40 protein-coding genes, 2 tRNA genes and 1 pseudogene are annotated in these 43,428 nt (G+C 60.3%); 33 read left to right on the top strand and 10 right to left on the bottom strand.

Features of this window, described 5'->3' with window-relative positions; all coding sequences use genetic code 11:
• Window positions 1-209: 209 nt before the first annotated feature.
• The 5 genes from acs to ACNPAA_RS14915 form a co-directional block, all read right to left on the bottom strand.
• The gene (gene acs / locus ACNPAA_RS14935; RefSeq protein WP_039040306.1) at window positions 210-2,156 is read right to left on the bottom strand and encodes an acetate--CoA ligase; all 1,947 of its coding nucleotides are present in this window, start codon (window positions 2,154-2,156) and stop codon (window positions 210-212) included.
• A gap of 175 nt (window positions 2,157-2,331) precedes the next feature.
• Window positions 2,332-4,119, bottom strand: a complete 1,788-nt coding sequence (locus tag ACNPAA_RS14930; RefSeq protein ID WP_201872022.1) for a GGDEF and EAL domain-containing protein — start codon at window positions 4,117-4,119, stop codon at window positions 2,332-2,334.
• A 106-nt stretch (window positions 4,120-4,225) separates the two neighbouring features.
• Entirely contained in the window at window positions 4,226-4,594 is a 369-nt protein-coding gene (locus tag ACNPAA_RS14925; protein ID WP_045525778.1) for a hypothetical protein, read from the bottom strand.
• A gap of 7 nt (window positions 4,595-4,601) precedes the next feature.
• On the bottom strand, window positions 4,602-5,270 hold the full coding sequence (gene torD / locus ACNPAA_RS14920) for a molecular chaperone TorD (protein ID WP_167824688.1): 669 nt from the start codon (window positions 5,268-5,270) through the stop codon (window positions 4,602-4,604).
• A 150-nt stretch (window positions 5,271-5,420) separates the two neighbouring features.
• Window positions 5,421-5,708 (bottom strand): hypothetical protein, encoded by a 288-nt coding sequence (locus ACNPAA_RS14915; RefSeq protein WP_069652090.1) that lies wholly within the window; start codon window positions 5,706-5,708, stop codon window positions 5,421-5,423.
• A gap of 341 nt (window positions 5,709-6,049) precedes the next feature.
• Between ACNPAA_RS14915 and glyA the strand changes: the two genes are divergently transcribed.
• From glyA to ACNPAA_RS14845, 14 genes are all read left to right on the top strand, one after another.
• Window positions 6,050-7,303: a serine hydroxymethyltransferase gene (gene glyA, locus ACNPAA_RS14910; protein WP_010675397.1), complete on the top strand. Its 1,254-nt coding sequence runs from the start codon at window positions 6,050-6,052 to the stop codon at window positions 7,301-7,303.
• An 87-nt stretch (window positions 7,304-7,390) separates the two neighbouring features.
• Window positions 7,391-7,825 (top strand): hypothetical protein, encoded by a 435-nt coding sequence (locus ACNPAA_RS14905; RefSeq protein ID WP_052224829.1) that lies wholly within the window; start codon window positions 7,391-7,393, stop codon window positions 7,823-7,825.
• A gap of 134 nt (window positions 7,826-7,959) precedes the next feature.
• Complete coding sequence (gene nrdR / locus ACNPAA_RS14900) at window positions 7,960-8,409, top strand: transcriptional regulator NrdR (RefSeq protein ID WP_010675395.1); 450 nt, start codon at window positions 7,960-7,962, stop codon at window positions 8,407-8,409.
• Window positions 8,410-8,686: 277 nt separating this feature from the next.
• A complete protein-coding gene (gene ribD, locus ACNPAA_RS14895) occupies window positions 8,687-9,796 on the top strand; it encodes a bifunctional diaminohydroxyphosphoribosylaminopyrimidine deaminase/5-amino-6-(5-phosphoribosylamino)uracil reductase RibD (RefSeq protein WP_039040300.1) in 1,110 nt (369 codons plus the stop codon).
• Between the two features lie 55 nt (window positions 9,797-9,851).
• Entirely contained in the window at window positions 9,852-10,505 is a 654-nt protein-coding gene (locus ACNPAA_RS14890; RefSeq protein ID WP_266139489.1) for a riboflavin synthase, read from the top strand.
• A 136-nt stretch (window positions 10,506-10,641) separates the two neighbouring features.
• Window positions 10,642-11,751, top strand: a complete 1,110-nt coding sequence (ribBA, locus tag ACNPAA_RS14885) for a bifunctional 3,4-dihydroxy-2-butanone-4-phosphate synthase/GTP cyclohydrolase II (protein WP_257707346.1) — start codon at window positions 10,642-10,644, stop codon at window positions 11,749-11,751.
• Window positions 11,752-11,884: 133 nt separating this feature from the next.
• Complete coding sequence (gene ribE / locus ACNPAA_RS14880; RefSeq protein WP_010675391.1) at window positions 11,885-12,355, top strand: 6,7-dimethyl-8-ribityllumazine synthase; 471 nt, start codon at window positions 11,885-11,887, stop codon at window positions 12,353-12,355.
• Between the two features lie 14 nt (window positions 12,356-12,369).
• On the top strand, window positions 12,370-12,783 hold the full coding sequence (gene nusB / locus ACNPAA_RS14875) for a transcription antitermination factor NusB (protein WP_010675390.1): 414 nt from the start codon (window positions 12,370-12,372) through the stop codon (window positions 12,781-12,783).
• Window positions 12,784-12,840: 57 nt separating this feature from the next.
• Window positions 12,841-13,800 (top strand): thiamine-phosphate kinase, encoded by a 960-nt coding sequence (thiL, locus tag ACNPAA_RS14870; RefSeq protein ID WP_043153245.1) that lies wholly within the window; start codon window positions 12,841-12,843, stop codon window positions 13,798-13,800.
• On the top strand, window positions 13,797-14,285 hold the full coding sequence (locus tag ACNPAA_RS14865) for a phosphatidylglycerophosphatase A (protein WP_201872030.1): 489 nt from the start codon (window positions 13,797-13,799) through the stop codon (window positions 14,283-14,285). The genes thiL and ACNPAA_RS14865 overlap by 4 nt, the downstream gene beginning before the upstream one ends.
• Before the next feature lie 646 nt (window positions 14,286-14,931).
• Entirely contained in the window at window positions 14,932-16,656 is a 1,725-nt protein-coding gene (locus tag ACNPAA_RS14860) for a dipeptide ABC transporter ATP-binding protein (RefSeq protein WP_010675387.1), read from the top strand.
• A 58-nt stretch (window positions 16,657-16,714) separates the two neighbouring features.
• The gene (locus ACNPAA_RS14855; RefSeq protein WP_161469848.1) at window positions 16,715-18,271 is read left to right on the top strand and encodes an ABC transporter substrate-binding protein; all 1,557 of its coding nucleotides are present in this window, start codon (window positions 16,715-16,717) and stop codon (window positions 18,269-18,271) included.
• A gap of 96 nt (window positions 18,272-18,367) precedes the next feature.
• Window positions 18,368-19,342 (top strand): ABC transporter permease, encoded by a 975-nt coding sequence (locus ACNPAA_RS14850; RefSeq protein WP_039040297.1) that lies wholly within the window; start codon window positions 18,368-18,370, stop codon window positions 19,340-19,342.
• Window positions 19,343-19,346: 4 nt separating this feature from the next.
• On the top strand, window positions 19,347-20,288 hold the full coding sequence (locus tag ACNPAA_RS14845; protein WP_043153239.1) for an ABC transporter permease: 942 nt from the start codon (window positions 19,347-19,349) through the stop codon (window positions 20,286-20,288).
• Window positions 20,289-20,517: 229 nt separating this feature from the next.
• Here the strand turns inward: ACNPAA_RS14845 and dxs are convergent, their stop codons facing one another.
• Genes dxs through xseB form a run of 3 tightly spaced genes read right to left on the bottom strand, consistent with a single transcriptional unit; the run spans window position 20,518 to window position 23,547 of the window.
• Complete coding sequence (gene dxs / locus ACNPAA_RS14840; protein ID WP_417891843.1) at window positions 20,518-22,383, bottom strand: 1-deoxy-D-xylulose-5-phosphate synthase; 1,866 nt, start codon at window positions 22,381-22,383, stop codon at window positions 20,518-20,520.
• Window positions 22,384-22,404: 21 nt separating this feature from the next.
• Window positions 22,405-23,295, bottom strand: a complete 891-nt coding sequence (ispA, locus tag ACNPAA_RS14835) for a (2E,6E)-farnesyl diphosphate synthase (protein WP_041215676.1) — start codon at window positions 23,293-23,295, stop codon at window positions 22,405-22,407.
• Window positions 23,296-23,547, bottom strand: coding sequence for an exodeoxyribonuclease VII small subunit (xseB, locus tag ACNPAA_RS14830; protein ID WP_010675381.1), 252 nt, complete (start codon window positions 23,545-23,547; stop codon window positions 23,296-23,298).
• A gap of 234 nt (window positions 23,548-23,781) precedes the next feature.
• Between xseB and pomA the strand changes: the two genes are divergently transcribed.
• The 3 genes from pomA to greA all read left to right on the top strand — a co-directional run bounded on the left by pomA (window position 23,782) and on the right by greA (window position 26,066).
• A complete protein-coding gene (gene pomA, locus ACNPAA_RS14825; protein ID WP_029314770.1) occupies window positions 23,782-24,540 on the top strand; it encodes a flagellar motor protein PomA in 759 nt (252 codons plus the stop codon).
• 10 nt (window positions 24,541-24,550) lie between these two features.
• Complete coding sequence (locus tag ACNPAA_RS14820; protein WP_042878323.1) at window positions 24,551-25,444, top strand: flagellar motor protein MotB; 894 nt, start codon at window positions 24,551-24,553, stop codon at window positions 25,442-25,444.
• 145 nt (window positions 25,445-25,589) lie between these two features.
• Window positions 25,590-26,066 carry a transcription elongation factor GreA gene (gene greA / locus ACNPAA_RS14815; protein ID WP_010675378.1) on the top strand — a complete coding sequence of 159 codons (477 nt, stop codon included), beginning with the start codon at window positions 25,590-25,592 and terminating at the stop codon, window positions 26,064-26,066.
• Window positions 26,067-26,113: 47 nt separating this feature from the next.
• On the opposite strand, the gene ACNPAA_RS14810 is transcribed toward greA, so the two are convergent.
• Both ACNPAA_RS14810 and yhbY read right to left on the bottom strand, forming a co-directional pair.
• Window positions 26,114-26,707 carry a PilZ domain-containing protein gene (locus tag ACNPAA_RS14810; protein WP_010675377.1) on the bottom strand — a complete coding sequence of 198 codons (594 nt, stop codon included), beginning with the start codon at window positions 26,705-26,707 and terminating at the stop codon, window positions 26,114-26,116.
• A gap of 105 nt (window positions 26,708-26,812) precedes the next feature.
• The gene (yhbY, locus tag ACNPAA_RS14805; protein ID WP_010675376.1) at window positions 26,813-27,109 is read right to left on the bottom strand and encodes a ribosome assembly RNA-binding protein YhbY; all 297 of its coding nucleotides are present in this window, start codon (window positions 27,107-27,109) and stop codon (window positions 26,813-26,815) included.
• A gap of 97 nt (window positions 27,110-27,206) precedes the next feature.
• On the opposite strand from yhbY, the gene rlmE reads away from it, so the two are divergent.
• The 16 genes and pseudogenes from rlmE to ACNPAA_RS14725 form a co-directional block, all read left to right on the top strand.
• The gene (gene rlmE / locus ACNPAA_RS14800) at window positions 27,207-27,836 is read left to right on the top strand and encodes a 23S rRNA (uridine(2552)-2'-O)-methyltransferase RlmE (RefSeq protein WP_010675375.1); all 630 of its coding nucleotides are present in this window, start codon (window positions 27,207-27,209) and stop codon (window positions 27,834-27,836) included.
• 45 nt (window positions 27,837-27,881) lie between these two features.
• On the top strand, window positions 27,882-29,834 hold the full coding sequence (gene ftsH, locus ACNPAA_RS14795; protein WP_039040290.1) for an ATP-dependent zinc metalloprotease FtsH: 1,953 nt from the start codon (window positions 27,882-27,884) through the stop codon (window positions 29,832-29,834).
• 84 nt (window positions 29,835-29,918) lie between these two features.
• Entirely contained in the window at window positions 29,919-30,764 is an 846-nt protein-coding gene (gene folP, locus ACNPAA_RS14790; RefSeq protein ID WP_161469851.1) for a dihydropteroate synthase, read from the top strand.
• Window positions 30,765-30,782: 18 nt separating this feature from the next.
• The gene (gene glmM / locus ACNPAA_RS14785; RefSeq protein ID WP_042014473.1) at window positions 30,783-32,117 is read left to right on the top strand and encodes a phosphoglucosamine mutase; all 1,335 of its coding nucleotides are present in this window, start codon (window positions 30,783-30,785) and stop codon (window positions 32,115-32,117) included.
• A 131-nt stretch (window positions 32,118-32,248) separates the two neighbouring features.
• Entirely contained in the window at window positions 32,249-33,013 is a 765-nt protein-coding gene (gene tpiA / locus ACNPAA_RS14780) for a triose-phosphate isomerase (protein ID WP_045525799.1), read from the top strand.
• Window positions 33,014-33,340 (top strand): preprotein translocase subunit SecG, encoded by a 327-nt coding sequence (gene secG, locus ACNPAA_RS14775; protein ID WP_010633113.1) that lies wholly within the window; start codon window positions 33,014-33,016, stop codon window positions 33,338-33,340.
• 7 nt (window positions 33,341-33,347) lie between these two features.
• A tRNA-Leu gene (locus tag ACNPAA_RS14770) sits at window positions 33,348-33,432 on the top strand.
• Window positions 33,433-33,523: 91 nt separating this feature from the next.
• A tRNA-Met gene (locus ACNPAA_RS14765) sits at window positions 33,524-33,600 on the top strand.
• Between the two features lie 166 nt (window positions 33,601-33,766).
• The gene (gene rimP, locus ACNPAA_RS14760; RefSeq protein WP_010675370.1) at window positions 33,767-34,225 is read left to right on the top strand and encodes a ribosome maturation factor RimP; all 459 of its coding nucleotides are present in this window, start codon (window positions 33,767-33,769) and stop codon (window positions 34,223-34,225) included.
• 14 nt (window positions 34,226-34,239) lie between these two features.
• Entirely contained in the window at window positions 34,240-35,742 is a 1,503-nt protein-coding gene (nusA, locus tag ACNPAA_RS14755) for a transcription termination factor NusA (protein ID WP_161469852.1), read from the top strand.
• Window positions 35,743-35,762: 20 nt separating this feature from the next.
• The gene (infB, locus tag ACNPAA_RS14750) at window positions 35,763-38,465 is read left to right on the top strand and encodes a translation initiation factor IF-2 (protein WP_029314767.1); all 2,703 of its coding nucleotides are present in this window, start codon (window positions 35,763-35,765) and stop codon (window positions 38,463-38,465) included.
• Between the two features lie 55 nt (window positions 38,466-38,520).
• Window positions 38,521-38,955, top strand: a complete 435-nt coding sequence (gene rbfA, locus ACNPAA_RS14745; protein WP_010675366.1) for a 30S ribosome-binding factor RbfA — start codon at window positions 38,521-38,523, stop codon at window positions 38,953-38,955.
• Between the two features lies 1 nt (window position 38,956).
• Window positions 38,957-39,907 (top strand): tRNA pseudouridine(55) synthase TruB, encoded by a 951-nt coding sequence (truB, locus tag ACNPAA_RS14740; RefSeq protein ID WP_010675365.1) that lies wholly within the window; start codon window positions 38,957-38,959, stop codon window positions 39,905-39,907.
• Window positions 39,908-40,042: 135 nt separating this feature from the next.
• Window positions 40,043-40,312, top strand: coding sequence for a 30S ribosomal protein S15 (gene rpsO / locus ACNPAA_RS14735; protein WP_010675364.1), 270 nt, complete (start codon window positions 40,043-40,045; stop codon window positions 40,310-40,312).
• Window positions 40,313-40,492: 180 nt separating this feature from the next.
• Complete coding sequence (pnp, locus tag ACNPAA_RS14730; RefSeq protein WP_029314766.1) at window positions 40,493-42,631, top strand: polyribonucleotide nucleotidyltransferase; 2,139 nt, start codon at window positions 40,493-40,495, stop codon at window positions 42,629-42,631.
• A 142-nt stretch (window positions 42,632-42,773) separates the two neighbouring features.
• Window positions 42,774-43,310, top strand: a pseudogene (locus ACNPAA_RS14725) (MFS transporter); the annotation flags it as partial.
• Window positions 43,311-43,428 lie beyond the last annotated feature (118 nt).

The following is a 43,428-nucleotide window of genomic DNA, read 5'->3' as shown; positions in this document are numbered from 1 at the left end:
GGAGTGGGCAATGGTGTATTTATCCAAAAACGGCAAAAAGAGTAGGCAGAGAAAATCCAAGCAAAACAACACGTTAGACGGTATTATTAATTCGCTTGCCGCTTAAGGTTCTGTACATGAGCCCTGCCTGCCACCGAACTCTGCTCTGTCCGGATCCCGAAGACAACAAAGCCGGCACGTGGCCGGCTCTGTTGACGTGGGGAAGAGACTCACGCCGCTTCCGACTTCTCGCGGATCAGCTTGTCCACGACCCCCGGATCCGCCAGGGTGGAGATATCCCCCAGGCTGTCGGTTTCGCCGGTGGCGATCTTGCGCAAGATACGCCGCATGATCTTGCCGGATCGGGTCTTGGGCAGCCCTTCGGCCCAGTGGATCACGTCCGGGGTCGCGATGGCGCCAATCTCCTTGCGCACCCACTCCTTCACTTCCTTGTGCAGCTCGCGGCTCGGCTCTTCCCCGGCGATCAGGGTGACATAGGCGTAGATGCCCTGTCCCTTGATCTCGTGGGGAACACCCACCACCGCCGCTTCGGCGATTTTCGGATGGGCCACCAGAGCGGACTCGATTTCGGCGGTACCCATGCGGTGGCCGGAGACGTTGAGTACATCATCCACCCGGCCGGTGATCCAGTAGTAGCCGTCCTCGTCGCGACGGGCACCGTCGCCGGTGAAGTAGCGACCCGGGAAGGTGGAGAAGTAGGTCTGCTCGAAGCGCTCGTGATCGCCGAACACGGTACGCATCTGGCCGGGCCAGGAGTCGGTGATCACCAGGTTGCCCTCGGTGGCGCCTTCCAGCGGCTCACCCAGGTTGTCCACCAGAGCAGGCTGTACTCCGAAGAAGGGACGAGTGGCCGAGCCGGGCTTGAGCGCGGTGACGCCGGGCAGCGGAGTGATGAGGATGCCGCCGGTCTCGGTCTGCCACCAGGTGTCGACGATGGGGCAGCGCTCGTCGCCGATGGTGCGGTAGTACCACTCCCAGGCTTCCGGGTTGATGGGTTCACCCACCGACCCCATGATGCGCAAGCTGGTGCGGGAAGTGCCTTCGACAGCCTCCTTGCCCTTGGCCATCAGTGCGCGAATGGCGGTGGGGGCGGTATAGAGGATGGTGACCTGGTGTTTGTCCACCACCTGGCTCATGCGGTTGGTAGCCGGGTAGTTGGGCACCCCTTCGAACATGACGGTGGTGGCGCCGTTGGCCAGCGGCCCGTAGACCAGATAGGAGTGACCGGTGACCCAGCCCACGTCGGCGGTACACCAGTAGATGTCCTCTTCGTGGTAGTCGAACACGTATTTGAAGGTGAGGGCGGCATAGACCAGATAGCCGCCCGTGGTGTGCAGCACACCCTTGGGTTTGCCGGTGGAGCCGGAGGTGTAGAGCACGAACAGGGGATCTTCGGCGCCCATGGCTTCGGGCGGACAATCCGGGCTGGCGGCGTTGACCGCATCATGCCACCAGATGTCTCTGTGCTCGTGCCAGGCCACGTTGCCACCGGTGCGCTTGAGGACGATCACCTTGCTGACCTTGGTATCCGGGTGGGTAAGGGCCTCATCCACGTTCTTCTTGAGGGGGATGGGGCGACCGCCTCGCAACCCCTCATCGGCGGTGATGACGACGGAGGCGCCGGAGTCGATGATGCGGCCCGAGAGCGCCTCCGGCGAGAAGCCGCCGAAGACGATGCTGTGCACGGCCCCGATGCGGGTACAGGCCAGCATGGCGATGGCCGCCTCCGGCACCATGGGCATATAAAGGCAGACCATGTGGCCACGCTTGACCCCCTGGGCTTTGAGCACGTTGGCAAACTTGCACACTTCGGCGTGCAGTTCGCGATAGGTGATCTTGCGATCTTCAGCTGGGTTGTCCCCTTCCCAGATGATGGCGACCTTGTCGCCGCGCTCGCTCAGATGACGATCCAGGCAGTTGGCCGAGACGTTGAGCAGACCATCCTCATACCACTTGATGGAGACGTGGCCCGGATCGTAGGAGGTGTTCTTGACGCGGGTGTAGGGGGTCATCCAGTCAAGGATCTTGCCCTGCTCCCCCCAGAAGGCGTCCGGATCCTGCACCGACGCTTGATACATGGCTTCATAACCTTCCTTGTCCAGCAGGGCGCCGTTGCCGATGTGGGCCTTGACCGGGTAGACCTTGCTCTCGCTCATCTCTCACTCCTGTGAATACATTTTCTTAATGATTGAGTAACAACTTATACCTTTGGTTCCCGAGGGCAATTAGACTTTTGGATAGCGACGAAGTTAGCAGGTGAGAGGACACGTTGAGGGCAAAGAAGGGAGCCATGGGCTCCCTTCTTTGCTTTCGTGGTGGCGCGGCCAAGGCTCAATGGCGGAGGGGGAGCAGGGGAGGCAGGCTGGGTTCTGGCAGGGGATGGCTGAACAGGTAGCCCTGTCCCTCTTCGCAACGCAGGGATTGCAGGAACTGGCGCTGGGGCTGGGTTTCTATCCCTTCCGCCGTAACGGCCATGCCGAGGGAGGTGGCCAGCTGGACTATGGTACGGCACAGCTCGCGGCTGTGCTTGTCGTCGGGCAACGCCTGGACGAAGGCCCTGTCTATCTTGATGCGATCGATGGGCAGGCTCCTGAGCAGGCTCAGGGAAGAGAAACCGGTGCCGAAGTCGTCGATGGCGATCTGTACCCCCAGCGCCTTGAGGCGGGTGAAGAGCCGCAGACTGTGATCCACGCTCTGGATGATGCTCTCGGTCACCTCGATCTCCAGCCGCTCGGCAGGAAAACAGGTCTCGGCCAGAATGGCTGTCACCCGCTCCACGTAGTCGTGGGAGCGCATCTCCCTGACCGACACATTGACCGAGAGCCTGGGCACGGCGAGCTCTTCGGCCAGCCACTGCTGCCCTTGCCGGCAGGCGGTGCGCATCACCCATTCGCCCAGCGGTTCGATGAGACCGCACTCCTCTGCCACCGGAATGAAACGGTCCGGGGATATCATGCCAAGGCTGGGATGCTGCCAGCGGATCAGGGCCTCCAGGCCGCTGAGATGACCATCCGCCAGATCCGTCATGGGTTGGTAGAGCAGGCGGAACTGTTGCTGCTCAATGGCCTTGAGCAGTCCCTGCTCCAGCAGCATCCGCTCCCCGGTCTGTGCCGTGATGTCGGGGGAGTGGAACAGATAGCCGTTGCGGCCACGGCGCTTGGCTTCATGCATGGCGTTGTCCGCCGCGCTGATGAGGCTGTCCGGGGTCTGGCCATGCTCCGGATAGAGGGAGACGCCGATGCTGGCGGAGAGCCTCACCCGCTCCTGGCCGATGTCGGCGGGATCGTGCAGCCTGCGTTGCAACCCCTCGATGAGACCCAGCAGATCCTGGGTCTCCCTGATGGCGGGCAGCAACACCAGAAATTCGTCTGCCCCCAGCCGGATGGCGATGTCTCCGGGGCGCAGACAGTGGCGAATGCGGTCTGCCGACAGCTTGAGCAGCAGATCGCCGGCACTGTGCCCCAGGTTGTCGTTGATGAGCTTGAAGCCGTCGAGATCGATGAACAGCAGCGCCAGGACGTGGTGGTTCACCCTGGCCGTCTCTATCTCCAGGGTGAGGCGCTCTTGCAGCAGATGGCGATTGCCGAGATCGGTGAGGGGATCGTAATAGGAGAGGTGCTGCAAGCGGGCTTCGGCCTGATAGAGACGCAGTGCATGGCGGTGGGTCATCTCCTGCAGGCCGGGTGACGCGGGTGCGTCGAGGTGGGGGCCTGTCTGCGCGGATTCCCTCATCACGAGGAAGATGCCGCTGAAGGTGCCCTCCTCATCCAGCACGGAGCTGACGCTCACTTGCCAGCGTGCCGGGGAGGCCGCGCGGGAGAGACCGACCATTTCCACCTCAAATGTGCATCGGGGGGGACCTTGCCGCAGTTGCTGAAACAGCGGGAGCAGCTGGGGAGTCTGGGCAGGGACAATGTCGAACAGCGTCTTGCCCGGGTGCTCTGCCCGCGCGAGGCCGGTCAGTTCGGCAAAGCGTCCGTTGACGTCGCGACACCTGAATTCGTGATCGAAGACCCCAATCCCGACGGGCGCCTGGGCGAACAGCTGTTGCAACTCGTGGGGAGAGAGCGGGCCTGACAAATGCCGTGTCGGAACCGATTCGGGTAGCACTTTTTCCATGGAGGCTCCTGAATTGATTGCTTTGTCATTTGGACGACTGTGTCAGTATGGCAGGAAGTGTCAGGAGAGAAAGAAAGTGTGAGAAGGGTGTGAAATCAACGAGATGTCAGCCTTTCTGGCGGCCAAACGCCTGGATCCCGCGAACAAATACCAGCCAGCCCACCAGATGAAACGGCAACGCCATGGCGTAGAGCACCAGCCAGTGGCTCTCGGTGCCGCTGCTGTTGATGAAATCTGTCCAGGCGGCGAGCAGGGCCAGCATGCCCGCTATCTGGAAGCGGCGACGCAGCACCACTTCCACCCCGAGATTGGCGAGGTAGAGGGTCAGCAGGATGCCGGCAAAGCCGGTGAGCTGGGCGGTGCCGTAGAGCGCGCGGTCCGGGTTGAACAGCAGCGTCACGAGGGGAGTGAGACCCTGATCCAGCGGGATCAGGGCCAGCAGCCAGCATGCGATAAGAAGCAGGGCTGTCTTCATGCCGGGCTCAGTCGGCGGACGGTGCCGGTTTGACCAGGGAGAGGTAGTTGGCGTCCATCTTGAGGAACACCCCCAGCAGGCGGGCACTGGCACCGTAGAAGCCAAACTTGTCGGCGGCCCGGCAGGCCTGCTCGAAGCGCTCGAACCAGCCCAGCAGGTGGCCGTGCAGCAGGGACTCCTGCTCGCCAAGCCACGCCTCGCGCTGGTCGGCGGTGGTCGACTCGGCGGCGCGGATGATGAGGCTGCCCATCAGGTCCAGCTCGATGGCCAGATGATCGGCAGGCTCATTGTATTTGTCGCTGACATTGATGCCGAGGCGATCGAGGCGTGCCTGCATCTCGGTCATGGGTGCCTGCATCAGCTGCTTGTCTTCGCCCCGGTAGAGGGATTCGTAGGGCAGGGCACCCTGCCCGGGAGCGCTCAGGAACAGGCCGGCGAAGTCGGCGGCCAGGGCCGTCTGGCGCTCGGGGCGCACCAGCAGGCGGGCGATGGCGTCGTTGAGCTCGGCCACGGCTTCGCGCATGGGATCGAGAGTAGAGAGGCTCTTCAAGAAGCTGCGCACGTCATAGGTGTCGTATTCAGCGATCTGTGCATCACTGAGTTCGGCAGCAAACAGGGTGGAAAACCACCAGTAAAGCTCGGCCCGGCGTTCGCTGGTCGCCATGAATTCCTGCATTTTTCCTCCGTGGATGACAATCGGGAGCCTTGATGGCCCCCGATTCTAACGACTTTAAAAATAAAGGAAACTCATGGGGCCTTTTGGCCGGATAGCGCCAGGAGAGGGGGGCGCTATCGCGGGATCGCCGTGGGCGACGAGGAGGCCGACCTACTCCTCGACGCGATAGAGCACCTGCTTGCAACGGGGGCAGATGTGCTGGCGGCGGTAATCCATCTGGTGCACCAGGCCGACCTCCCGCTGCTGATGATGACCGCAATGGATGCAGAAAATGAGATCCCCGTCGGCGGCGCCGGGATGGGCCGCCAGGTACTGCTCCCGGGTGGGAAGTGTCTCCCAGTTGGCGGTGCAGGCACCCTTGCGGCTGCCGGTGTAGTAGACCCAGTAGAAGAGAGCGAAGACCGCGACAATCACGAACAGCATCAGATGATCCATCATGGCGTTTCCCCTTGTGTTCCGGGATGGCAGGGAGCGACACCCGCTCGTGCAGATGTCCCATGGCCTAAAGATGTTATCTGTTAGTAAATGCTATATCCATGATCTGGCTCTGGTTTTCATCGCCTTGCCCGGGAAGCGGGGACGATGGCTGGAGCCGGATTGCTGGTGTGGGGAGGCCGGGGGGATGAGCGAAGCCAGGGGGCGGGATTCGAAATTTGCGACGTATTTTACATTTTATAAACAATTTTTTGGGTGGTTGGACTGTCTCTTTGATCCAGCTCACGTTACAATGCGCGGGCCCACTTCACCTATCGCGCAAACGATTTTCAGGAGATAAACGGATGTTGAAACGTGACATGACCATCGCCGGCTATGATCCAGAGCTGTGGCAGGCCATCACAGACGAGACCCGTCGTCAGGAAGAGCACATCGAGCTGATTGCGTCCGAGAACTACACCAGCCCCCGCGTCATGGAAGCCCAGGGCTCCCAGTTGACCAACAAGTACGCCGAAGGCTACCCGGCCAAGCGTTACTACGGCGGTTGCGAGTATGTGGATGTGGTTGAAACCCTGGCCATCGAGCGCGCCAAAGAGCTGTTCGGTGCCACCTACGCCAACGTGCAGCCGCACTCCGGCTCCCAGGCCAACAGCGCCGTCTACATGGCCCTGCTGCAACCAGGCGACACCGTGCTCGGCATGAACCTGGCCCACGGCGGTCACCTGACCCACGGCTCCCCCGTCAACTTCTCCGGCAAGCTGTACAACATCATCCCCTACGGCATCGACGAGTCCGGCAAGATCGACTACGACGAGATGGAGCGCCTGGCCGTTGAGCACAAGCCGAAGATGATGATCGGCGGCTTCTCCGCCTACTCCGGCATCGTCGACTGGGCCCGCATGCGCGAAATCGCCGACAAGATCGGTGCTTACCTGTTCGTGGACATGGCCCACGTAGCCGGTCTGATTGCCGCCGGCGTCTACCCGAACCCGGTGCCCCACGCTCACGTGGTCACCTCCACCACCCACAAGACCCTGGCCGGTCCGCGCGGTGGTCTGATCCTCTCCGCCGCCGACGACGAAGATCTGTACAAGAAACTGAACTCCGCCGTCTTCCCGGGTGGTCAGGGCGGCCCGCTGATGCACGTCATCGCCGGCAAGGCCGTGGCCTTCAAGGAAGCGCTGGAGCCCGAGTTCAAGACCTACCAGGCCCAGGTCGTCAAGAACGCCAAGGCCATGGCGGCGACCTTTATCGAGCGCGGCTACAAGATCGTCTCCGGCGGTACCGACAACCATCTGATGCTGGTTGATCTGATCGGTCGCGAGCTGACCGGCAAAGATGCCGACGCAGCCCTCGGCAAGGCCAACATCACCGTCAACAAGAACTCCGTACCGAACGACCCGCGTTCCCCGTTCGTGACCTCCGGCGTGCGTATCGGCACCCCGGCCATCACCCGCCGCGGCTTCAAGGAAGCCGAGTCCATCCAGTTGGCCAACTGGATCTGCGACGTGCTGGACAGCCACGACAACGAAGAAGTGCTGGCGACCGTGCGCGAGAAGGTGCTGGACATCTGCCGCCGCTTCCCGGTCTACGCATAATCAGCCTGACCTTCAGGTTGAAGACCAATGCCACCCTCGGGTGGCATTGTTTTTTGCAGCGTCTGGCAAGATGAGACAGAGGTGATCATGTGCGATGACATGGAAGAGGACGTGCTGGAGGCGTCACTGCGGCAGACGGTTCGCGCCCAGTACCACTTTCGCGCCAGCGAACAGGGGCTGCTGGCCTGGGATGTGCGCCGCTTGATCCGGCTGAGCCGCAACCTGCCGGTGCAGGCGGTGGCACTCGGCGAGATTGCCGAGCTTGACCGCGACCACTGGTACGGCCATGGAGACGCCACGCCCACGGTGCGCAGCGTGGTGGCGCATTGCCAGCTCATGATGGCGGCGGATCTCGCCTATCCCATCCTGCTGGACAGCGCCGGCCGGGTGATGGATGGCATGCACCGGGTGGGCAAGGCGCTGATGCTGGGTCACAGCCATGTGGCTGCTCGCCGGTTCGCGGCGGATCCTGCCCCCGATTACCAGGATTGCGACCCCGAGGCGTTGCCCTATGACGACTGAGTCCTGCCCGAAGGTCTGGCTGGTTGTCCCTTGTTTTCATGGGCTTTTACCGGCTCTGGATGGCCGTGTTACACTGGCCGGCCTAGCGCCAGCCCCCGGGGCCCGCGCCCATTTTCATCCACGCCGGAGGTCAGATGCATTGCCCTTTCTGTAGTGCCGTTGATACCAAGGTGATCGATTCCCGTCTGGTGGCCGAGGGCCATCAGGTGCGCCGCCGTCGCGAATGCCTGCTCTGTCACGAGCGTTTTACCACCTTCGAAATGGCCGAACTGGTCATGCCCCGCGTCATCAAGTCCAACGGCTCCCGCGAGCCCTTCAACGAAGACAAGCTGCGTGCCGGCATTCTGCGGGCGCTGGAGAAGCGGCCGGTGAGCATGGAGGCCATCGAGAAGGCGGTCAACCACATCAAGTCCCGCCTGCGGGCCACCGGTGAGCGGGAGGTGGCCTCCCAGCTGGTGGGCAATCTGGTGATGGATGAGCTCAAGAGCCTGGACAAGGTGGCCTACATCCGCTTTGCCTCCGTCTACCGCAGCTTTGAAGACATTCGCGAATTCGGGGAAGAGATCGCCAAGCTGGAGAAGTAACGTCGGCCTGCGGCTCCCTATGTGAATAAGAGAGGGGCTGCCGTTGCGGCAGCGCCAGTTGTTACACCAGTGAGACATCTAGATAGCGCATCGTTGCACTGGTGAAAAAGTATGAGGGCGTGCGGCCGCATCCTGCGATGTGTGTGCCCGTCGCCATGGCGTCAGATGCCATGGCCGATCTGCCCGAGAAGGCGTGCGGCAAGCGCGTACACCCTATTTTCTTGTCCCATCGGATGGCCGTGCCACGGGGGACAGATTGCTGGACACAGGAGCCCGGATGTTTAGTCAAGACGATTACCAATGGATGAGCCGGGCCCTCGAACTGGCCCGGCGCGGCCGTTACACCACGGCTCCCAACCCCTGCGTCGGCGCCGTGCTGGTGAAGGCCGGCGTGGTGGTGGGGGAGGGCTGGCACAAGCGGGCCGGTGAGCCCCATGCCGAGGTCTATGCCCTGCACGCGGCAGGGGAAGAGGCCCGCGGTGCCACCGCCTATGTGACCCTGGAGCCCTGCTCCCATCATGGTCGCACGCCGCCCTGCGCCGAGGCGCTCATCAAGGCCGGGGTGACCCGGGTGGTGGCTGCCATGGTGGATCCCAATCCCCAGGTGGGCGGGCGTGGCCTGCGGATGCTCTCCGAGGCGGGGATCAAGACCGATTTCGGCCTGCTGGCCGCGGAAGCCGAGGCCCTGAACCCCGGTTTCTTCAAGCGGATGCGCACCGCGTTTCCGCTGGTGACGGTCAAGCTGGGGGCGAGCCTGGATGGTCGCACCGCCATGGCGAGTGGCGAGAGCCAGTGGATCACCTCTCCGGAGGCGCGCCGGGACGTGCAGCGGCTGCGGGCACGTCACGATGCGGTCCTCTCCAGCGCCGAAACCGTGCTGGCGGATGGCGCCTCCCTCACCGTGCGCTGGGACGAGCTGCCCCCCTCGGTCAAGGCGGTCTATCCCAAAGAGACCCTGCGCCAGCCACTGCGAGTCATCGTGGATTCGCAAAACCGGCTCACCCCGGATCTGCCCCTGTTCCAGAGCGAGAGCCCGGTACTGCTGGCCCGCCACAAGGCATCCGGTGAGTGGCCCGCCTGGGTGCAGCAGCTGGAGGTGCCGCTGCTGGATGGCAAGCTGGATCTGGTCAGCCTCTTCATGCTGCTGGCCAAACAGAACGTCAACTCGGTGTTGGTGGAGGCGGGGCCGCGGCTGTGCGGCGCCCTGCTGGAGAAGGGGCTGGTGGACGAGCTGGTGCTCTATCAGGCGCCCAAACTGATGGGGGATGAGGGGCGCGGTCTGTTCCATCTGCCGGGGCTGACCCGGCTGTTCCAGGCTCCCAAACTCAACCTCAAGGATGTGCGCATGCTTGGCCAGGATATTCGCATCACTGCGAAAATAGCCTGATTTTTCAATGTTCACGGGGGCATCCATCGCCCCCGTCATCAGCAAGGTGATCTGCATGTTTACCGGAATTATCGAAGCGGTGGGAACCCTGGCCGAGCTGCGTCGCCAGGGGGAGGACATGGCCCTCACCGTGCACGCGTCGACCCTGGACTTCAGTGACGTCAAGCTGGGCGACTCCATCGCCACCAACGGCGTCTGCCTCACCGTGGTGGCGCTCGGGGATCACAGCTATACCGCCGACGTCTCCCTGGAAACCCTCTCCCGCACCGGTTTTTCTGCCGCCAAGGTGGGGGATCCGGTCAACCTCGAGAAGGCGTTGATGCCCACTTCCCGCCTCGGCGGCCACCTGGTCTCTGGCCACGTGGACGGCATCGGCGAGGTGAAGAGCAAATCGTCCAGCGGCCGCGCCATCGAATACTGGATCAAGGCGCCGGGGGAGCTCTCGCGCTACATCGCCGAGAAGGGCTCCATTGCGGTGGATGGCATCAGCCTCACCGTCAATGCGGTTCAGGGGGATCTGTTCCGGCTGACCATTGTGCCCCACACAGCCCAGGAGACCACCATCGCCCGCTGGAAACCCGGCTACCGGGTCAATCTCGAGGTGGACCAGATAGCCCGCTATCTGGAGCGGCTGATGACGGGCAAGCGCGAGCAGAGCAGTGCCTCTACCCTGACCCTGGAAAAGCTGGCCCAGTCCGGATTCTTGTGAGCCGTTTTACGGGAAAACGCGGTTCTGTGATCCCGCGCGGATTGAAACGGGGCCGCGTGCCCCCATCTAGAGCACAATACGCAGTATCAAGTCGAGCCGACTGGCTCAATCCCCAAGCATGTTGATGGAGTAGCCCATGGCGCTGAGCACGACCCAGGAAATCATTGCCGATATCAAGGCTGGCAAGATGGTGATCCTGATGGATGACGAAGACAGGGAGAACGAAGGGGACCTGATCATGGCCGCCTCCTGTGTCCGCCCGGAAGACATCAACTTCATGGCGCGCTACGGTCGTGGCCTCATCTGCCTGACCCTGACCCGGGATCGCTGCAAGCAGCTGGCGCTGCCGCTGATGGTCGATCGCAACAATGCCCAGTTCTCCACCGCCTTCACCGTCTCCATCGAGGCGGCGGAAGGGGTGACCACTGGCATCTCCGCCTCCGACCGCGCCGTCACCGTGCAGGCCGCGGTGGCGCCCCATGCCAAGGCCGCCGATCTGGTGCAGCCCGGCCACATCTTCCCGCTGATGGCGCAGGATGGCGGTGTGCTGACCCGCGCCGGCCACACCGAAGCGGGCTGCGATCTGGCCCGGCTGGCTGGCTTCGAGCCTGCCTCCGTCATCGTCGAGATCCTCAACGAAGACGGCACCATGGCCCGGCGCCCGGATCTCGAGATCTTCGCCGAGCAGCACGGCATCAAGCTCGGCACCATTGCCGACCTTATCGAATACCGCAACCAGCACGAGACCACGGTAGAGAAAGTGGCCGAGTGCAAGTTGCCCACCGAATACGGCGAGTTCGACCTCGTCACCTTCCGCGACACCATCGACAACCAGGTGCACTTCGCCCTGAAGAAAGGGGACGTGAAGGCCGACCAGCCGACCCTGGTACGGGTGCACCTGCACGACGTGCTGAGCGATCTGCTGCTCACCGACCGCCACAGCGCCCGCAGCTGGCCGCTGCCCAAATCCATGGCCCGCATCGCCGACGAGGGCGGGGTGCTGGTGATCCTGGGGGCGGAAGCCCATGGCGCCGAGCTGCTGGCCAGGGTCAAGGGTTTTGAAGCCGCCGACAAAGGGCTGGCACCGGAAGGGGCCAAGTGGCAGGGCACCTCGCGCCGGGTCGGCGTCGGTTCCCAGATCCTCAAGGCGCTGGGGGTCGGCAAGATGCGCCTGTTGAGCTCCCCCAAGAAGTACCATGCCCTCGGTGGCTTTGGTCTGGAAGTGGTGGAGTACGTCGGCGAGTAAGCGCTGCGTACGGTTGAATTCATCACCATGGCCGCCCGTTGCGGCCATGGTTTTTTGTCGCGGCTCTGTTGTGCTAGAATGCGTGCACTTTTGAGCCCGGCCCCTAATTGATTGCACAGAGACAGGATTTCCAATGAAGATTATCGAAGGAAATATCGCCGCTCCCGAGGCGCGTGTTGCTATTGTCGTTGCCCGTTTCAACAGCTTCATCAATGACAGCCTGGTGAACGGCGCGCTGGACGTGCTGAAGCGTCAAGGTCAGGTCCAGGAGAGCAATCTGACCCTGGTGCGCGTACCGGGGGCCGTCGAAATTCCCCTGGCGGCCAAGAAGCTGGCCAAGAGCGGTCAATACGACGCCATCGTCGCACTCGGCACCGTCATCCGCGGCGGTACCTACCACTTCGAACTGGTAGCGAGCGAGAACGGCAAGGGTCTGGCCCAGGTAATGATGGAATACGACATTCCCGTTGCCTTCGGCGTGCTGACCACCGAAAACATTGAACAAGCCATCGAACGCGCCGGTACCAAGGCGGGTAACAAGGGTGCAGAGGCTGCACTGAGCGCGCTCGAAATGATCAACGTCCTGAAACAACTGGACGTGTAACGAGGAGAAATGCATTGAAACCGTCCGAGCGCCGTAAGGCCCGCCATTGCGCCACCCAGGCCATCTACCAGTGGCAGATGACCCAGGCCAACGTGGGCGACATCGAAGAGCAGTTCAAGATCGATCAGGACACCAAGGGTGTGGACCTGAACTATTTCCGCGATCTGCTGTTCGGGGTTGCGGTCCACTGCAACGAGCTGGACAAGGTGTTCGCGCCTTTCCTCTCCCGTCCGCTGGAAGAAGTGGACATGGTGGACAAGGCGATCCTGCGTCTGGCGACCTACGAGCTGACCCGTCGTGAAGATGTGCCGCCGCGCGTGGTGATCAACGAAGCGATCGAGCTGGCCAAAGCCTTCGCCGCCGATGACAGCCACAAGTTTGTCAACGGCGTCCTGGACAAGGTGATCAAGACGCTGCCCAAGCGCTGATCCTGCTGTCCGTCAGCAATTAAGAGAGGAGCCAGCTTATTGCTGGCTTTTTACTGTATGGGTGAATTTGAGCTGATTGAGAAGTACTTCAAGGTCCCCCACGCCCGCAAGGACGTGGTGATGGGCCCTGGAGATGACTGTGCCCTGCTGACCCTGCCCCCCGACGCCCAGTTGGCGGTGAGCACGGACACCCTGGTGAGCGGCGTGCACTTCTTCCCCGACATGGATCCGGTGGATCTCGGCTACAAGGCGCTGGCGGTCAATCTCTCCGATCTGGCCGCCATGGGTGCCGAGCCGCGCTGGGTCTCCCTGGCCCTGACCCTGCCCGCCATCAACGAGCGCTGGGTCGCCGGTTTCGCCGAAGGGTTCCTCGAGCTCGCCGAGTACTACAACGTGGCGCTGGTGGGGGGGGACATGACCCGCGGGCCCCTCTCCATCACCGTCTCGGTGAAAGGATCGGTCCCGGCAGGTCGCGCCCTGCTGCGCAGCGGCGCCAAGGCCGGTGACGGGGTCTACGTGACCGGTACCCTGGGAGATGCCGCCCTGGCGCTCTCCCACCTGCTGGGCAAGCGCACCCTCAACGAGAACCAGCTGGCGGCCGTGCTGCCGCGCCTCGACCATCCCCATCCCCGCATCCTGGCCGGTCAGGCCCTGCGCGGGCTGGCCAGCAGCGCCCTGGATCTCTCCGACGGCCTGGCGTCTGATCTCGGCCACATCCTCAAGGCGTCCGGCGTGCGGGCCCAGATCGATCTCAATCTGCTGCCCCTCTCCCCCGTGTTGCAGGATGCAGTGCCGGCCATGGATGCCTGGCAGCTGGCCCTGGCCGGGGGCGACGACTACGAGCTCTGCTTCACCGTGCCCCAGGAGCATCACGGCGCCCTAGATACGGCGCTGGCCAATTGTGGCGTGAAGTTCACCCGCATCGGTCGCATCCTGGCCGGGGAGCCTGGTATCGACTACCTGCAGGACGAACAACCCGTCGAACTGCACCTCAAGGGCTGGGATCACTTCGCATGATGTCTTTCAAGATAAAGCCCGAGCTGACGCGGCTGAACCTTAAAAACCCGCTCCACTTCCTTGCGGTTGGGTTTGGCTCCGGCCTCTCCCCCCAGGCGCCGGGCACCATGGGGACCCTGGCAGCCATCCCGCTCTATCTGTTGGTGAGCGGGCTGCCGACCTCCTGGTTCATCGCCCTGCTGGTGGTGGGTTTCGTGGCGGGCATCCGCATCTGCCAGAGCGCCACCGACGCCATCGGGATGCCGGATCACGGGGCTATCGTCTGGGACGAGGTCATCGGATTCGGGGTCACCATGATTGCGGCCCCGGCCGGCTGGGAGTGGGTGATGGCGGGTTTCGTGCTGTTTCGCCTATTCGACGTGCTCAAGCCCTGGCCCATCTCCTGGTTCGATCGCCGCATTCACGGCGGGCTTGGCATCATGCTGGACGATCTCATCGCCGGCCTGTTTGCCCTGGCCTGCATGCAACTGCTTGCCCACTGGTGAGGGGAGGCGGCTCCCGAACGCCCTCTCGCTGTTTTTTCACTCCTCTCCACTTGCAAAGAGGTCGGATATACCGCACACGCAGGCCCTGAGGGGCCTGCGTTTTTTTGTATGCAATCCCTCCCGGCTTGCCGTGCCGGCGGGCCTGTGGCCCAGGTTGATCCTTCTGCATTGTCCCTATTTAGCTCTGCCTATTTTTCCTTACTCCGGATATGCTGCCGTCAAAAAATCATTTCACATAAATATTCACTACTCATTCGAAGCTCGCCAGCATAATGCTGATAGTGAATAAGATGGTTTGTTGCTATTTTGTTGAAACATAATTGGTTGATGGTCTCGCATTGCCAGCGTAATCTCTGGTAATGTGACTTTTATCGACATTTTAACCCCAGGGTGTCGGCATTCTCTGGGCAAAGTATTGCGAAATTGTATAACTGGATCATTTACACCTGCGGGCAAACCGACTAACTTACTCGCGGGTTATTCCAAAAAAATGCAAAAAACCCGCCCGGATCGCTGGTTTGGCTGCCTCATGGATTGAGCGTTAATTACACAAAAACGGCTCTCGAGCAGTACCAAGGCACAACCAGCATCTGCGGCTGATTTACGGACGAATTATTTGGGACGGATGTCCCCCGCAGAGGTAACCATGTCCTTGCTTGAAGTCAAAAACTTGCGGATCGAGTACCCCTCCCGCTACGGGGTGCTTGCCGCGGTCAAGGATCTCTCTTTTTCTGTTGAAAAGGGCGAGATCGTCGGCGTCGTCGGTGAGTCCGGCGCTGGCAAATCCACCATCGGCAACGCCGTCATCGATCTGTTGAGCCCGCCCGGTCGCATCGCCCGTGGTGACATCTACCTCAACGGCGAGCTCATCTCCGGCAAGAGCCAGAACGAGATGCGGGCCATTCGTGGCTCGCGCATCGGTTTCATCTTCCAGGATCCCATGACCTCCCTCAATCCGCTGTTCACCGTGGAGCAGCAGCTGGTGGAGACCATCCTCGCCAACACCGACCTGTCCCGCGAGGCGGCCTTTGCCAAGGCCCTCGAGCTGATGGGGGCGGTGGGGATCCCGAACCCGGACGTGCGCATCAAGCAGTATCCTCACCAGTTCTCCGGTGGCATGCGCCAGCGGGTAGTGATCGCCATCGCCCTCTCCGGGGATCCCGAGCTCATCATCGCCGATGAGCCGACCACGGCGCTGGACGTCTCCATCCAGGATCAGATCCTCCAGCTCATCCGCAACCTGTGCAAAGAGCGCCAGGTCGGCTGCATGCTGGTGACCCATGACATGGGGGTGGTCTCCAACGTTACCGACAAGGTGGCGGTGATGTACCGCGGCGATCTGGTGGAGTTCGGCACCACGGAACAGGTGCTGGGCCGCCCCAATCACCCCTATACCCGCAGCCTCATCTCGGCGGTTCCCCGCTCGGATGTCAAGCTGGTACGCTTCCCCCTGGTCTCCTATATCGAGGATGCCGGTGCGGCGGATACCAGCATCGATCTCAAGACCCACTGGCTCGGCCAGAGTCAGGACGAGCGCACCTATGAAGGCGCGCTGTTGCGGGTGGAGAACGTGGATCTGAAGTTCGTCACCAAGGATTCCATCTTCCCGAGCCGCCGCCAGTACGTGCGCGCCTGCAACAACATCAGCTTCGAGATCTTCGAGGGTGAGACTTTCGGTCTGGTGGGGGAGTCGGGCTCCGGCAAGTCCACCATCGCCCGTGCCATCACCGGGCTCTATCCGCCCGATACCGGCAAGATTGTCTTCGAGGGGATCGATCTCACCGCCCTGAAAGGGGAGCACGAGCGTCGCCCCCTGCGCCGCCAGATGCAGATGGTGTTCCAGAACCCGTACTCTTCGATGAACCCGCGCATGAAGGTGCGTGACATCATCGCCGAGCCGATCCGCTTCCACCGCCTCGCCGAGAGCGAGCGGCAGATAGAGCAGATCGTCGGGGACCTGCTGGATCACGTGGGCCTGGGCCGCGGCGCCGGGGTCAAGTATCCCCACGAGTTCTCCGGTGGTCAGCGCCAGCGCATCTCCATTGCCCGCGCCCTGGCGACTCGCCCGCGCTTCCTCATCTGCGACGAGCCCACCTCGGCGCTGGATGTCTCGGTGCAGGCCCAGATCCTCAACCTGCTCAAAGACTTGCAACAGGAGCTTGGGCTCACCATGCTGTTCATCAGTCACGATCTGCCGGTCATCCGCCAGATGTGCGACCGCATCGGTGTGATGCAGCACGGTCATCTGGTGGAAGTGGCCGAGACCGAGAAACTGTTCACCAATGCCGAGCATGAGTACAGCCGCAAGCTGATCTCCCTCATGCCGGAATTCAAGGGAATGTCCCGTGAGGGGCTGGAAATCGCAAGCTAGGAAAGCACTGGTTCGCCGGTTTGTCTGTCAATAAAAAGCCAAAAGCATGGAGAAAGACATGAAGAAAGGATTATCCAAGATCGCCATGGCGCTGTTCGCCGCTGGTCTCGCGTTCAACGTTTCTGCTGCCGACATCAAGGTCGCCGTCGCGTCCGACGCCACCTCGCTGGACCCGCAGGAGCAGCTCTCCGGTCAGACCCTGGAGATGTCTCACCTGGTGTTCGACCCCCTGATGCGTTACACCCAGGATCTGCAGTTCGAGCCGCGTCTGGCCGAGAAGTATGAGCGCATCGACGACAAGACCGTCCGTTTCCACCTGCGCAAGGGTGTGAAGTTCCACTCCGGCAACGACTTCACCGCCGATGACGTGGTATGGACCGTCAACCGTCTGAAGGCCTCCCCGGACTTCAAGGCGATCTTCGACCCCATCGCCGAAGCCAAGAAGGTGGATGATTTCACCGTGGATCTCGTCACCGCCAAGCCGTTCCCGCTGGTGCTGCAGACCGTCACCTACATCTTCCCGATGGACTCCAAGTTCTATAGCGGCAAGACAGAGGCGGGCAAGGACAAGGCCGAGATCGTGAAGAACGGTGACTCCTTCGCCTCTACCAATGTCTCCGGTACCGGTCCGTTCAGCGTCAAGTTCCGCGAGCAGGGCGTGAAGCTGGAATACGTGCGCAACGCCAACTACTGGGACAAGGCCTCCAAGGGCAACGTCGACAACCTGACCGTGGTACCGATCAAGGAAGACGCCACCCGTGTTGCAGCCCTGCTGGGCGGAGACGTGGACATGATCTACCCGGTTGCCCCGAACGATCTGGAGCGCGTGAAGAACGGCAAGGATTCCCAGCTGGTCACCCTGTCCGGTACCCGTGCCATCATCATCGAGCTGAACCAGAACACCAACCCGGCGCTGAAAGACAAGCGCGTGCGTCAGGCGATCAACTACGCCATCAACCAGGTGGGCATCGTTGACAAGATCAACAAGGGCTTCGGTACCCCGGCCGGCCAGCTGAGCCCGAAAGGCTATGCAGGCTACAACGAGGCGCTCAAGCCCCAGTATGATCTGGCCAAGGCCAAGGAGCTGATGAAGGAAGCCGGTTACGAGAAGGGCTTCAAGATGAGCTTCATCTCCCCGGCTGCCCGCTACGTCAACGACGTCAAGATTGCCCAGGCCGTCTCCGCCATGCTGTCCAAGATCAACATCAAGGTGGATCTGAAGACCATGCCGGTGGCCCAGTACTGGCCGGAGTTTGACAAGTGCGCCGCTGACATGCAGCTGATCGGCTGGCACTCCGACACCGAAGACAGTGCGAACTTCTTCGAGTTCCTGACCTTCACCAAGGATGCCAAGACCGGCATGGGTCAGTACAACTGCGGCGGTTATGCCAACGCGGAAGCTGACAAGATGGTGATGGAAGCCAACACCGAGACCGATCCTGCCAAGCGTGCCGCCATCCTGCAGAAGGTGGAAGCCATGCTGATCGACGACGCTGCCTATGTGCCGCTGCACTGGGAAGACCTGGCCTACGGTGCCAAGAAGAACGTCGACATCAAGCCGGTGGTCAACGTGATGAACTTCCCTTATCTGGGTGACCTGGTGGTCAACAAGTAAGCGAAGCGTTTAAGGAAGGACCCGGCGGGGCACCCATGGTTGCCCCGCCATTAACAGAAGCCTGTGCCAAGACACAGGCCACGTAGAAGGACAAGCATGTTTACATTCCTGCTGAAACGGTTCTATCAGGCCGTGATAGTGATGTTCGTCATCAGCCTGGTCGCCTTCTCCATCCAGGACAACCTGGGGGATCCGCTGCGCGAGCTGGTGGGACAATCCGTCTCCGAGTCCGTGCGCCAGGAGCTGCGCGACAAGATGGGACTCAATGATCCCTTCCTCGTGAAATACAGCCGCTTCTTGAAGAACGCGGTACACGGGGATCTGGGCACTTCCTATTTCTTCAAGCGACCAGCCCTCGAGGTTATCCTCGACAAGCTGGTGGCTACCCTTGAGCTGGTGTTTGCCGCCGCGCTCATCATCGTCGTGGTCTCCATTCCGCTGGGGGTTTATTCGGCGATAAGACCGCGCAGCATCCTCACCAAGGTCATCATGGCGGTGAGCAGCATCGGCATCTCGATCCCGGTCTTCCTGACCGCCATCATGCTGATGTACCTCTTCTCCATCCAGCTGGGCTGGCTGCCGGCCTATGGCCGTGGCGAGACTTACAACCTGCTGGGCTGGGAGTCGGGCTTCTTCACCTGGGACGGTATCCTGCACCTGGTGCTGCCAGCTGTCTCCCTCTCCTCCATCATGCTGCCGCTGTTCATCCGGCTGGTGCGCTCGGAGATGCTGGAGCAGCTCTCCTCCGAGTACGTCAAGTTTGCCCGTGCCAAGGGGCTGGACAACAACAAGGTCTACTACCAGCACGCCCTGAAGAACACCATGCTGCCGGTCATCACGGTGGGCGGTGTGCAGATCGGGACTATGGTGGCCTACACCATCCTGACCGAGAGCGTGTTCCAGTGGCCGGGGACCGGCTTCCTGTTCCTTGAGGCGATCCACCGGGTCGATACGCCGCTGATCACCGCCTACGTCATCTTCGTCGGCCTGATCTTCGTGGTGACCAATACCCTGGTCGACCTGCTCTACGGGTTGATCAACCCGACCGTCAACCTGACCGCCAAGGGGTAAGCACATGAGTAACGCAGTGACTGCGAGCCCGAGTCGTTGGGCACGCTTCAAAAATTCCGACATCGTCTACTACTTCCTGCGGGACAAGGTAGCCATGTTCAGCTTTGCGGTGTTTGTGGTCTTCGTGCTGGCGGCCCTGCTGGCACCCTGGATCGCACCGCACAACGTCTATGACCAGACCAGCTTCGATCTGATGGATGCGGAGCTGCCCCCCTCCTGGCTGGAAGGGGGCGAGGCCCGCTTCTGGCTCGGGACCGACAACCAGGGACGCGACATCTGGAGCACCATCCTCTATGGCGCCCGCATCTCCCTGACCATTGGTCTGTTCGCGGTGGGGCTGCAGCTGGTGCTCGGTATCGTCATCGGTCTGATGGCCGGTTACTTTGGTGGTCGCATCGACAACCTGCTGATGCGCTTTGCCGATGTGCAGCTGTCGTTCTCCACCATGATGGTGGCGATCATCATCTCCGCCATCTTCCAGGCGACCTTTGGCTCCGAGTTCTACTCGAAGTTCGCCATCCTGATGCTGGTGGTGATCATCGGTATCGCCGAGTGGCCCCAGTATGCCCGGACGGTACGCGCCTCCGTGCTGGCGGAGAAGAAGAAGGAGTATGTGGAAGCAGCTCAGGTGATGGGGTTCCGCGCCCCGCGCATCATGTTCCGCCACATTCTGCCGAACTGCCTGTCACCCATCCTGGTCATCTCCACCGTGCAGGTGGCGAACGCCATCATGAGCGAGGCGGCCCTCTCCTTCCTGGGTCTGGGGATGCCGGTTGATCAACCGTCCCTGGGGTCGCTCATCAGCGTGGGCTTCAACTACATCTTCTCCGGCTCCTGGTGGATCACCGCCTTCCCGGGCCTCTGCCTGGTGGTGCTGGTGCTGGTGATCAACCTGCTGGGTGACTGGCTGCGGGATGTGTTCAACCCGAAGATCTACAAGGGCTGATAAACCTCTCCACGAACTGGCTGCGAGGCCGTGATCAAGGCTCATGTGCTGCTCGCTTATGTGGAATCAGGAGTGCTCATGTATGTCTCGGTTCCTGAGCGGCTTGTAACCTTGTTGACGGCCTTCTCGCGACAGGGCGTGAGCAGGGTTGGTCTGGCACAGTGAATAACAAAAAAGGGCGCCATCAGGCGCCCTTATTTATTGTTTGTGATTGCAGTAAGCACTTGCGTCAGGCTTGCAGCCAGGCCTCGATGCTGGCCTGAATGCCAGCGCCATCCAGCCCCAGCAGGGCGTAGATCTCATCCTGGGTGCCCTGCTCGATGAAGCGGTCCGGCAGGCCGAGGTTGAGCACCGGTTTGCACTGCTTGCAGCCCATCAGCAGCTCGTTCACCGCAGAGCCTGCACCGCCCATGATGGCGTTGTCCTCGAGGGTGACGAACTGATCGTGGGAGGCGGCCAGAGAGAGCACCAGCGCCTCGTCCATGGGTTTGACGAAGCGCATGTCCACCAGGGTGGCATCCAGCGCCTCGGCGGCTGCTCTGGCCTGTTGCAGCAGGGTGCCGAATGCCAGGATGGCAGTCCCCTTGCCCTCGCGAACGACACGTCCCTTGCCGAGGGGCAGGGCCTGCATCTCGCTCTCGGCCTGGATACCGGTGCCGCTGCCACGGGGGTAGCGCACCGCCGCTGGCCCGTTGCACAGATAGCCGGTGTAGAGCATCTGGCGGCACTCGTTCTCGTCGGACGGGGTCATCACCACCATGTTGGGCACGGTGCGCAGGAAGCTGATGTCGAACGCACCCTGATGGGTCGGGCCGTCGGCCCCCACCAGACCGGCCCGGTCGATGGCGAAGAGCACCGGCAGGTTCTGCAGCGCCACGTCGTGGATCAGCTGGTCATAGGCCCGCTGCAGGAAGCTCGAATAGATGGCGACCACGGGTTTCTGGTCGGCGATGGCGAGACCGGCGGCGAAGGTGACCGCATGTTGCTCGGCGATGGCCACATCGAAGTAGCGATCCGGATATTGCTGGCTGAATTTCACCAGACCGGAGCCTTCGCGCATGGCGGGAGTGATGCCGACCACGCGCTCATCCTTGGCGGCGATATCGCACAGCCACTGACCGAAGATGGCGGAGAAGGTGGGTTTGCCACCGGCGCTCTTGGGCAGGGCACAGTCATCCGGGTTGAATTTGGGGACGGCGTGATAGCCGATGGGATCTTTTTCCGCCGGCTCGTAGCCCTTGCCCTTCTTGGTCTTGACGTGCAGCAGCTGGGGACCCTTGAGGTTGCGCATGTTGCGCAGGGTTTCGACCAGGGCATGGATGTCGTGACCGTCGATGGGGCCGATGTAGTTGAAGCCGAACTCCTCGAACAAGGTACCCGGTACCACCATGCCCTTGAGGTGCTCCTCGGCCCGCTTGGCGAGCTCCTTGACCGGCGGCAGACCCGCCAGCACCTTCTTGCCCCCCTCGCGAATCGTGGTGTAGAGCTTGCCGGACATCAGCCTGGCGAGGTGATTGTTCAGGGCCCCCACGTTCTCGGAGATGGACATCTCGTTGTCGTTGAGCACCACCAGCATGTCCTTGTGGACGTCGCCGGCGTGATTCAGGGCCTCGAAGGCCATGCCGGCGGTGATGGCGCCATCACCGATGACCGCGACCACCTTGCGGCCAAGCCCTTCGCTCTCCGCCGCCACCGCCATCCCGAGCGCCGCCCCGATGGAGGTGCTGGAGTGGCCCACGCTGAGCACGTCGTACTCGCTCTCTTCCCGCCAGGGGAAGGGGTGCAGGCCATCTTTCTGGCGAATGGTGTGAATGCGCTCCCGTCGTCCGGTCAGGATCTTGTGGGGATAGGCCTGGTGACCCACGTCCCACACCAGCCGATCGAAGGGAGTGTTGTAGACATAGTGCAGGGCGACCGTCAGCTCGACGGTGCCAAGGCCGGAGGCGAAGTGGCCGCTGGAGCGGCTCACCGAGCGCAGCAGATACTCGCGCAGCTCGTTGCACACCACGGGCAGCCGCTCGAAGGGGAGGGATCGCAAATCGACCGGCGTGTCCGCGAGGGCCAGGTTGGGGAAATCGCTAATATCAACGCTCATATTGTTACTGTTATCCAGCGTTTAGTGGGTTCGCTCGATGATGTAATCGGCAAACGCTTCCAGAATGTCGGTATTGTAGGGCAAGGATTGCAGGGCTGTTAAGGCCTTGTCATGCAGTTCGCGAGCCAGCTCACGGGCATTGTCGAGTCCGAGCAGGGCCGGATAGGTACTCTTTTCCAGCGCCAGATCCGAGCCTTGCGGCTTGCCCAGGGTGGCGGTATCGCCCGTGATGTCGAGGATGTCGTCCTGCACCTGGAAGGCGAGTCCGATGGCGGCGGCATAGGTTTGCAGGGCGGTGAGGGTGGCGGGTTCCACGTCAGCCTTGCACAGGGCGCCGAGGGTCACGGCGCACTCGATGAGGGCCCCTGTCTTGTGGCGGTGCACCTGCTCCAGCTCGGCGAGGCTGATCCGGCGCCCTTCGGCGTCCAGATCCAGTGCCTGACCGCCGCACATGCCTAGATAGCCGGACGCGCGGGCCAGGGCACTCAGCATCCGCACCCGGTTGGCCATCAATGTATCGGGCATGGGGTGGTCGGCCAGAATGGAAAACGCCAGGGTCTGCAGGGCATCGCCCGCCAGGATGGCTGTGCCTTCATCGAAGGCCTTGTGTACGGTGGGCTGACCACGACGCAGGTCGTCGTCATCCATGGCGGGCAGGTCGTCGTGCAGGAGGGAGTATGCGTGAATGCACTCCACGGCGGCGGCGGGGCCATCCAGCAGTTCGCTCTTGACGCCCAGCATCTCGCCGACGGCATAGACCAGGAAGGGGCGCACCCGTTTCCCACCGAGCAGCAGGCCGTATTTCATCGCGTCCCGCAGACGTGGCGCCATGGCGGGCAGGGCGTCAAGCTGTGCCGAGAGGCAGTCGTCGATGCGGCGCCGATGCAGGCGGGAGAAATCGTCCAGGGTCACTCACTCCTCTCCTTGTTCTGCTCGAAAGGGGACCGCTTGCTCGCTGCCATCGGCCTGGGTCAGGAGGATCTGGATCTTCTGCTCGGCCTGTTCCAGCTTCTGCTGGCCGGCGCGCACCAGATGGATGCCCTGTTCGAATTGTTTGAGTGCCTCCTCGAGGGGGAGCGAGCCCTGTTCGAGTTGATGCACTATGGTTTCCAGCTCTTCCAGGGTGGCATCAAAACTCAGACGGTCGATTTTTTTACTGGCCATGTCCATCCTCGGGGATTGAAAAAAACGGCTCATCTTAACATCGACCGGCCACAGGGGGGAGGCAGAAAAACGCGGCGTCCTCAAACTATCCTGACCATGGCCGATAAGAACGGGCATGCAACCACGCATTGCCGATCGGCGATTGCGGTGTACCGGGCTTGCTGCCGGGGGCGCAATAGCAGAAAATTCAACGCAATATAATTAGACGGCACGTTCGGCGACAGGAGTAGGGATGTGGATTTAGGGAGTCTGATAGGCTTAGTGCTGGGGTTCGGGGTCGTGGTGTACGGCATGTTGCTGGGCGGCCCCATGAGCATGTATGTGGACATGCCATCGGTCTACATCACCATACTGGGGTCCGTGTTCATCTGCATGATGAAGTTCAACCTCGGTCAGTTTCTGATGGCCTTCAAGGTCGCGGGCAAGGCCTTCATGTACAAGGGGGACAAGCTCGACGATCTCATCACCAAGGCGGTGGAACTGGCGGATGCGGCCCGCAAGGGGGGCTTTCTGGCTCTGGAGGCGGCGGAGATCCCCAATACCTTCATGAAGAAGGGCATCGACATGCTGGTGGACGGCCATGATGCCGACGTGGTGCGTGCGGTGATGGAGAAGGACATCGAACTGACGTCCGAGCGTCACGCCACGGCCATCAAGGTGTTCCGCTCCCTGGGGGATCTCGGTCCGGCCATGGGCATGATCGGTACCCTGGTGGGGTTGGTGGCCATGCTGGCCAACATGAGCGACCCCAAATCCATCGGTCCGGCCATGGCGGTGGCCTTGCTGACGACCCTGTATGGCGCCATCGAGGCCAACATGATTGCCATCCCCATCGCGGACAAGCTGGAACTGCGCAGTGGCGAGGAACAGTTGAGTCGCACCCTGATCCTCGACGCCATCATGGGGATCCAGGATGGACAGAACCCGAGGGTGATCCAGGCCATGTTGCAGAACTACCTGAATCAGTCCAAACGCAACAACGGGACCGAATAGGAGCGCACAGATGGCAAAGTGCAAGTGCCCGCCTCCCGGATTGCCCGGTTACATGGGAACCTTCGCGGATCTCATGTCTCTGCTGATGTGCTTCTTCGTGCTTTTGCTCTCCTTTGCCGAGATGGATGTGCAGAAGTTCAAGCAGATCGCCGGTTCCATGGAGAAGGCGTTCGGGGTACAGAACATCCTGGAGGTCAAGGATATCCCCAAGGGAACCTCGGTCATCGCCCAGGAGTTTCGTCCTGGTCGCCCCGAGCCGACGCCTATTGACACCATCATGCAGCAGACCATCGACATGACCCAGACCGAGCTGGATTTCCAGCCTGGGGATGCGGACAAGGCGGGTGGACATGACAAGACCGAAGGCCAGCAGAGCGGTGGCGATACCGCCCAGGAGGCCCAGAAGGCGCAGGAACAGTCCAACACCCTGGCCAAGGCACTGGCGGAGCAGATGCAGGCCCAGATCCAGGATGGGGCCATCGAGATAGAGGCGCTGGGTCAGCAGATCATCATTCGCATTCGCGAGAAAGCGGCGTTCCCGGCGGGATCCGCCTTCCTGCAACCCCAGTTCTGGCCGGTGATCCGCAAGGTGGCTGCGCTGCTCAAGGATGTGCCGGGGGAGATCACCGTCTCCGGCCACACCGACAATGTGGCCACCGAGGACGAGTTGTTCCAGTCCAACTGGGAGCTTTCATCCCAGCGGGCGGTGGCGGTTGCCCACCAGATGATCAAGGTGCCCGGTTTTGACGGCAATCGTCTGGTGGTGCAAGGGATGGCGGATTCACAGCCGCTGGTGCCCAACAACAGCCCGGAGAATCGGCGCATGAACCGACGTGTCGAGATCGCCATCATGCAGGGCAAACCGACGGTGTCGGCTCCGCTTGGCGTCTCGGAATCCAAGTAACGCTGGCCCAAAGCGGGATCCCGCTCGCAGGGGCTGACATGGATTTTGTGGCGGCTTCATATTAAGATGCCCCATCCGAACCGACAGCTGCGGCTCTCTTTTGATTGCCGCAGCTTCTCTTTATAAAGCAACCCAGGTTTCGACTATGAATCATACTCCGATGACTGTTCGCGGCGCTGAAAAGCTGCGTCAAGAGCTCGATTATCTCAAGACCGAGCTGCGTCCCCAGATTATCGAAGCGATTGCTGATGCCCGTGAACATGGCGATCTGAAAGAAAATGCCGAATACCATGCCGCCCGCGAGCAGCAGGGTTTCTGTGAAGGCCGCATTCAGGAAATTGAAGGCAAGCTCTCCAATGCCCAGATTATCGATGTCACCAAGATTGCCAACAATGGCCGCGTCATCTTCGGCGCAACCGTGACCCTGCTCAAAAGTGAAACGGAAGAGGAAGTGGTCTACCGCATCGTGGGAGACGACGAGGCGGACATCAAGCAGAACATGATTTCCGTGAACTCCCCCATTGCCCGCGCCCTGATCGGCAAGGAAGTGGATGACGTTGCCATCGTCAAGACGCCGGGTGGCGATGTGGAGTACGAGATCCTGGAAGTTGCCTATCTCTGATTGAACGTCGGGGAAAGAGACAGGGGAGCCGGGCTCCCCTGTTGTCTTTAGTCACCCTGATAGGCCTGGACGAAGGCGTCCTGGTGGCGCTGGAAGAGCCAGTCCCGCAATTGTTCCTGATCCTCCTTGCCCAGCCGGAACTGGACGGCCCAGTCATGGCGATGTGGATTGGCATCCACGTGCCTGACGAGGGTGCCTGTCATGGCCAAGGGAGGGAGATCCTCGATGCGAAGGTATCCGCCAAGTGGATCTCCCTTGGCAAAGGCGTCCGGCAAGCCAGCCACGATGAGACCGCCAAGGGAGAGGCTGTATACCTCGTACTCCGCGTCTTCGGTGCAGAGCACGGCCTTTTCGTCGAGTCGCCAGGCGCGCAGATGGGGCGAACCCAGCTCGGTAATGGTCGGCGCGGCGATGCGCAGCTCGGCGTGGCCCTCCTCTGCCTGGGTGCAGTGGAGCGGGAAACGCAATTGGTAGCCGGCGATGCGGGCTTCGAGTGTCAGGGGCTTGGCTCGCTGCAACAGGCTTTGGAGAGGAAGGGGCAGGGGGCCGCGCAGGTATTGGCTGGTGGCAATGTCTTCATCGTTTCCCAGGTCCCGCAGCATGGCCAGTTCTTCATCGGTGAGGAGCTGATGCTTGTCCATAGTGGGTGTCCACGGCTATTCATCGCAGGTTAAGGGCCTGGCAACTATTTTGGCAAGCGACTTGGGAAGAAGGGAAATGAAGGAAAGAGCGAATGCTCTTTCCTGTTACTTGCGCGGCAACTGGATCTTGGGCTCTTTGGCCTGACGGTAGATGGTCAGTACATGGCCCATGCTCTGTACCTTGATGGCGCCGGTCTCGCGAACGATGGCATCCATCACCAGCTGTTTCATCTCACGATCTTCAGACGCAACCTTAACCTTGATCAGCTCGTGGTGGTTCAGCGCCAGATCGATCTCGGCCAGCACCCCTTCGGTCAGACCGTGTTGTCCCAGCAGGACGACCGGCTTCAGACTGTGGGCCAGGCCCTTGAGGTACTGTTTCTGTTTATTGTTGAGAATCATGGCAATTTCTTCATAAGTCAGGGTTGAAAGGGGCGTATTCTACCCCCACTTAGCCCTTAATACTAATAACCCTTGTGGTTTTTTAAAGTCGACAATCATGACCCAGAAAAAACGTTCCCCCAGTTCAACCCGCTGGTTAAAAGAACATTTCGACGACCAATACGTCAAGAAAGCCCAGAAGTTGGGACTGCGCTCTCGCGCCGTTTTCAAGATCGACGAGATCCAGGGCAAAGACCGGCTGCTCAAGCCGGGGATGACGGTAGTGGACCTGGGGGCTGCTCCCGGTGGCTGGTCCCAATTTGCTATCGACCAGGTCGGTGACAAGGGGCGCGTCATTGCGTGTGATATTTTGCCGATGGATTCCATTGCCGGTGTCGATTTCCTGCAAGGGGACTTTCGGGAGGAAACTGTACTCGGCGCCTTGCTGGAGCGAGTCGGCCCCGACAAGGTGGATGTCGTCATGTCGGACATGGCGCCCAACATGAGCGGCACCCAGCAGGTGGATCAGGCCCGTGCCATGTACCTGGTGGAACTGGCGCTGGACATGTGCAATCAGGTCCTGAGCAGTAATGGCAGTTTTGTAGTCAAGGTGTTCCAGGGGGAGGGGTTTGATGCCTATCTCAATGAAATACGTAGACTTTTCTCTGTCGTCAAGATTCGAAAACCAGACTCGTCCCGTGCTCGTTCACGAGAAGTCTACATTGTGGCTACCGGTTTTAAACTGTAGTACCCTAACCCTCATCGTTAACTGTCAGTCTGCGAGGTCATTGATTTGAGTGACATGGCGAAAAACCTAATCCTGTGGCTGGTCATCGCCGTCGTGCTGATGTCGGTGTTCAATAGCTTCAGCCCCAGCGATACCACCAGTCGCCAGCTGGACTATTCCAGCTTCGTGAAAGAAGTGACCCAGGAGCAGATCCGTGAAGTGCGGATGGATGGCAAGGTCATCAATGGCGTCAAGCGCACCGGTGAACGTTTCACCACCATCATTCCTGCGCCGGATCCCCAACTGCTCAACGACATGCTCAACCATAACGTCAAAGTGATGGGTGAGAAGCCGGAAGAACCATCTCTGATCACGTCCATCTTCATCTCCTGGTTCCCGATGCTGTTGCTGATCGGTGTCTGGGTCTTCTTCATGCGTCAGATGCAGGGCGGCGGCGGCAAGGGTGCCATGTCGTTCGGCAAGAGCAAGGCTCGCCTGATGAGCGAAGATCAGATCAAGACTACCTTCGCCGACGTAGCTGGTTGTGACGAGGCAAAGGAAGAGGTCAAGGAGCTGGTCGACTATCTGCGTGACCCGACCAAATTCCAGAAGCTGGGTGGCAAGATCCCGACCGGCGTCCTGTTGGTAGGTCCTCCCGGTACCGGTAAGACCCTGCTGGCCAAAGCCATTGCAGGCGAGGCCAAGGTGCCGTTCTTCACCATTTCAGGTTCGGACTTCGTGGAAATGTTCGTGGGTGTCGGTGCCTCCCGGGTGCGTGACATGTTCGAACAGGCCAAGAAATCCTCCCCCTGCATCATCTTCATTGATGAGATCGATGCGGTCGGTCGCCAGCGTGGCGCCGGTCTGGGTGGTGGTCACGACGAACGTGAGCAGACCCTGAACCAGATGCTGGTTGAAATGGATGGTTTTGAAGGCAATGAGGGCATCATCGTCATCGCCGCCACCAACCGTCCCGACGTACTGGATCCTGCGCTGCTGCGTCCAGGTCGTTTCGACCGCCAGGTCGTGGTCGGCTTGCCGGATGTTCGCGGTCGTGAGCAGATCCTGAAAGTGCACATGCGCAAGGTACCGCTGGCGGATGACGTCAATCCGGCGCTGATTGCCCGTGGTACCCCTGGTTTCTCCGGTGCCGATCTGGCCAACCTGGTGAACGAGGCTGCCCTCTTCTCTGCTCGCGAGAGCCGCCGAGTGGTCTCCATGCTGGAGTTCGAAAAGGCGAAGGACAAGATCATGATGGGGGCGGAACGTCGCTCCATGGTGATGAAAGAGTCCGAGAAGGAGATGACGGCCTATCACGAAGCGGGTCACGCCATCATTGGTCGCGTGGTGCCGGATCATGACCCTGTCTACAAGGTCTCCATCATTCCGCGCGGCCGTGCGCTGGGTGTGACCATGTACTTGCCGGAGCAGGATCGCTGGAGCCACTCCAAGCAGCATCTGGAGTCCATGATCTCCAGCCTGTATGGCGGTCGTCTGGCGGAAGAGTTGATCTACGGTGCCGAGAAGGTATCGACCGGTGCATCCAACGACATCGAACGTGCCACCGACATCGCTCGCAAGATGGTCACCCAGTGGGGCATGTCCGAGCGTCTCGGCCCCATGCTTTACGCAGAAGAGGATGGTGAAGTCTTCCTCGGCCGCAGCATGGCCAAGGCCAAGCACATGTCTGACGATACCGCCCGCATCATCGATGCAGAGGTCAAGCAGGTCATCGATCGCAACTACGATCGTGCCAAGCAGATCCTGCTGGACAACATGGATGTGCTGCACACCATGAAAGATGCATTGATGAAGTACGAGACCATCGATGCCAAGCAGATCGATGATCTGATGGCGCGTCGCGAGGTCCGTGCTCCCAGCAACTGGCATGATGAGCATGGTGACACCCCGCAAGGTGGTGCCAGCGTGAACAACGGGCCGGAGGCCAAGGCGCCGACTGAAGAGGGCAGTGCACCTCTGAGTGACATCGACAAGGCGAACGATGTCCCGGCCAAATAAGTTGTCATGATACAAACCCCGGGCTTGCCCGGGGTTTTTCTTTGCACGAAGAGTTTGCCGCTCTTGTTGGAGGTAGTTGAAGCAATGCAGTTAATCAGCAAGGGACGTCCCCTTTCTCTCGACCGTCCCCATGTCATGGGCATTCTCAATGTGACGCCGGACTCCTTTTCAGATGGTGGCCGCTTCAAGCAGATCGATCTGGCGTTGAGTCATGCCCGCGACATGGTGGCCGATGGGGCCACCCTTATCGATATAGGTGGCGAGTCGACCCGCCCGGGCGCCCCCGACGTGAGCGAGCAGGAGGAGCTGGACAGGGTCATCCCCGTGGTGGAGCGCATGGTCGCCGAGCTGGATGTGATGATCTCCCTCGATACCTCCAAGGCGATTGTCATGCGGGAGGGTTGTGCTGCAGGTGGTCACCTCATCAATGATGTCCGCGCCCTGCAAGAGCCGGGAGCGCTGGGCGCGGCGGCCGAGGCTGGCGTACCGGTATGCCTCATGCACATGCAGGGGCAGCCCCGTACCATGCAGGTGGAGCCGCACTATGACGATTTGCTGGGGGAGGTGAGAGCCTTCTTTGACGAGCGGATTGCCGCTTGTCTGGGGGCCGGTATCCCGCGTGAGCATCTGGTACTGGATCCAGGCTATGGCTTTGGCAAGACGCTGGCGCACAACTATCAGCTGCTGGCACAGCAGGCGTCACTGCTCGATTACCAACTTCCGCTCTTGGTGGGCATGTCACGAAAGTCTATGATAGGCAACCTGCTTGACCGCCCGGTAGCCGAGCGGTTGGCTGGTAGTCTGGCCTGTGCCCTGATCGGGTTGCAACATGGCGCCAGGATCATCCGGGTGCACGACGTGCGGGCCACCATGGATGTCTTGCGTACAGGCTGGATGACCATGACGGGACAAGATTTCATATCCAAATAGAAAAACGAGAAACAGACAATGACCAGAAAGTACTTCGGCACCGACGGCGTGCGCGGCAAGGTGGGTGAATACCCGATCACCCCGGATTTCGTCATGAAACTGGGCTGGGCCGCCGGCAAGGTGCTCTCCAAGAAAGGGACCAAGAAGGTGCTGATCGGCAAGGATACCCGTATCTCCGGTTATATGCTGGAGTCGGCACTGGAGGCGGGGCTCTCCGCCGCCGGTCTCAAAGCCATACTGATGGGACCCATGCCCACCCCGGCGGTTGCCTACCTGACTCGCACCTTCCGTGCCGAAGCCGGCATCGTCATCAGTGCATCCCACAACCCCTATTACGACAACGGCATCAAGTTCTTCTCCGCCGACGGCACCAAGCTGCCCGATGATGTCGAGCTGGCCATCGAAGCCGAGCTCGACAACGAACTCAAGTGCGTGGAGTCCGCGGAGCTTGGCAAGGCGCAGCGCATCGATGATGCGGCTGGTCGCTACATCGAATTCTGCAAGAGCACCTTCCCCTCCAATCTGAGCCTGGAAGGGCTGAAAATGGTGGTGGATTGCGGTCATGGTGCCACCTACCACATCGCCCCTTCCGTCTTCCGCGAGCTGGGTGCCGAAGTCATCGCCATCGGCTGCAGCCCGGATGGGCTCAACATCAATGACGGCGTCGGTTCCACCGCACCGGAGGCGCTGGCCGCCAAGGTCCAGGAATGCAAGGCAGATCTCGGCGTCGCCTTCGACGGTGACGGCGACCGTCTGGTGATGGTGGACAGCACTGGTTACATCATCGACGGGGATGAGATCCTTTACATCATCGCCCGGGATGCCTTACGCCATGGCCGCCTCAAGGGCGGTGTGGTGGGCACCCTGATGGCAAACATGGGGCTGGAGCTGGCGCTTCAGACCCTGGGCATCCCGTTCGCCCGTGCCAAGGTAGGTGACCGCTACGTGCTTGAGATGATGAACGAGAAGGGCTGGCGCATCGGGGGCGAAAACTCCGGTCACATCATCTGCTTGGATCAGACCACCACGGGGGATGGTATCGTCGCCGCCCTGCAGGTGCTGACGGCCATGCGCAGTGCCGAGATGCCGCTGGCCAAATTGCGTTCGGGCATGAGCAAGTTCCCGCAAGTGCTGGTCAATGTGCGCTTCGCCGAAGGCAAGGATCCGCTGACCTCCAGTGCCGTTCAGCAGGAAGTGGCGGCAGTGGAGCTGGAACTGGCCGGCCGTGGCCGGGTGCTGCTGCGCAAATCCGGCACCGAGCCCCTGATCCGGGTCATGGTCGAAGGTGAACACGAACAGCAGGTGCGCGATATGGCAGAGCGCATCGCCAAACAGGTCGAATCGGCGTTTTAATGAACAACCAAGGCGGCTTTTTAGTCGTCTTGGTTGTATCTTGTTCAAACGATTCGAAAATTTGAAAATAGCACTTGTCAGCTGAGCATCCTCTGGATATTATCAGCCCCGCTTTCGCAAGGGAGTTGCCGATGGGACATCGCAAGCCGTTTGTAGCAGCCAACTGGAAGTTACACGGTAGTAGGTCGCAGTTAGAGCAGTTTACGAGTCAGTGCGCAGAGCGCATTGATGAAGACGTAGATGTGGTCTTGTGTCCATCCCATGTGCATCTCGGTTTCACGGCCGAACTGCTCGGTGAGCAGGGAAGAGTGAAGCTGGGGGCTCAGAACGTGAGCCAGCACAGACAAGGCGCTTATACGGGTGAAATCTCGTGTGAGATGCTGGTCGAGGCAGGTTGCCGATATGTACTTGTTGGTCACTCCGAGCGCAGGCGTCTCTTTGGTGAGACCAGTTTTATCGTCGCAGAGAAGTTTGCGGCAGTCAGAGCAGCAGGTCTGATACCCATACTTTGTCTGGGTGAGTCAGGCGCGGCGAGGCAGGCAAGAAGAACCTTTGAGGTGATTGCCGAGGAACTGGACATCGTCATAGAGAAAAATGGCGCGATGGCTTTCGATAATGCTATCATCGCCTACGAGCCAATCTGGGCTGTAGGTACAGGTAAATGCGCCACACCCGAGCAGGCACAAGAGGTTCATTCCTTTATTCGCAGTCGCTTGGCGGAGGATACTCCGGTAATAGGTGAGAAAGTCAGAATCATCTATGGTGGGAGCGTGACACCGGCCAATGCACAAGATTTGTTTGCGCAGCCCGATATTGATGGCGGTCTGATAGGCAGGGCAAGTCTTGATGGCGAGGCGTTTTTAGGAATAGTTGAAGCGGCAAAGGGTGCAAGTTAAATGTACGAGATTCTTTTGGTCGTTTATCTGCTGGTATCGCTGGCTCTGATTGGTCTGGTGATGATTCAGCAAGGTAAAGGGGCTGATATGGGCGCCTCCTTCGGCGCAGGGGCATCGAATACAGTGTTCGGCTCCGGTGGTTCAGGAAGTTTCCTGACCCGCACAACAGCGATTTTGGCTACTCTGTTTTTCTTGATTAGTCTGGTTCTGGGTTCCATGTCCAGCAACAAGGTCAAACAGGGTAGTGAATGGGAAAATCTGCAACAGACTCAACAAGTTGAGCAGAGCAAAGCGCCAGTGAAGAAAGATACTGACGTTCCCGAATAAGAGTTTTGCCGTGGTGGTGGAATTGGTAGACACGCTATCTTGAGGGGGTAGTGCTCTAGGGTGTGCGGGTTCGAGTCCCGCCCACGGCACCAATTAAGCAGTGAACCCGGGTAACCGGGATGTTATAGCCGCTGAGTCTTGTCTCACGAGAGTGAAGTGGCTATAATCTCGCACGATTTCGGACGCGGGGTGGAGCAGCATGGTAGCTCGTCGGGCTCATAACCCGAAGGTCGTCGGTTCAAATCCGGCCCCCGCAACCAAATTTCACGCATTTCCTACGCTCAGGAAGGCGGTCGCTGCGAGGCGACAATCAGGGTAAAGCGCCAAGCCCCGATTTGACATCGGGGCTTTTTGTTATGTGCAATTTACTCTGAATCTATTTCTATCTGGGCTATATGCCCTTTTTTCGTTTTTCGGAGGGTGACTTTGGCTACGTTGGAACAACGTTTGACCGATCTGCTCGAGGCTCCGGTCGTTGCCTTGGGTTTTGAACTGTGGGGTATCGAGTTTATCCGTGCGGGTAAGCACTCGACCTTGCGCGTTTTCATCGACTCGGAGCAAGGCGTGACGGTGGAAGACTGTGCCGAGGTGAGCCGCCAGGTCGGCGCCATCATGGATGTCGAAGATCCCATCACCGAGGAGTACTACCTTGAGGTGTCTTCCCCGGGTCTGGATCGTCCACTGTTCAAGGTCGCCCAGTTCGAAAAATACGTTGGCCAGGAGGCGGCGGTAACGCTTCGGATGGCAACAAACAACCGCCGCAAGTTCAAAGGCGTAATCAAAGCCGTGCAGGGGGACATGATCACTCTGACGGTAGATGGTAAGGACGAGGTGTTGGCTTTCACCAATATCCAAAAAGCGAACATAGTGCCGAACTTTGGTTAACGAGGCTATCGGATATGAATAAAGAGATTTTGCTGGTCGTTGACGCTGTGTCCAACGAGAAGGCTGTCCCCCGCGAGAAGATTTTCCAGGCTCTGGAGACTGCGCTGGCGACTGCGACCAAGAAAAAATACGAAGGCGAGATTGAAGTGCGTGTCGAGATCGATCGCAAGACCGGTGACTACGACACCTATCGCCGTTGGGTCGTGGTGGCCGATCAGGCTTCCATGGAGAACCCGTACGGGGAAATCACTCTCGAAGCCGCTCAGATCGAGCAGCCGGATATCCAGATCGGCGACTATGTTGAAGACCAGATTGACTCTGTGACCTTCGACCGTATCACCACCCAGACCGCCAAGCAGGTCATCGTGCAGAAAGTGCGCGAGGCTGAGCGTTCCCAAGTCGTTGACCAGTTCAAGGACAAGGAAGGCACCATCATCAGCGGCGTGGTCAAGAAGAGCAACCGCGACAACGTGATCCTGGATCTGGGCAGCAATGCCGAAGCCGTGATCTTCCGTGACGACATGCTGCCCCGTGAGACCTTCCGTCCCGGCGACCGTATCCGTGGCCTGCTCTACGCCGTGCGTCCGGAAGCCCGTGGTTCCCAGCTGTTCGTCAGCCGCTCCAGCCCGGACTTCCTGAAAGAGCTGTTCCGCATCGAAGTGCCGGAAATCGGCGAAGAGATGATTGAAATCATGGGCGCTGCCCGTGATCCGGGTTCCCGCGCCAAGATCGCGGTGAAGACCAACGATCGTCGTATCGACCCGATCGGTGCCTGTATCGGCATGCGTGGTGCCCGCGTTCAGGCCGTCTCCGCCGAGCTGAGCGGTGAGCGTGCCGACATCGTGCTGTACGATGACAACCCGGCCCAATACGTGATCAACGCCATGGCGCCAGCCGATGTGGCCTCCATCATCGTCGATGAAGACAACCACACCATGGACATCGCCGTGGAAGCCGCCAACCTGGCCCAGGCCATCGGCCGCAACGGTCAGAACGTGCGTCTGGCCTCCCAGCTGACCGGTTGGGAACTGAACGTGATGACCGTCGAGGACATGCGTGCCAAGCACCAGGCCGAGAACGACCGCATCATGAACCTGTTCACCAGCACCCTCGATATCGACGACGATTTCGCCGGCCTGCTGATGGAAGAGGGCTTCTCCACCCTGGAAGAGATTGCCTTCGTCCCGGCCAACGAGCTGCTGGCCATCGACGGTCTGGATGAAGACATGGTCGAAGAGCTGCGCAAGCGTGCCAAGGATGCCCTGACCACCAAGGCCCTGGCCAAAGAAGAATCCTTTGAAGGCGTCGAGCCTTCCGAAGAACTGCTCAATCTCTCCGGCCTCGGCCGTGAAATGGCCTATGCCCTGGCCGCTCGCGGTGTCGGCACCCTGGAAGATTTGGCAGAGCAAGGTATCGATGACCTTGCCGACATCGAAGAGTTGACCGCCGAGAAGGCAGGTGAGCTCATTATGGCTGCTCGCAATATCTGTTGGTTCGGAGAAGAGCAGTCTGAATAAGGTCAAACGGAGGAAAATGAATGGCAGAAGTATCAGTTAAGCAACTTGCCACTGACATCGACACGCCGGTTGATCGTCTTCTCCAGCAGTTTGTCGATGCCGGCATCGTGAAGAGCAAGGCCGACGACATGGTCAGCGAGTCTGAGAAACAGACTCTGCTGGCACATCTGAAGAAACAGCATGGAGGTGACGAGGTCACCGCACCTGCTCGCATGACCTTGCAGCGCAAGACCAAGAGCACCCTGAGTGTTCAGGGGACTGGTGGCAAGAACAAGGAAGTGCAGGTAGAAGTGCGCAAGTCTCGCACCTATGTAAGACGCTCGGCGCTGGAAGATGAACAGCGCCAGGCGGAAGCCGAGGAAACAGCGCGTTTGGAAGCAGAAGAAAAAGCTCGTCGCGAGGCCGAAGAGAAGGCCCGCCTCGACGCTGAAGAGAAGGCTCGCCGTGAGGCTGAGCAGGCTCGTCGTGAAGCTGAGGAAAAGGCGCGGATCGAGGCACAACAGAAGGCTCGACAGGCTCAACAGCCCGCCAAAGCAGCCGTTAGCACAGCTCAGCAAGAGGCAGAAAAGATGGCCAAGCGCGAAGCAGAAGAACTGAAGCGCCAACAGGAACAGACAGCTTTGCAAAAAGCTGAAGAACTCGCCGCGAAGAAAGCCGAAGAGGCTCGCATCATGGCGGAACAGAATGCGGCCCGCTGGGCTGAAGAAGAAGCGGCTCGCGCCAAAGAGAGCAGCGATTACCATCTGACCACCAACAAGCACGCGCAAGCGGCCGAAGATGAGTTGGATCGTAAGGAAGAGACCAGCCGTCGCACGGCTGCCGCTGCCAAGGCGCCGAAGAAGGTCGGCCGTCGCGAAGACGACCGCAATGACCGCAACTCCCGCGATCCCCGTGCCCGCAAAGGCAAGCGTGGCAAGATGGCCATGCCGAACGCCATGAAACACGGCTTCAACAAGCCGGCTGCCGTGGTCAACCGTGACGTCGTCATCGGCGAGACCATCACAGTGGCGGAGCTCGCCAACAAGATGGCCGTCAAGGGCGTTGAAGTCATCAAGGTGATGATGAAGATGGGTGCCATGGCCACCATCAACCAGGTGATCGACCAGGAGACCGCTCAGCTGGTCGCCGAGGAGATGGGTCACAAGGTAGTGCTGCGCCGTGAGAACGAGCTGGAAGAGGCGGTACTTAGCGATCGTGACGAGACCTCCGAAGCCAAGCCGCGTGCGCCGGTCGTGACCATCATGGGTCACGTCGACCACGGCAAGACCTCGCTGCTGGACTATATCCGTAAAGCCAAGGTCGCCGCAGGCGAAGCCGGTGGCATTACCCAGCACATCGGTGCGTACCACGTACAGACCGACAGCGGCATGATCACCTTCCTGGATACCCCGGGTCACGCGGCGTTTACCTCCATGCGTGCTCGTGGTGCCAAGGCGACCGACATCGTTGTGCTGGTTGTTGCAGCTGACGACGGCGTGATGCCGCAAACCATCGAAGCTATCCAGCACGCCAAGGCGGCCGGTGTGCCGCTGGTTGTTGCGGTGAACAAGATCGACAAGCCTGAAGCGGATCCGGATCGCGTCAAGACCGAGCTGGCCCGTTACAACGTCATGTCCGAAGAGTGGGGTGGCGATTGCCAGTTCGTGCACGTCTCCGCCAAGTCTGGCGAAGGCATCGACGACCTGCTGGAAGCCATCCTGATCCAGGCCGAAGTCCTGGAGCTGAAAGCGGTGGTTGACGGCATGGCCAACGGCGTCGTGATCGAATCCTTCCTGGATAAAGGTCGTGGTCCGGTTGCCACCGTGCTGGTACAGGAAGGCACTCTGCGTCAGGGCGACATTGTGCTGTGTGGTCTTGAGTACGGCCGGGTTCGCGCCATGCGTGACGAACTGGGTCGCGAGATCAAGGAAGCAGGTCCCTCTCTGCCAGTGGAAATTCTGGGTCTGTCCGGCGTTCCCTCTGCCGGTGACGAAGCCACGGTCGTGCGTGACGAGAAGAAAGCCCGTGAAGTGGCGCTCTACCGTCAGGGCAAGTTCCGCGAAGTCAAGCTGGCTCGCCAGCAGAAGGCCAAGCTGGAAAACATGTTTGCCAACATGACCGAGGGCGAAGTGTCCGAAGTGAACGTGGTGATCAAGGCCGATGTACAAGGCTCTGTGGAAGCGATCTGCGATGCGCTGGTCAAACTCTCCACCGACGAAGTGAAGGTGAAGATCGTGGGTTCCGGCGTAGGTGGCATCACCGAAACCGACGCGACCCTGGCCGCGGCTTCCAGCGCCATCCTGGTGGGCTTCAACGTCCGTGCCGACGCTTCTGCGCGCAAGGTCATCGAATCCGAGAGCCTGGATCTGCGTTACTACTCCGTCATCTATGACCTGATCGACGAAGTGAAGCAGGCCATGAGCGGCAAGCTGGCTCCTGAGTATCGTCAGGAAATCATCGGTCTGGCTGAAGTGCGTAGCGTCTTCAAGTCGCCGAAGTTCGGCGCCGTTGCCGGCTGTATGGTTACCGAAGGTGTGGTCAAGCGTTCCAACCGCATTCGCGTTCTGCGTGACAACGTGGTTATCTATGAAGGCGAGCTGGAATCCCTGCGCCGCTTCAAGGATGACGTCAACGAAGTTCGCAACGGCTACGAGTGTGGTATCGCGGTCAAGAACTACAACGACGTGCGTGAAGGCGACCAGATCGAGGTGTACGAGACCGTTGAAATCCAGCGGACTCTGTAAGCCGAGCGTTAGACAAAATAGGGGGCCGCGGCCCCCTTTTATCGCAGGATAGAATATGGCCAGAGAATTCAGCCGGACCCGTCGGGTCGGGCAGCAGATCCAGCGTGAAATCGCGCTGATCCTGCAGCGCGAGGTGAAAGACCCGCGCATCGGCATGGTGACCGTCTCCGACGTGGAGGTCTCCAAGGACCTCAACTATGCCAAGGTTTATGTCACCTTCTTGCAACTGGAGAATGACGCCGAGCGCATCAAGGAAGGGCTCAAGGGCCTGACCGAGGCTGCCGGTTACATCCGCAGCCTGCTGGGCAGCGCCATGCGTCTGCGGGTGGTGCCCGAGCTGCGTTTCTACTACGACCAGACCCTGGTCGAGGGGATGCGCCTCTCCAACCTGGTGACCAACACTGTGCGTGAAGACAAGCGTCGCATGACTGAAGCCGGTCGTGACGAAGAGCAATCCGCACCGGATGACACGACTGAGGATAACGCCTGAGATGTCTCGTAGACGTCGTTTCAAAGGCCGTGACGTACACGGCATCCTGCTGCTGGACAAACCGACCGGCCTGACTTCCAACGATGTGTTGCAGAAGGTCAAGCGGATCTACAACGCCGCCAAGGCTGGCCATACCGGCGCCCTGGACCCCCTGGCCACCGGCATGTTGCCGATCTGCCTCGGGGAGGCCACCAAGTTCTCCCAGTATCTGCTGGAAGCGGACAAGCGCTATGAGGTGACCGCCAAGCTGGGCGAGCGCACCAATACCAGTGACTCCGACGGCGAGGTGGTTTCCACCCGCCCGGTGAACGTGGCGGTGGGCACCCTGATCGAGGCGCTGGACCAGTTCCGCGGCCCCATCATGCAGGTGCCGTCCATGTACTCCGCCCTCAAGCACAACGGCCGCCCGCTCTACGAATATGCCCGTGAAGGGATCGAGATCGAGCGGGAAGCCCGTCCCATCACCATCTTCGAACTCAAGCTGCTCGGCTTCGAGGGGGACGAGGTGAAGCTGGAAGTGCATTGCAGCAAGGGTACCTATATCCGCTCCCTGGTAGACGATCTGGGGGAAGTGCTGGGCTGTGGCGCTCACGTCACCCAGCTGCGTCGCACCCAGGTGGCGAGCTACCCCTACGAGCGGATGCTGACCCTGGAGCAGCTCGAGTGTATCTTCGAGCAGGCCAAGGCCGAAAGCATTCCGCCACGGGAGCAGCTGGATCCCCTGTTGCTGCCGATGGACACCGCTGTGGCCTCTCTGCCCGAGGTGAACATGCTGGTCGCCGTGGCCGCCTATGTGAACCAGGGTCAGGCCGTGCAGGTGGCAGGTAGCCCCCAAAGTGGCCAGGTCCGCATGACGGTTGGCCCGGAGCGCGAATTCATCGGGGTTGGCGAGATCGATGACGAGGGGCGCGTGGCGCCCAAGCGTCTGGTTCGCTACCATGACGAGGAGTGATCCTCAGGTGGTATCGTTCTGTCACGCGTCTTTCCCGTTGCGAAAAGGGGCCGGGACGATTATGATACCGCCCTCATTTCACGGCTGAATTAGAGATTGGCTGTGAACCTTTAAACACTCTACTGGAGTAATACCATGTCTCTAAATGCTGAGATCAAAGCTCAAATCGTTGCCGACAACGCTCGTGGCGCCAACGACACCGGTTCCCCCGAAGTGCAAGTTGCCCTGCTGACTGCCCAGATCAACCATCTGCAAGGTCACTTCAAGGAGCACGCCAAGGATCACCACGGTCGTCGCGGTCTGCTGCGCATGGTTTCCCAGCGTCGTAAGCTGCTGGACTACCTGAAGCGTAAAGACGTTCAGCGCTACGCTGCTCTGATCGCCAAGCTGGGTCTGCGTCGTTAATCGACCATCAGATTTCGCAAAAAAGGGGAACCGCGAGGTTCCCCTTTTTTATTGCCCGTTTCAAACAGGATGCAGGCCGTTGCCTGCCTCACAGAATTGACGTCCGCGCTTACCTTTTGATGCGAATCAAGTATACTTGCACGCGAATTTAAAGCGCCAAATTGTTAAAAGGAAATTCACGTGAATCCTATTGTAAAGTCATTCCAGTACGGTCAACACACCGTCACACTGGAAACCGGTGTGATGGCCCGTCAAGCCACTGCGGCCGTCATGGTCAGCATGGACGATACCTGTGTCTTCGTGACTGTCGTTGGCAAGAAAGAGGCCGATCACGGCCGTGATTTCTTCCCGCTGACCGTCAACTATCAGGAGCGTACCTATGCTGCTGGTCGTATCCCGGGTGGTTTCTTCCGTCGTGAAGGCCGTCCGAGCGAGGGTGAGACCCTCATCTCCCGTCTGATCGACCGTCCCATCCGTCCGCTGTTCCCGGAAGGCTTCCTCAATGAGGTTCAGGTGGTTGCCACCGTCATGTCCGTGAACCCGGCCGTTTCTCCCGACATCGTTGCCATGATCGGTGCCTCCGCGGCCCTGGCCATCTCCGGCATCCCGTTCGGCGGCCCGATCGGTGCAGCCCGCGTGGGTTACATGAACGGCCAGTACGTGCTGAACCCGACCACCACCGAACTGCCCCAGAGCGATCTGGATCTGGTGGTTGCCGGTACTGCCAATGCGGTGCTGATGGTGGAATCCGAAGCAGCCATCCTCTCCGAAGAGGTGATGCTGGGCGCCGTGGTCTACGGTCACGAGCAGATGCAGACCGTGATCAACGCCATCAATGAATTCGCTGCCGACGTCGGTACCAAGCCCTGGGACTGGACCCCGCCTGCCGTCAACGAAGCGCTGAAAGCCAAAGTTGCCGAACTGGCCACAGCTGAACTGGGTGAAGCCTACCGTATCACCGAGAAGGCTGTTCGTTACGAAACCATCGCTGCCATCAAGGGCCGCGTGGTCGAGCAAGTCATCGCATCCGGCGTGGAAGAAGATGCCAAGAAGATCGGCGAAGAGTTCCACAGCCTGGAGAGCCGCATCGTCCGTGGTCGCGTCGTACGTGGTGAGCCGCGTATCGACGGTCGCGATCCGGAAATGATCCGCGCCCTCTCCGTCGGTACCGGCATCCTGCCCCGTGCCCACGGTTCTGCCCTGTTCACCCGTGGTGAAACCCAGGCCATCGTGGTGGCCACTCTGGGTACCGAGCGTGACGCCCAGAACATCGACGAGCTGACCGGCAACCGCGCCGATCGCTTCATGCTGCACTACAACTTCCCGCCCTACTGCGTCGGCGAGACCGGCATGATGGGCAGCCCGAAGCGTCGTGAAATCGGTCACGGCCGTCTGGCCAAGCGCGGCGTTGCTGCCGTGATGCCGAGCGCCGCCGAGTTCCCGTACGTGGTGCGCGTAGTCTCTGAAATCACCGAATCCAACGGTTCCTCCTCCATGGCGTCTGTCTGTGGTTCCTCCCTGGCGCTGATGGATGCCGGTGTGCCGATCAAGGCCTCCGTTGCCGGTATCGCCATGGGTCTGGTGAAGGAAGAAGAAGGTTTCGTCGTGCTGTCCGACATCCTGGGTGACGAAGATCACCTGGGCGACATGGACTTCAAGGTAGCCGGTACCAGCGAAGGTGTGACCGCGCTGCAGATGGACATCAAGATCGAAGGCATCACCAAAGAGATCATGGAGATTGCGCTGAAGCAAGCTCGTGGCGCTCGTCTGCACATCCTGAAGGTGATGGACGAAGCTATCCAGGCTCCCCGTGCCCAGATCTCCGATTTCGCACCGCGCATCCACACCATCAAGATCAATCCTGAGAAGATCAAGGACGTGATCGGCAAGGGTGGTTCCGTGATCCGTGCCCTGACCGAAGAGACCGGCACCAACATCGAGCTGGATGATGACGGTACCGTTCGCATCTCCGCCGTGGCCAACGAAGCCGCCATGGAAGCGATCCGCCGCATCGAGGCCATCACCGCCGAGATCGAAGTGAACCGCATCTACGAAGGCAAGGTCGTGCGCCTGGCTGACTTCGGCGCCTTCGTCAACATCCTGCCGGGTAAAGACGGTCTGGTGCACATCTCCCAGATCACCGATGCCCGCGTGCAGAACGTGGCCGACTTCCTGAAAATCGGTGACGTGGTGAAGGTGAAGGTACTGGAAGTGGACCGTCAGGGCCGTGTGCGTCTCTCCATCAAGGAAGCGAACGCACCGACCGAAGCGGCTGCTGCTCCTGCTGCCGTTGCCGTCGAAGAGCCGGCTGCCGAATAAGGCTGCCGTATGTGAAAGAGCCGACCCTTGGGTCGGCTTTTTTGTGCCTGTCGCCCGGCATGGCGCAGATTGTCTCCTTGTTCCTTTTGGCGCCCCTTGATATAAGGGACTGCCCCGCTTCGTTGGCAAAAGGAATTGCAGCATGTCATGGGCCTACCTCAGGCAGTTTCCTTCCCTGGTCTGGATCGTCATCCTGGGCACTTTCATGGTGCGTACCACCTTCTTCATGGTCTGGCCCTTTCTCTCCATCCTGCTCTACCGTGACTACGGACTTTCGGCGACCCTGATAGGCCTGATCCTGGGGGCCACGGCGGCGCTTTCCACTCTTGTCAGCTTCTATGGCGGCTGGCTCTCGGACAAATGGGGGCGGCGCAACATCCTGCTGTTCGGCTGCCTGGTTTCCGCCGCCAGTGTGGCCCTGCTCGGCCTCTCCCACCAGGTGGGCTGGCTGGCACTCGGGGTGATCGGCAGCGGACTCTCCTACGGGCTCATCGACTCACCGGGCAAGGCACTGATGGCCGACAATCTGGCCGAGCCCAAAGCCCGTGAGCTGGCGCTGCACCTGCGTTATTTCCTGCTCAACCTGGGGGCGGCCATCGGTCCTCTGCTCGGCGTCACCTATGGCCTGAGCGCGCGTCAGGAGACCTTCCTGTTGCTCAGTGCCAGCTATCTGCTGCTCATGTACAGGATCTTTAGCTACAACCAATTGAAATAGATAGAAAAAAGGCTTCGTTTGTGATCTGATTTAATCGCAAAAAAAAACCGACACGCCCGAAGCCATGACTATTATCAATGCA

The sequence above is a fragment of the Aeromonas sp. PS2Canimalfood6 genome (assembly GCF_048276795.1).
GTDB lineage: Bacteria > Pseudomonadota > Gammaproteobacteria > Enterobacterales > Aeromonadaceae > Aeromonas > Aeromonas caviae.
This window is presented reverse-complemented; position numbering and strand designations above follow the sequence as displayed.

What these genes read in the sequence shown, in the direction of transcription:
- acs (WP_039040306.1), bottom strand. Translation starts at nt 2,156, where the DNA reads ATGAGCGAGAGCAAGGTCTACCCGGTCAAGGCCCACATCGGCAACGGC.
- ACNPAA_RS14930 (WP_201872022.1), bottom strand. Translation starts at nt 4,119, where the DNA reads ATGGAAAAAGTGCTACCCGAATCGGTTCCGACACGGCATTTGTCAGGC.
- ACNPAA_RS14925 (WP_045525778.1), bottom strand. Translation starts at nt 4,594, where the DNA reads ATGAAGACAGCCCTGCTTCTTATCGCATGCTGGCTGCTGGCCCTGATC.
- torD (WP_167824688.1), bottom strand. Translation starts at nt 5,270, where the DNA reads ATGCAGGAATTCATGGCGACCAGCGAACGCCGGGCCGAGCTTTACTGG.
- ACNPAA_RS14915 (WP_069652090.1), bottom strand. Translation starts at nt 5,708, where the DNA reads ATGATGGATCATCTGATGCTGTTCGTGATTGTCGCGGTCTTCGCTCTC.
- glyA (WP_010675397.1), top strand. Translation starts at nt 6,050, where the DNA reads ATGTTGAAACGTGACATGACCATCGCCGGCTATGATCCAGAGCTGTGG.
- ACNPAA_RS14905 (WP_052224829.1), top strand. Translation starts at nt 7,391, where the DNA reads ATGTGCGATGACATGGAAGAGGACGTGCTGGAGGCGTCACTGCGGCAG.
- nrdR (WP_010675395.1), top strand. Translation starts at nt 7,960, where the DNA reads ATGCATTGCCCTTTCTGTAGTGCCGTTGATACCAAGGTGATCGATTCC.
- ribD (WP_039040300.1), top strand. Translation starts at nt 8,687, where the DNA reads ATGTTTAGTCAAGACGATTACCAATGGATGAGCCGGGCCCTCGAACTG.
- ACNPAA_RS14890 (WP_266139489.1), top strand. Translation starts at nt 9,852, where the DNA reads ATGTTTACCGGAATTATCGAAGCGGTGGGAACCCTGGCCGAGCTGCGT.
- ribBA (WP_257707346.1), top strand. Translation starts at nt 10,642, where the DNA reads ATGGCGCTGAGCACGACCCAGGAAATCATTGCCGATATCAAGGCTGGC.
- ribE (WP_010675391.1), top strand. Translation starts at nt 11,885, where the DNA reads ATGAAGATTATCGAAGGAAATATCGCCGCTCCCGAGGCGCGTGTTGCT.
- thiL (WP_043153245.1), top strand. Translation starts at nt 12,841, where the DNA reads ATGGGTGAATTTGAGCTGATTGAGAAGTACTTCAAGGTCCCCCACGCC.
- ACNPAA_RS14865 (WP_201872030.1), top strand. Translation starts at nt 13,797, where the DNA reads ATGATGTCTTTCAAGATAAAGCCCGAGCTGACGCGGCTGAACCTTAAA.
- ACNPAA_RS14860 (WP_010675387.1), top strand. Translation starts at nt 14,932, where the DNA reads ATGTCCTTGCTTGAAGTCAAAAACTTGCGGATCGAGTACCCCTCCCGC.
- ACNPAA_RS14855 (WP_161469848.1), top strand. Translation starts at nt 16,715, where the DNA reads ATGAAGAAAGGATTATCCAAGATCGCCATGGCGCTGTTCGCCGCTGGT.
- ACNPAA_RS14850 (WP_039040297.1), top strand. Translation starts at nt 18,368, where the DNA reads ATGTTTACATTCCTGCTGAAACGGTTCTATCAGGCCGTGATAGTGATG.
- ACNPAA_RS14845 (WP_043153239.1), top strand. Translation starts at nt 19,347, where the DNA reads ATGAGTAACGCAGTGACTGCGAGCCCGAGTCGTTGGGCACGCTTCAAA.
- dxs (WP_417891843.1), bottom strand. Translation starts at nt 22,383, where the DNA reads ATGAGCGTTGATATTAGCGATTTCCCCAACCTGGCCCTCGCGGACACG.
- xseB (WP_010675381.1), bottom strand. Translation starts at nt 23,547, where the DNA reads ATGGCCAGTAAAAAAATCGACCGTCTGAGTTTTGATGCCACCCTGGAA.
- ACNPAA_RS14820 (WP_042878323.1), top strand. Translation starts at nt 24,551, where the DNA reads ATGGCAAAGTGCAAGTGCCCGCCTCCCGGATTGCCCGGTTACATGGGA.
- greA (WP_010675378.1), top strand. Translation starts at nt 25,590, where the DNA reads ATGAATCATACTCCGATGACTGTTCGCGGCGCTGAAAAGCTGCGTCAA.
- ACNPAA_RS14810 (WP_010675377.1), bottom strand. Translation starts at nt 26,707, where the DNA reads ATGGACAAGCATCAGCTCCTCACCGATGAAGAACTGGCCATGCTGCGG.
- yhbY (WP_010675376.1), bottom strand. Translation starts at nt 27,109, where the DNA reads ATGATTCTCAACAATAAACAGAAACAGTACCTCAAGGGCCTGGCCCAC.
- rlmE (WP_010675375.1), top strand. Translation starts at nt 27,207, where the DNA reads ATGACCCAGAAAAAACGTTCCCCCAGTTCAACCCGCTGGTTAAAAGAA.
- folP (WP_161469851.1), top strand. Translation starts at nt 29,919, where the DNA reads ATGCAGTTAATCAGCAAGGGACGTCCCCTTTCTCTCGACCGTCCCCAT.
- glmM (WP_042014473.1), top strand. Translation starts at nt 30,783, where the DNA reads ATGACCAGAAAGTACTTCGGCACCGACGGCGTGCGCGGCAAGGTGGGT.
- tpiA (WP_045525799.1), top strand. Translation starts at nt 32,249, where the DNA reads ATGGGACATCGCAAGCCGTTTGTAGCAGCCAACTGGAAGTTACACGGT.
- secG (WP_010633113.1), top strand. Translation starts at nt 33,014, where the DNA reads ATGTACGAGATTCTTTTGGTCGTTTATCTGCTGGTATCGCTGGCTCTG.
- nusA (WP_161469852.1), top strand. Translation starts at nt 34,240, where the DNA reads ATGAATAAAGAGATTTTGCTGGTCGTTGACGCTGTGTCCAACGAGAAG.
- infB (WP_029314767.1), top strand. Translation starts at nt 35,763, where the DNA reads ATGGCAGAAGTATCAGTTAAGCAACTTGCCACTGACATCGACACGCCG.
- rbfA (WP_010675366.1), top strand. Translation starts at nt 38,521, where the DNA reads ATGGCCAGAGAATTCAGCCGGACCCGTCGGGTCGGGCAGCAGATCCAG.
- truB (WP_010675365.1), top strand. Translation starts at nt 38,957, where the DNA reads ATGTCTCGTAGACGTCGTTTCAAAGGCCGTGACGTACACGGCATCCTG.
- rpsO (WP_010675364.1), top strand. Translation starts at nt 40,043, where the DNA reads ATGTCTCTAAATGCTGAGATCAAAGCTCAAATCGTTGCCGACAACGCT.